The organism is Amycolatopsis sp. (assembly GCF_035276945.1).
In the GTDB taxonomy this organism is placed as follows: Bacteria; Actinomycetota; Actinomycetes; order Mycobacteriales; family Pseudonocardiaceae; genus Amycolatopsis_E.
This window is the reverse complement of sequence record NZ_DATELF010000152.1, coordinates 1-56,311: the sequence shown is the minus strand read 5'-3', so window position 1 is coordinate 56,311 and position 56,311 is coordinate 1. Positions and strand designations below refer to the sequence as shown.

Here is a 56,311-nt window from a genome sequence, read left to right as displayed (position 1 = left end):
AAGTCGACCAGCGCGTCCCGGATCACCTTTAGTAGCGGGCGGTCGGCGGGGTAGGAGGCCAGCCGTTCGCGCATCTTCTTCAGTTCGCCGTCGAAGTCGCCCCAGGCGATGTCGTTCTTCGACGGGAAGTACCGGAAGAACGTGCGGCGGCCGATGCCGGCGGCCTCGGCGATGTCGTCGATCGTGGTGCCCTCGAACCCGCGTCTGCCGAACAGCTCGAAGGCCGCGTGCTCGACCTCGGCGCGCGTGGTGATCCGGCGGCGCCCACCTCGGGATTCGCTCATGGTTGCTTCTCCGCGAGTCCGCGCGAAACGGTGTCCTGTGGGGGCTCGGCCCCCACGCTCCGACTGGGGGCAAGCCACGCTCTGTGGTCGCCTGGCCGGCCGCGGCGTAACGCATGGGTCATGGCTGTTTCTCCGCGAGTCCGCGCGCGACCGCGATCGTGTCGACAGGGCGCTCCTGGCGAGGTTGCGTCACTTCGTGCTGGAGGGCGCCCTGCCGCCCCGATAGCGGAACGCGGCGCGCTCTGTGGTCGCCTTGCCGGCCGCGGCGTAACGCATGGGTCATGGTTCTTCCATTCGGCACTCGGTGCCATTATTGTCGGTCGCGCGGGTTGCGGCGGAGCGGCCCAGGAAGGGAGCATGTCATGTCCGACACGTCCGGTGCCCCTCAGACGTCCGAAGACGCCACTGTCGAAGAAGAGCTTCTCGTCGAGGAGGTCTCCATCGACGGCATGTGCGGCGTCTACTGAAACCCGTGTTCGACCCTGATCGGGGCTATCGCCGCTCATCCCGCGTCGCGTTGAGGCCGGAGCCCTTCGGCGCGCTGGCCTATGACTTCGGTACCCGAAGGCTGTCGTTTCTGAAGACTCCGACCCTGGTCGAGGTGGTGCGCACGCTGGCGGACCAGCCCGACGTGCACACCACCCTCGACGCCGCCGGTGTCCCCGGCGACCAGCGCGCGGCCTACCTGAAGGCGCTGGCCGGGCTCGCCGAGGCCGGCACGATCGAGGCACGTGAGGACAGCGAGTGAAGCTGGTTGAGCATTTCAAGCAGGGGCTCACTTCCCCGATCTGCCTGACCTGGGAACTGACCTACGCGTGCAACCTGGCCTGCGTCCACTGCCTTTCCTCCTCGGGAAGGCGGGATCCGCGCGAGCTGAGCACCGAGGAGTGCAAGGCGGTCATCGACGAGCTCGAGCGCATGCAGGTCTTCTATGTCAACATCGGCGGTGGTGAGCCGACCGTTCGCGCCGATTTCTGGGAGCTCGTCGAGTACGCCGTCGCGCACCATGTCGGCGTCAAGTTCTCGACCAACGGTGTGAAGCTCCCGCCGGAGCGTGCCCGGTGGCTCGCCGGGACCGACTACGTCGACGTGCAGATCTCGCTCGACGGAGCCACCGCCGAGGTCAACGACGCGGTCCGCGGCCACGGCTCGTTCGACATCGCTGTCCGGGCCATGCGCAACCTCGCCGGCGCCGGTTTCCGCGGGTTCAGGCTCAGCATCGTGATGACCCGCCAGAACATCGGCCAGCTCGACGCGTTCGCCGAGATCGCTGACACTTACGGTGCCCAGCTGCGGATCACCCGGCTGCGGCCGTCCGGGCGCGGTGCCGACGTGTGGGACGAGTTGCATCCCACTCCCGCCCAGCAGCTCGAGCTGTACGAATGGCTGGTCGCGCACGGCGAAGGCGTGCTGACCGGCGACTCCTTCTTCCACCTCAACGCGCTCGGTTCGGACCCGCTGCCGGGTCTGAACCTGTGCGGCGCGGGCCGGGTGGTCTGCCTGATCGACCCGGTCGGCGACGTCTACGCCTGCCCCTTCGCTATCCACCAGGAGTTCCTGGCCGGTAACGTGGGGGACGAAGGCGGGTTCGCGAAAGTCTGGGCGGACTCGGCGTTGTTCACCCGGCTCCGAGGACCCCATGGGGGCGCAACCCCCAGCCCCCAGACCCCCTGCACGTCCTGTTCGGCCTACGACTCCTGCCAGGGCGGCTGCATGGCGGCCAAGTTCTTCACCGGGCTGCCGCTGGACGGCCCCGACCCGGAATGCGTCAAAGGGCACGGCGAACGGGCGTTGCGCACCGCGGGCCCGGCACCTCGGTCCGAAGTGGACCATTCTCGGCAGGGGCGCGGGGTGGTGCCGGTCCAGATCGGGTTCGGTCCACCCTCGGCCGGTAGGCCGGACCGTGCCTGCGACACCAGCCCGCTGGCAGGGCTTCGGTGATCACCGAGCCGATCGAGCTGGCCGGGCGCACGGCACCGAGCCGGGTGCTGTTCGGCCCGCACGAGACGAACCTCGGGCGCGGACGGGTGCTTTCGGATCGGCACGTCGCCTACTACGCCCGCCGGGCCGAAGGCGGCGCGGGCATCATCGTCACCGAGACCGCGAGCGTGCACGACTCCGACTGGCCGTACGAGCGCGCGCCGCTCGCCGCGCTCTGCGGACCAGGTTTATCGTCCATTGTGGACGCCTGCCGTCCCGCGCTCGTGCTGGCGGGTCTCGGGCATGCGGGGTCCCAGGGGTCCTCGGCGTACAACCAGTCCGCGCTGTGGGCACCCTCACGAGTGCCGGATGTGGCCAGTCGCGAACTGCCGATGGAGATGGAGGACGCCGAGATCTCCGCGCTCGTCGCCGGGTTCCGCGAGGCGGCCGGGTTGGCCGTCGAGTCCGGTGTGGACGGTGTGGAGATCGATGCGGGCCAGTACTCATTGCTGCGCCAGTTCACCTCCGGACTGACCAACCAGCGCGGCGACGTCTACGGAACCGACCGGACACGGCTGCTCCGCGAGGTGCTTCGGACCGTGCGCGAGCCGCTGGGCGAGGGCCGCGTGCTGGGCCTGCGACTGTCGTGCGACGAACTGGCACCGTGGGCGGGGATCACTCCCGAGCAGGCCACCGTGCTCGCCCGCGACCTCGCCGAACTGGTGGATTATCTCGTGCCCGTCCGTGGCTCGGCGATGAGCGCGTCGGCCACCCGGCCGGACCTGCACACCGAGCCGGGCTTCAACTTCGACCTGTGCCGCCTGATCACGCGAAACAGCCGGACGCGGACCGTGTTGCAGGGGAGCGTGGTCGATCCCGCCCAGGCACGGCGAGCGCTGGAAGACGGCGTGGCCGCGCTGGTCGAGATGACCAGGGCGCAGATCGCCGATCCCGATCTGGTGGTGAAGACCCGCGCGGGACGGGCACCCCGGCCGTGCGTGCTGTCCAACCAGAAGTGCCGCGTGCGGGACAACCGCAACCCCATCGTCAGCTGCATCGGCGAACCCCGTAGCGGGCACGAAACCGAGGATCCGCCGCTCGATGGGGCCGGCAGTCCACGGGAAGTCCTGGTGGTGGGCGGCGGTCCGGCCGGGTTGGAGGCGGCGCGGGTGCTGGCCCTGCGCGGGCACCGGGTCGAGTTGGCCGAGCGTGCCGACCGGCTGGGCGGCATGGTCCGGCTGGCCGCGCTGGTCGGCGGCCGCGGGCGGCTGGCCCGGTTGGCCGGCTGGCTCGAAGACGAGGTGCGCCGCCTGGGCGTACGCATCGCGCTCGGCACCGAAGTGACCGACGTGCCCGGGGCGGCCATCCTGGCGACCGGATCCGTTGCGGGGCCGAGGAAGTACGCGGTCCATTCCGGAACGGTCGTGGACGTGGCCGACTTCCTCGGCGGGTTCGAGCTTCCGCCGGGGCCGGTCGTGGTGGCCGATCCGGTCGGTGACGCGGTGGGGGTGGGCGTCGCGGAACTCCTGGCGAGCCAGGGTAAGCAGACCACGATCGTGAGTCAGGACCAGGTGATCGGCACGCAGCTGGCGCTCACCGGAGACCTCGCCGACGCCAACGCCCGGCTCCAGCGGGCAGCTGTCGCGCTGGCCAAGCGGTCGCTGCTCCGCGAGGTCCATGCCGGTCACGTCGTGGTGGAGGACGTTTTCACCACGGAAAGGCGCCGGCTCGAAGCCGTCGCCGTCATCCATTGTGGACATCGACTACCCGCTGAAACACTCGACGCGCCAGGTGTTCCCCGTGCAGGAGACTGCGTGGCCCCTCGAACCATCCACGAGGCGATCCTCGACGGCCGTCGCGCGGCACTCGCGCTGTGCAGGGAAGGTGCGCACCTGTGAACGGCCAGTACCGTTACCTGTTTTCACCGCTGCGGATCGGGCCCGTGGTGGTGCGAAACCGGATCGTGTTCTCCGCGCATCTCACGAACTACGCCCGGGACGGCTTGCCGAGCGAGCAGCACGCCGCGTATTACGCGGCGCGGGCCGCCGGCGGCGCCGGGCTGATCATCACCGAAGAACACTCGACGCACCGCACCGACTGGCCGTACGAGAAACTGATCCACGGTTTCCGCCGTGAGGTGATCCCCGGCTACCGGCGGATCACCGAAGCCGTGCACGCACACGGCGTGCCGATCTTCGCGCAGCTCAACCACAATGGCGGCCAGGCTTCGAGCATGTACTCGCGGCTGCCGGTCTGGGCGCCATCGCCGGTGCCCGACCCGATGTTCCGTGAAGTCCCGAAAGCGATCGACACGCGGGAAATCGCGGAGGTCGTCGCCGGATACGGCACGGTCGCCGGGCACTGCGCCGAGGGCGGGTTCGACGGCGTGGAACTCCAGTGCTCCCACTCGTCTATCGTGCGGGGGTTCCTCTCGCCCGCGACCAACCTGCGGACGGACGCCTACGGCGGATCCCTCGAGAACCGGGCGAGGACCCTGCTGGAGATCATCGGCGCGGTGCGTGAGGCCATCGGGCCGGCGCGTGCGCTTGGCGTGCGGCTGTGCGGCGACGAACTGATCGAAGGCGGCACGACGATCGGCGAGGCCGTCGAGGTCGCGAAAATGGTGGAGGCGACCGGAAAGGTCGACTACATCAACACCTCGATCGGCGTGGCCACCGCCACCCTGTTCATGATCGAGGCCTCGATGGCGATCCCGCCCGGATACGCCCTGTTCATCGCCAACGCCATCCGCGAGGCGGTGCGGTTGCCGGTGGTCGGCGTCGGCCGGATCAAGGACCCGGTGCAGGCCGAGCGCGCCCTCGCCGAGGGGCATTGCGACCTGGTGGGCGTGGTGCGCGGGCAGATCGCGGACGCCGACTTCGCCGCCAAGGCGCGGGCGGGGCATGCCACCGAGATCCGCACCTGCCTGTCCTGCAACCAGGAATGCGTCGGCCGGGTGGGGCTCAACCGCTGGCTGGGCTGCATCGAGAATCCTCGGACGGGCCGTGAGCGGGTGCCTCTGCCCGGGCCTTCCGGGGGTGCGACCCCCGGACCCCGCCTGGGGGCAAGCCCCCAGACCCCCTTCCGGGAGAGCAAACCGAAAAGGGTGCTCGTGGTCGGCGGCGGTCCCGGCGGGTTGCAGGCCGCCTCGACCGCCGCCCAGCGCGGTCACCACGTGACGCTGTTCGAGCGGGAGCCGGGCACGGGCGGTCAGGTCGCGCTCGCCGCGAGCGTGCCGAGCCGGGCCGAATTCCTCGACGTGGTGCGGAATCTGCGCAACGAATGCCAGCGGTACGGCGTCGATGTCAAAACCGGTACCGAGGCGACCGCGGAGCTGCTGCTGGGCGAGTCGCCCGACGCGGTCGTACTCGCCACCGGAGCGCGCCCGCAGCCACCGTACTGGGCCGGCGGGCTCGATCGCGTGGTGGATGTCCGCGACGTCCTGACGGGCCGTGTGACGCCGAGCGGCGAGGTGCTGGTGATCGACGACCTCGGCTTCCACCAGGCGACCTCGGTCGCCGAACTGCTCGCCGACCGCGGCTGTGCGGTGACACTGTCCACTTCGGGCATGGTGGTCGGCCAGGACCTGGGCATCACGCTGGACATGGAGACGTTCAACGTGCGGGCGCACGCCCTCGGCATCGCCCAGCACACGGACGAGGTCGTGCTCGGTGCGGCCCCCGGAGGGCACGGAGGGATCGCGTTGCGGGTGCTGACACACACAACCGGCGTCACCACCGAGCGCCGGTACGACTGGGTTGTCCGCGCCACCCACCAAGCTCCCGAAGACGAGCTGTGGCGGGCGCTGTCCGGCGCTCCCTTCCCGGTCCACCGGGTCGGCGACTGCCTCACCCCGCGCCGCGCGCACGCCGCCGTCGTCGAGGGCCACCAGGTGGGGGTGAGCCTGTGATCGCCGTGCTCGTGGTCAGGGACGGGGTGTTGCCGCTGGGCGCGGACGAGACCGTGGCCGAGGCGGGCGGAGAAGCGCTCCTGGCCGGCAGCGGCGTCAAGGACGCGGCCGGGGAACTGGCCGCGCTGCGCACCGGTCTCCTCGCCGAGAACGGGACCTTCGCACCGGGTCGCTGGGCCGCACAGCTGGCGCAGGTGCTGGCGGACCGGGACCAGATCGTGTTGCCCGCCTCGCCGGACGGCCGCGACCTAGCCCCGCGCCTGGCCGCCGAACTCGGCCGCCCGCTCTTTCCCGGTGCCCTGCGGGTCAACGAGACCGAGGTGGAACTGTCCCGTTGGGACTCTCGCGTCAGCGTCACACTCCCCGTGTCAGGCCCCTTCGTCGCCACTCTCCTCCCGGGCGTGCGCGGTGTGTCAAGCGCTGGCAAGTGCGAGCTGAGGGCCATCACCCTGCCGGAAGCGGAGGGCAACGACGTCGAGGTGGTGGAGGTACTGGAGGCCGGACCCGGAACCCTCGACCTCGCCGAAGCGCCGAAAATCTTCGCGGCCGGGGCCGGGCTCGGGCACGGCGCGCTGGACGGCCCGTCGGCGGTGGAACTGCTCGGCCGGGTGGCTTCGGCGCTCGGCGCGTCGCTGGGCGCCACCCGGGTCGTCACCGACGCCGGTTGGACCGGGTACGAGCGGCAGATCGGCACTACCGGTGTCGTCGCAAATCCGGAGCTGTACGTGGCGTTCGGGATTTCGGGTGCGAGCCAGCACATCGGTGGTCTCGGCCACCCGGCGCACGTGGTCAGCGTCAACACGGACCCCTTCTGCCCGATGACCGCGATGGCCGAACTAGGTATCGTCGCCGACGCCCAGTCGGTGCTCGCCGAACTGGCCCGGCTGCTGGAGGTTCAGTGACGTACGCGGGACCCGGTTCTCGGTCCGTGGTCGTGGACACCGTAGACACCGTAGACACAGTGGACACCGTAGACACGGTGGACAAAGTGGACAAAGTGGACACAGTGGTTCGGACCTTCGACGTGGTGGTGGTCGGTGCCGGGCCGGCGGGATCGGCCGCGGCGCTCGAGGTCGCCCGTGCCGGCTACTCCGTCGCGCTGGTGGAGCGCGGCCCGTTCCCCGGCGCCAAGAACGTCTACGGCGGGGTCGTCTACGGGCGGGTGCTCGACGAACTCGTCCCGGACTGGTGGGAACAGATGCCGGTGCAGCGCTGGGTGACCCGGCGCGCCACCATGGTGCTGACCCCCACCCAGGCACTCACCGTCGACTTCCGCACCCAGGACTGGGGCCGTCCGCCGTACAACGGGGCGACCGCGTACCGGGCCGATCTGGACTCCTGGCTCGCCGGACAGGCGGTGGCGGCGGGCGCGATGCTGGTTCCGTCCACTGTGGTCACCGCACTGCTGCGGGACTCCTCGGGCGCGGTGGCCGGGGTGCGCACGGACCGGCCCGACGGGGATCTCACCGCCGGTGTCGTCATCGCGTGCGACGGTGTGAATTCCTTTCTGGCCAAGGAAGCCGGTATGCACCGGGGCAGGGAACATCTCACGCTTGGCGTGAAACAGACCCTCCGCCTGCCGAGGGAGGCGATCGAGGAGCGGTTCGCGGTGACCGGCCGCGAGGGCGTGGACTTCGAAATCCTCGGCTGCACGGGCGGCATCCCCGGTGGCGGTTTCCTTTACACGAACCTCGACTCGGTCAGCATCGGGGTCGTGCTCGGCCTCGACGGGTTGAGCGAGGCGAAGACCCGTCCGGAGGAGCTGATCGCCGGCCTCAAGCGGCATCCGGCGATCGCCCCGCTGGTCCGGGGCGGCGAGGAGATCGAGTACTCCGCGCACCTGATCCCCGAGGGCGGCTACCGGTCGATGCCCGAGCTGGCCGGCGACGGGATCCTGGTGGCCGGGGACGCGGCCGCGATGTGCCTGGCCGCCGGAATCTGGCTGGAGGGCGTGAACTTCGCGCTCGGCGCCGGGATGTATGCCGGCCGCGCCGCCGCCGGGGCGCTGCGTGCCGGGAACACCTCGCGGACCGGCCTGGCCGGGTACCGGACGATGCTGGAGAACTCGTTCGTCCTCGCCGACCATCGTAGGCTGCGGGACCTGCCCGGACTGATGCTTTCCGACCGGATGCAGCACAACTACCCCGGCCTGGTCTGCGACCTGGTCCAAGGACTGTTCCAAGTGGACAATCCGCGGCCGAAGCCCGGCTTGACCAGATTGCTGCGGGCCAGCGCCAAGGCGAACGGCGTCCGGGTACGGGATCTCGCCCGTGACGCCTGGACCGGACTGCGAGGTCTGCGATGACCGAACCGAAGTACGCCGAAACCGCCTTCGACGGCCTGATGTCCACAGTAGAGTTCCGTGTCGGCGAGCGGCCGCACATCACGGTGGACGCCGACGTCTGCCGGTCCTGCACGACGAAAGCGTGCGTGTACGCCTGTCCGGCGAACCTGTTCGTGCCCACCGGTGACGGCGGGATCCTGTTCAACTACGAACAGTGCTTCGAATGCGGTACCTGTTACCAGGTCTGCGATGCCGAAGGCGCGATCACCTGGACCTATCCCGACGGCGGCCATGGCGTCGTCTTCCGGAAGGGGTAGCCGATGCTCATCGTGGTGGCGTTGCGCCGGAGCGACCGGCGGGCCGCGGTGGATCCGTTGTCGGGCGAGGTGGCCACCGATCCGCACGGCAGCGGGGCGAGCACGGCGGATCAGGCCGCGCTCGAACACGCCTTGCGGATCCGGTCGGAACTGGGCGGCCGCTGTGTCGCGGTGACCGTCGGCCCGGCCGGTGCCGACGAGATGCTGCGCGAGGCACTGGCGGTGGGCGCGGACGACGTCCTCCGCGTCGAGGGCCCCGATCCGGCGATCACGATCACCGAGGATGGTTCCGGCACCGCGCGGCTGATCCTGGCCGGACTCGCCGAACCGCCCGACATCGTGCTCTGCGGCGACCACTCGGCCGACCGCGGTACCGGCAGCACCCCGGCCTTCCTCGCCCACCGGTTGAACGCGGCGCAGGCGCTCGGGCTCGTCGAGCTGACCGTGTCGGGCGGGAGGCTGCACGCGGTTCGCCGCCTCGACGGCGGGAGACGGGAACGTCTGGCGTTCGATCCTCCCGCCGTGTGCTCGGTCGAACCCGCCGGCATGCTGCTGCGGCGCGCGTCCCTACCCGCGGTGCTGACCGCTCGCCGGGCCGCGATACCCGTTGTCCGGGTGGGTTCCCTCGACGCTCCCACGGGAACGCGGCGGCCCTACCGCCCGCGGCCGAAAGCCCTGCCGGTCCCCGAAGACACCCACCCGCACCGGCGTGTGCTCGAGCTGACCGGTGCCCTCGTCGAGCGAACCCCACCGAAGGTGATCACCGCGCCGACTCCCGCCGAAGCCGCTCAAGCTCTCCTCGGCTACCTGCGTGAGCGCGGGGCGCCATGAGTACGCACCGGAATGCAGAGCCCGTGGCGGTGGTTACCGGCGTTACGGGCGGGATCGGCGGCGCGGTGATGAACCGGCTCGCGGCCGAGGACTGGCGGATCGTGACCGTGGACATCCAGCGTGAAGGGCTCGCCAAGCTGTCGGCGGAATGGCCCGAGCGCGTCCTGGACCGGGTGGCCGATGTTCGCGACCAGGACGCCGTCACCGGCGCCGTGGCTCTCGCGGAAGCGGAATTCGGGGGCCTGGACGCGGCCGTCGGGTGTGCCGCGGTCATGGCCGGTGGCACACCCCTGTGGCAGACCACCGACACCGGCTGGGACGCGTTGTTCGACAACGGGGTCCGCGGCATCTTCCACCTCGCCCGTGCCGCCGTGCCCGCCCTCCTGCGGCGCCCGGAGCCGCGCTCGGGACGGTTCGTCGCCCTCGCCTCCGCGGCCGCGCATCGCGGGCTCTGGTACCTCGCCGGGTACAACGCGGCCAAGCACGCCGTCGTCGGCCTGATCCGGGGACTGGCCACCGACCTGCGTAGCACGGGCGTCACCGAGGCGGCGGTGTCGCCGGGTTCCCCCCGGGCCGCGATGCTGGACGCGACCGCGGATCTCTACGGCCTCGCTGACGTCGAGGAGTTCGCCCAGCGTCAGCTCGTCGAGCGCCTCCTGGAACCCGAGGAGGTCGCCGCCGTGTGCTGGCTGTGCGGGGAGCAGGCTTCCGCGATCACCGGCACCGTGGTACCCGCCGACGGGGGTTTTATCTCGTGAAACTCCGGTTTGATCCTGGCACGAAGACCTCCGGACAGGCCCTTGTCGGTGGAGTGCCGCTGAGGGTGATGAGGCTGTCCGCCGCCGGGGCCGAACTGGTCGGGAAGTGGCGGGCCGGTGCCGAAGTGGTGTCGGGGCGGAAACTGGCGGCCCGGCTGGTCGCGGCGGGCATGGTGCATCCGGAGTACGCCGAGGCGCGGTCGGCCCCACGGGACGTGACAGCCGTGATTCCGGTTCGTGATCACGCCGAGCAGCTCCGCGGTCTGCTGCCGCGGCTGGGGGAACTGGCCGAGGTTCTGGTGATCGACGACGGTTCGGTCGTTCCGGTGGCCGGCGCCGCGTATCGCAGTCGCCTCGCCCGCGGGCCCGCCGCCGCACGCGAGACGGGCTGGCGAGCGGCGAAGACGGAACTGGTCGCCTTCCTCGACGCCGACACCCGGCCCGAACCCGGCTGGCTCGACGCGCTGCTCCCGCATTTCGAGGATCCGGGCGTGGTGGCCGTGGCCCCCAGAGTGCGCAGCGAACCAGGGACATCGGTGCTCGCCCGATACGAGCGAGCGAGGTCGTCGCTGGATCTCGGTGACACCCCGGCGCAAGTGCGGCCCGGAGCGCGGGTGAGTTACCTGCCGACGGCGGCGCTCGTCGTGCGAACGTCGGCTCTGCATGAGGTCGGGGGTTTCGACGAGGGTCTGCGTTTCGGCGAGGACGTCGACCTTGTGTGGAGCCTTGTCGCGCGAGGCGGCTCGGCGCGTTACGAGCCCCGGTCCGAAGTGCTCCACGCGCCCCGCCCGACCTGGCGGTCCTGGCTGCGGCAGCGATTCGACTACGGGACCTCGGCGGCGCCGCTCGCCCGCCGCCACGGCCGGAAGGCACTGGCCCCGCTGCGGGTTTCGGGCTGGACCGCGCTGGCCTGGCTGGCGGCCGCGGCCGGAAAACCCGCCGGTGGCGCGGCGATCGCGCTCGGCACGGCGGCCCTGCTGCCACGCAAGCTCGAACCGCTCGGCGTGCCTGCCCGTGATTCGCTCGCCATCGCCTTGCGCGGGCATCTCGGTGCCTGGCGCTACTTCGCCGACGCCCTCACCCGAACCTGGGGTCCCGTCGCGATCCCGCTGCTGGCGGCGACCAGGCGCGGCAGGCCGATTCTCGCCCTAGCGCTGGCCCGGCACCTCACCGAATGGGCCCGCGTCAAGCCCGGCGTAGGCCCGGCACGCTGGCTGCTCGCGAGAACCGCCGATGATCTGAGCTATGGCGCCGGAGTCTGGCGCGGCTGCCTGGCCCAGGCAACCATCGGACCGCTCGTGCCCGATCTGTCGAACTGGCCGGGACGGAAGACCGGCACATGAGCCTCGCCGGCGTGACCTGGACCGAACTCGGCGAACCGGGCATGCTCCTCGTCCCGCTGGGCGCGACCGAGCAGCACGGCCCGCATCTTCCATACACTGTGGACACTGAAATCGCGGTGGCGTTGTGCGGGCGCCTCGCGGAATCCCGCGCCGATGTCGTCGTGGCGCCCGCCGTGCCTTACGGGTCCAGCGGGGAACACGCCGGCTTCCCCGGCACGCTGTCCATCGGGCAGGAGGTGACCGAACTGGTGATCGTGGAACTCGGACGGTCCGCCGACGCCTTTTCCGGCGTCCTTTTCGTCTGTGCCCACGGAGGTAACGCGCGACCGTTGTGGCGCGCGGTCGGCAGGCTACGGAGCGAGGGCCGGAACGTCCGTGCCTGGTGTCCCACCGCCCCGGCCGACGACACGCACGCCGGGCGGGTGGAGACCTCGGTGATGCTCGCGCTTCGCCCATCAGCCGTGCGTGCCCGCCGCGAACCCGGACTGACCACCCCGTTGCCCGAACTGATCGGCGAACTGCGCGTTTCGGGTGTGCGCGCGGTGAGTCCGGCCGGTGTGCTCGGTGATCCCTCGGCGGCCACCGCCCGCGAGGGACGGGACGTTCTCGCCCACTGGGCGGAAGACCTGTCCGAAACAGTGGATTCGATGGCCCCGGGTGGCATCATGTAACGGTTGGTGCACGCGCCCCTGTCACATCGAGGTGATCGGCGATGAAAACGAAGGCCGCAGTTCTGCACGACATTCACAAACCCTTCGAGATCGAGGAACTGGATCTCGACGGTCCCCGCGAGGGTGAGGTACTGATCAGGTTCACCGCCGCCGGGCTGTGCCATTCGGATCTGCACATGGTCGACAACGACCTTGTGGTCCGCTTCCCGATTGTCGGAGGTCACGAGGGCGCCGGCATCATCGAAGACGTCGGGCCCGGGGTCACCAAGGTGAAGCCCGGTGACCATGTGGTGTGCAGCTTCATCCCCAACTGCGGCACCTGCCGTTACTGCTCCACCGGCCGCCAGAACCTGTGCGACCTGGGCGCGACGATCTCCGAGGGCTGCATGCCCGACGGCAGCTTCCGGTTCCACCGGAACGGTGAGGACTACGGCGGCATCTGCATGCTCGGCACGTTCTCCGAGCGGGCGACCATCTCCCAGCACTCGATGGTCAAGGTCGACGAATCGCTGCCGCTGGAGACCGCGGTCCTCGTCGGCTGCGGCGTGCCGACCGGCTGGGCCACCGCGAACTACGCGGGCGGTGTCCGCGCCGGCGACACCGTGGTGGTCTACGGTGTCGGCGGCATCGGAATCAACGCCGTGCAGGGCGCGGTACACGCCGGGGCGCTCAACGTCGTGGCGGTCGACCCGGTGCCGTTCAAGCGGGAGGCCGCGCTCAAGTTCGGCGCGACGCATGCCTTCGCCACCGCCGGGGAGGCGCAGGAGAAGCTGGTCGAGTTGACCTACGGCCAATTGGCCGACCAGGCGCTGATCACCGTCGGCACGGTCGACGAAGAGGTGGTGACCGCTGGCTTCAACGCGGTTGGCAAGGGCGGCACCGTGGTGATCACCGGCCTGGCCAACCCGGAGAAGCTCACCGTGCACGTCTCCGGCGCGGTGATGACCCTGTTCGAAAAGACGATCAAGGGCACCCTGTTCGGCTCGGCCAACCCGCAGTACGACATCGTGCGCCTGCTGCGGCTGTACCAGGCGGGTCAGCTCAAGCTCGACGAGCTGGTCACCCGCCGCTACACCCTCGAGCAGGTCAACGAGGGCTACCAGGACCTGCGGGACGGCAAGAACATCCGCGGCGTGATCATCCACGACGCGAGCTGATCACCTCGTCGCGCGCGCCCACCCTGGTCTTACTTTCGGGTGGGCGCGCGCGATTTTTTCGTGGACTATCAGACCCGCCGTGGACCCCCGAACGGAAAATTCGGTCCGGGTCGGGTTTCCGGCCCCCGTTGTGCTCGTCAGGGGCGAGGCGGTATCTTGACGCGGTATTTCACGGCTATTGTGTGGGGTTTGTTGTGGTCACGGGTAAGGTTGTTCGTTTCGACGAGATTCGCGGGTATGGATTCGTGACGCCGGACGGCGGCGGGGAGGACGTGTTCGTCCACGTCAACGATTTGGACGTGGACAAGCGGCTGATCGCGCCCGGCGCCGTCGTCGAGTTCACGGTGGAGGAGGGGGATCGCGGGCCGAAGGCCTCCAATGTGCGGATCGTGCGCAACGCGCCGGCCGTCACCAAGGAGGTCGAATACCTCGAGTTTTCGCTGGAATTTCGCGAGGAACTGACCGAGGCGCTGCTCACCGGGGTGCCCACGCTGACCGCCGAGCAGATCGTGCGGGTTCGCATGACGGTGCTCGACCTGGTGCGCGACCGCGGCTGGCTCGACAGCGACGAGTGACCGCCGAGGTTTGCCGCCGCGCGCGACGGGCAACCGGCCCACATGAAGGCTGTCGCATGGCACGGTAAGCGTGACGTCCGGGTGGACACCGTGCCGGATCCGCGGATCGAGGAACCGGCCGACGCGGTCGTGCGGATCACCTCGACCGGCATCTGCGGTTCCGACCTGCATCTGTACGAGGTGCTGGGTCCCTTCATGGAAGAGGGCGACATCCTCGGGCACGAGCCGATGGGAGTGGTCGAGGATGTCGGCTCCGGCGTCGATTCGATCAAGCAGGGCGATCGTGTGGTCGTGCCGTTCAACATCTCCTGCGGCCACTGCTACATGTGCTCCAACGGCCTGCAGTCGCAGTGCGAGACGACCCAGGTCCGCGAGCAGGGCAAGGGTGCGGCCCTGTTCGGTTACACCAAGCTCTACGGCCGGGTGCCGGGCGGCCAGGCGGAGTACCTGCGTGTTTTCCAGGCCCAGTACGGCCCGATCAAGGTGCCGGAAGGCCCGCCGGATGAGCGGTTCGTCTATCTCTCCGACGTCGTGCCGACCGCGTGGCAGGCCGTGGAGTACGCGGCCGTGCCGGACGGTGGGAGCGTGGTCGTGTTCGGGCTCGGGCCGATCGGCCAGATGTGCTGCCGGATCGCCCGCCATCGCGGCGCCGGCCGGGTGATCGGGGTCGATCTCGTATCCGAGCGGCTCGCCCTCGCCGCGCGGTACGGCGCCAGCACGCTCGACATGCGCGAGCATGCGGACATCCCCGCCGTGGCGCGGGACATGACCGACGGGAGGGGTGCCGATTCGGTGATCGACGCGGTCGGTATGGAGGCGCACGGCGCCCCGGTCGGCAAGCTGGCGCAGCAGTTCGTCGGCGTGCTGCCGAAGCCGGTCGCCGCGAAACTGGCCGAGCGGGCCGGAATCGACCGGCTCAGCGTGCTCTACCAGGCGATCGACACGGTCCGCAGGGGCGGCACGATCTCGCTCAGCGGGGTCTACGGCGGCATGGTCGACCCGCTGCCGATGATGGAGCTCTTCGACAAGCAGATCCAGCTGAGGATGGGCCAGGCGAACGTGCGCCGCTGGATCGACGACGTCCTGCCGTTGGTCCAGCGTGACGACGACCCGCTGGGCGTGGAGGATCTGGCGACCCACCGGCTGCCGCTGGCCGAGGCGCCGGACGCGTACCGGATGTTCCAGCACAAGCGGGACGGCGCGATCAAGGTGCTGCTTCAACCATGACCGCCGCCGACTGGGTGCCGGACACCACACAGGTGAACCGGCTGCGAGGCGGCCAGTGGATGCCAGGGCTGCGGCCTCTACCGGGACGCGACCCGGACGGTGTTCGGCGCCGGGCCGGAGCACGCGAAGGTGATGATGATCGGGGAACAGCCGGGCGACCGCGAGGACTTGGCCGGCGAGCCGTTCGTCGGCCCGGCCGGGCGCCTGCTCGACCGTGCTCTCGTCGACGCGGGGATCGACCGTGACGACGTCTGTGTCACGAACGCGGTGAAGCACTTCAAACACGTGCGCGGCGAGCGAGGCAAGCAGCGGATCCACAGGAAGCCGTCACGCACCGAGGTGGTCGCTTGCCGCCCCTGGCTGGTGGCCGAACTGGCGGCGGTGCGACCCCGGCTCGCGATCGTCCTCGGTGCGACGGCCGCGCAGTCGTTGCTCGGCCCGTCGTTCAAGATCACCGAAAACCGGGGCGCGCTCCTTGACGCGCCCGCCGAGTTCGGCGGCCACCCGGAGCACTACTGGCCACCGTCCATCCCTCGGCGGTCCTGCGCGCCCCGGATCGTGCCGCCGCCTACGACTGGCTGGTCGCCGACCTCAAGGCCGCGGCCCCGGGGCTTGCCGCGACATAGCGGGCTTCACGTCCAAAACCACCTCGCGCGGGTGTCGATTGGGCGTCGTCTCGTTCGCCGTGGTGGTGTGAAAACCCAGCGCTATGACCAGCGCTATGACTAAGGAGACGGCATGCGAAAGCTGATGGTGACCACGTTACTCGCCGCGATCGACCAGGTCTGATTCATGGACTCCTCGCCACTGCCGTCTGGTTGTCCGCGGCCGTTGAGCCAGATGAATGATCATGCCGCGCAACGGCCGTTTTGATCATGGCCTTCGTTGCCTGGATCGCGACGCTCTCGGGGATGCGCCCCGTCCCGCGGGCGGCGACCGCATAGGTCTCGCGCCGGGCGTTGCGCTCCATCTTGTCCAGTGTCGCTAGGCTAGCCTCCAGGTCGTCGGGCATGACGACACCGGCGATCATTCGCCATTCCGGGTGCAGATTCCGCGGCGGCTCGTAGAACTGCCGCGCGGTGGGCGGCGGATGGGCACCGTGGGCAGTGGGATGATGGACTGGTGGCAATTCGGTGACGCTCTCGCTCCGCAGGTGAGACCGGAGACCGTTGAGGAATTTCACCGCGGGACCGAAACTCCGGGGAGTGAACCACTCCTGGTGCCGGAAGCCGCCGTAACAGAGGTGGAGTAACAGCAGGAGAGGGCCGGGGAAGCGGGCGAGCAGGTTACCCACCTGCCCGACCAGTCTGCCGGTAAGCCATGTCCGCAGTAAACGCGCCATCCGGACCATGTTCATCCCGATGAGCACGGACGGGTTTTCCAACTGCCACACGACATCGCCGTCGGCGATTTGGGCGAGTTCATGAGCCTCGTCGAGGGCCGCTCGCTCGGATACGTCGAGGCATCGAAGCGAATTCCCTGGTGACCGAGGGAACGTGAACAGAGCCGGGTCCAGTGGATTGGGCACGCTGATCTGCAGCCTGGTGTCCGTCAGTTCTTTGTGCTCGGACCTGATGATGCGGAAGGCCTCCAGTGTCCGGCGCAGTTCGGGCATGCGGTTCGCCGACACGTGTTCGGGCCGGAGCTCCACTCTTTTGCGTACTTTGTTGGAGCGCATGTCCTGGTAGCCGGTGTATCCGCCGTCGTGGACGGTTTCGAAGACCTCGGGCCGGGTGCCGGTCGTGTCGCGCAGATATCCTTCGGCCCAGCGCGGGTCGGGATCGCACGGCAGTGCGGTGAGGGCACGGCCTTCGCTGTGCTCGAAAACCCGCTTCAGTTCGAGACAGGGGTCCGGCGGCAGGTTCGGTGACAGGCTGCCCACGAAATGAAGGCCTCGGGGCAGGTCGGAAATGGCATTGGTCATGCACTCCACGATGCGGCAAAGTCCGACATCCCGCTGGGGATCAAGATCGAAAAGGTCGAGTTGTCCACAGGAGACAAGTTTTCCACAACTGTATCGACTGCCTCTTGCGAAATTTTCTGCGATCTGGTTCGACAACTTGACGGCATGTTGCGCGAAACGAGGCCGCGGAGTTCGGCGTCGAGCACGGACGAGGAGACCTCGCGGGTCGCGAAAGCTGGACTCGCGTGTCGTGACGGGTGGACTCGCGTGTCGTGGAGGGTGGACTCGCGGGTTGTGAAAGCCGGACTCGGCCTGGATCATGGCGATCGTTTGGCTCCGCGACCTCGGGCGGCATGCGCAGGTTCGGCTCGTCCAGGGCGACCACGAAAAATGTCGGTTTTCTCGGTAGTCACGCCGGTCTTGATCCCCGGATGGCAGCGCGTAAACCCGGGTACGCTGCGTCCATGGCCGATCTCGGTGAGTACCGGAGGAAGCGGGATCCCGCGTGTACTCCGGAACCGATGCCCGATTCCGGCTTGCTGCCGCGCGGCGAAGACGACGTGTTCGTGATCCAGGAGCATCACGCGCGCCGCCTGCACTGGGACGTGCGCTTCGAACGAGAAGGTGTGCTGGTGTCGTGGGCGGTGCCGAAGGGCCTGCCGCCCCGGCCCGGTACACAACGGCTGGCCGTGCACACCGAGGACCATCCGCTGGAGTACGCGAGCTTCGAGGGCGAAATCCCGGCGGGCGAGTACGGCGGCGGCACCATGACCATCTGGGATCGCGGCACCTACGAGACCCTGCACTGGAACGACCACAAGGTCGAGGTGCGGCTGCGCGGGTCGCGGGTGCGGGGCACCTACGTCTTCGTCAACCGGCACGCCGACCGGGACTGGGTAGTGCTGCGAGCCGACAAGGGAACCGGGGAAGACCTGCCCGAGTTCGTGCCGCCCATGCTGGCGCGTAAGGGCTCTCTGCCCCAGGACGACAGCGAGTGGGCATACGAGTTCCTCTGGCAGGGCGAACGCGCCCAGGCGCGGGTGGAGGGCGGCCGGGCGGAGTTCCGCAACGCCGAGGGCGAGGACGTGACGTGGGCCTACCCCGAGCTCAAGGGGCTCGGCGGGCAACTCGGAGCCACCGAGGTCCTGCTCGACGGCGAACTCATCGCCCTCGACGGCGGGAAGCCGGGCGAAGAGGCCTTGCGCCGCCGCGCCGAAGTCTCCGACTCGCGTCAGGCCAAGCGGCTCACCGACCGGTTTCCCGTGCTGTATCTGCCGTTCGACGTGCTGCACCTGGATGGAAAGTCCTGTTTGGACGATCCGTACCCGCGACGGCGGAGGCGGCTGGAACGGCTGCGGGTCGAAGGGGACTGCTGGCGTGTGCCCAAGCACTACGTCGGCGGCGGCGCGGACGTGCTGACGGCCGCGCTGGCCAACGGCCTGGCGGGAATCACGGCCAAGCGCCTCGACTCGGTCTACGAGCCCGGCCGCCGGAGCCCGTCCTGGCGAATCGTCACCCGCACACGCCGCTGATCTGCCAGGACCCCATGCCGACCACCACGGCCCGGCGCGGGTCGTATGGTTTGGACGGGCCATTCGCCCTGTTCGGTCTCACCTTCGCGGCGTGGTTTCGGTACGTGCCGGGCGGGCAACCAGAATGGCGTGACCTCACAGCTTCCGTCTCCACGATCACTTTGGGTCGACACCGCCCCCGCACCCGACCGGCGGCACGGGCTGCTGCCCGCGGAGGCCGAGGTCGTCGTGATCGGCGCCGGGATCGCCGGGCTGACGGCGGCCTACCAGCTGGCCCGCGCCGGGCGATCGGTGCTCGTACTGGAAGCCGCTGAGGTCGCGAGCGGCGTCTCGGGCCACACCACGGCGAAGGTGACCGCCCAGCACGCGCTGATCTACGCGTCCCTGAAATCCCGCAAGGGCGCCGAGGGGACCACCCAGTACGGGCAAGCCCAGGTCCGCGCGCTCAACTGGATCGCGACCACCTCGGCAGAGCTCGGTATCGACTGCGCGTTCAGCCGTCAGGACAGTTTCGTCTACACGACCGGCCGGCGAAGGACCGACGACCTGCGGCGGGAAACGGACGCGGCCCAGGAAGCGGGGTTGCCCGCGAGTTACGTCGACGAGATCGAGCCGCGAGTAGGCGCGGTGGGGGCGGTCCGGTTCACCGGGCAGGCTCAGTTCCACCCGCGTCACTGGCTGCTGGGTCTGGCCGAGCGGTTGGAACGGCCCGGCGGCCGGATCGTGGAAGGCGTCCGCGTCACCCAGGTCGAGGAAAGCGGTGTGGTGCACACCCCGCTGGGCCGGGTGCGCGCCCGTGACGTCGTGGTCGCCACGCACTACCCGATCCCCGACCGCGGCCTGTTCTTCGCCCGGCTCAATCCGGTGCGTGACCTCGTGGTGGCCGGCGAGGGGCCGGCACCACCAGGCACCTACCTCGACGCCGCGACGCACCGTTCGCTTCGCGGTCACGACGGGTTGATGATCGTCGGCGGCGAACACTACCGCACCGGCGAGCACGTCGGACGTCGAAGCGCGGTACCAACGCCTTGCCCAGGCCGCGGCGGACCTGGGCCTGACCAAGGTGACGCATCGCTGGTCCGCGCACGATATGTCCACATTGGACTCCGTGCCGTACGTCGGGCGATACCATCCCGCGGCTCGCCACCTGTGGGTGGCCACCGGGTTCGGCCAGTGGGGGATGACCGGCGGCACCGCGGCCGGGCTGCCGCTGGACGAGTTGATCCGTGGCCGGAACCCATGGGAAGCGGCGTTGTTCGACCCGAACCGGTTCGACCTCCGCTCGTCGGTGACCCTGGCGAAGGACGACGGCACCGTGGCGAAGCACCTGCCGACCGACTATGCCCGCGCACTCACTTCGGCGTCCACAGTGGACGCACTCGGGCCCGGCGCGGCCACCGTGACCAGGCGGGGCAGCCGGTTCGTCGCGGCCTACCGGGCCGAAACCGGCGAGCTGCGCACGTTGAGCGCCTGTTGCACCCATCTGGGCTGTCTCGTAGCCTTCAACAACGCGGAGAAAACCTGGGACTGCCCATGTCACGGTTCGCGATTCGGCACCGACGGCTCGGTGATCCAGGGGCCTGCGACGAACCCGCTGCCCCCGGCGTGACCATGGGGGTCGAGGAGGAGTTCCTTCTGCTCGACCCGGCCACCGGCGCGACCGTGCCACGCGCCGGGCGGGTGCTCGGCGGGGTCTGCGGGCTGCCGGACGGTGCCGCACTGCACCGCGAGTTGCGCGCGACCCAGGTCGAGGCGGCGACGGGAGTCTGCTGGGGTGCCGGAGAACTCCGTGATCACCCGCCGTGGTTCACGGTTCGATGCGGTCGGCACGGATCACCACCAGCTCCTCATATCGCTGGCCAGGCTCGATGAAGCCCGCCTCGGTCAGGTATGCCGCGCGCTCGGCCAGCACCGGGCCGAACGGCTCGACCGCACGGGCCACCACGGACGACTTGAGCCCGGTCTCCCGCAGGGACTCGCAGGTGAGCGCCACGCCGCAGATGTCGGAGTGCACCACGAGCATCGTCCCGCCGGGGGTCATTAGGTCAACGGCTCTTTCGCAGAGCACGTCCAGAAATCGCCTGCCGTCCGGCCCGGCGTCCCATGCGCGCGCCGCGCCCCGTGCGGGTCGTGCCGACGCGCAGGGCACGTACGGCGGGTTGGCGAGCACCAGATCGAACGGTGCGCCGTCGAGGGGGCCGGTGAGGTCGCCTCGGCGGACACGGGCCGGCAGTCCGCGCGTGTTGAGCCATGCGCTCAGCACCGCCGGAAGGTAGGTGTCCACCGCGATCACTTCACCCGCGCCGCACCGCGCCGCCTCGGCCGCCGCCACGCCGGTTCCGGTGCACAGGTCCAGCACCCTGGCGCCGCGGCCGAGCCCGGCGCCCCGGAGCGCGCGCAGTAACAGCCGGGTGTCGGCCTGCGGGCGGTACACCCCCGGTAGCGTCCACACCAGACCCACATACCCACCGCCCCCGGCGGATCAAACATGGCGACGACCGTCGAGCAACCGGATCACCGCGCGCTCCAGCGCCATCCGGTCCAGGTCGGACTCGATGGGGTGGTCCGGAACGTCCACAGTGGAACCGTTGCGGTAGGTCATGGTCACGCTGGGGTCCACATAGGACTTCCGGGTGACGGTCGGGGTGTTGCCCAGTTCCTCGGCCACTTCGCGCATCACCGCGGCCCTGGCCCTGGTGAAGGCGCGTTCCGAGGTGGCGGGGCGTGCCGCCGCGGCCAGCATGGTCGCATGCCAGGTCCGCAGGTCCTTCGCGGTGAACTCCTCGCCGGCGAGCTCCTTGAACCGCTCGTTGATCTGCTCGGCACGCACCTCGTGCCGGCCGCTGTCCCGGTAGACCAGCAGCCGGTCGCTACCGGACCTGGCCCGCCGCAACGACTTCATCAGCGCGGCCAGTTCCGCGTCGTTGATGCTGACGGCCCGCTCGATGCTGCCCTCGGCCGGGTACCGGAAGACCAGTTCGTCCCGTTTGATGGTGACGTCGTCGCGGAGCAGGGTGGCCGCGCCGCGCGTGCCGTTCCCCTCGGCGTATTCCTCACCGCCGGTGCGGAATACGCCCCGGTCGAGCATGCGCAATGCCCCGGCGAGCACCCGCGCCCGGCCCAGGCCGCGCTCGTTCAGGTCGGCGGCGACCCGTTTCGCGCCACGCCGGCAGCCGCTTCGCCAGTTCCAGCACGCGGTCGTGCTTCTCCTCGTCGCGTTCGTGCCGCCACTGCACGTGGTAGAGGTACTGGCGGCGGCCCGCGTCGTCGACGCCGATCGCCTGGATGTGCCCGTTCGGCCGCGGGCAGATCCACACGTCGCGCCAGGCCGGCGGGACGGCCAGGTCCTTGACCCGCCGCAGTGTCCGCTCGTCCCGCGAGGGATCGCCGCAGGGTTCGAAGTAGCGGAAGCCCCGCCCGTTGCGCCGGCGGCGGATGCCCGGCGCCGACGGGTCACTTCTGGCCAGGCGCATGGGGGATTTTCCTGGCCACCGCGTCGATTCCGGCATAGCTGCCTTCGGGCAGGGCGCCCAGGTGGCCGAGGATGTCGTCGTCCGCGCCACACGCCGCGGCGTGCCGGAGCAGGTCCGCCCGACCGCACGGGAAGTCCAGATCGGACAGTAGGGTCCGCAGCCGGTCCTCCATGACCGGCAGGTACCCACCATTCCCCGGCCACAAACCGTGACGCCCGGGGCCGGAATATCCGCTCCGGCGTCCGTGTTCGGGCTCATATGAGCAACGAGGGTCGCGGCCGGGTCAGGGCCGAGCGGAGCACCAAGCGGGTGCGGGTGACTTTCGGCGGTCAGGTCATCGCCGACACCACCCGGCCACTGCTGGTCTGGGAGGTGCCGTACTTCCCGGCCTACTACATCCCACGGAAGGACGTTTCGGACGTCCTCGAGCCCACGGGCAACACGAAGCACTCCCCGAGCCGGGGCGAAGGCCGCCTGTCCACGGTCCGGGTGGGCGAGCGCGAGGCCGTCGACGCGGCGACCGAGTACCCCGACTCGCCGATCGAGGCGCTGCGAGACCACGTCCGGCTCGACTTCGCGGCCATGGACGCCTGGTTCGAGGAGGACGAGGAGATCTACGTCCACCCCCGCGACCCGTATACCCGGGTGGACATCCTGTCCAGTTCCCGGCACGTCCGAATCGAAATCGACGGGGTGACGGTGGCCGAGTCCACGCAGCCGCGTCTGCTGTTCGAGACGGGTAAGCCCACCCGGTACTACCTGCCCAAAATTGACGTCCGCCTGGAGCTGCTGGAGCCCAGCGACACCGTCACCAGCTGCCCGTACAAGGGCGATGCGGGGTACTGGTCGGTACGCATCGGCGACGAACTGCACAAGGACATCGCGTGGTTCTACCGCGCGCCGCTGGCGGAGAGCCAGCAGGTCACCGGACTGGTCGCCTTCTACGACGAGAAAGTCGACGTTTTCCTCGACGGTGTGAAACAGGAGAGGCCGAAGACCATCTTCGCGTGACCGGGAGCGCCCCGGCTCGCGAGCGCGGATAGGCTCGGCGTATGTCCGACCGCCTGTACTTCCGCCAGTTGCTGTCCGGCCGCGACTACGCGGTCGGCGACCCGGTCGCCAGCCAGATGGTGAACTTCGCCTACCTGATCGGGGACCGGGAGACCCGGGCCGCGGTGGTGGTCGATCCGGCCTACGCGGTCGGCGATCTGCTGGACGCCCTGGCCGCCGACGACATGCGGCTGGCCGGGGTGCTCGCCACGCACCACCATCCCGACCACGTCGGTGGCGAGATGATGGGATTCAGCCTTGCCGGCCTCGCCGAGCTGCTGGCCCGCGAACCGGTGCCGGTGCACGTGAACCGCGAGGAGAGCGACTGGGTTCAGCGGGTCACCGGGCTGTCCGCGACCGACCTCACCGAGCACGACCATGACGATGTGGTGAACGTGGGGGCGATCGAGATCCGGCTGCTGCACACGCCCGGCCACACGCCGGGCAGCCAGTGCTTCCTCGTCGACGGGCGGCTCGTCGCGGGCGACACGCTGTTCCTGGAGGGCTGTGGCCGGACCGACTTCCCCGGCGGCGACGCCGAGGCCATGTACCGGAGCCTGCGGTGGCTCGCCGACTTGCCCGGCGATCCCGTGGTCTACCCGGGGCACCAGTACTCGGCCGCCCCTTCGGCCGCGCTTTCCTCGGTCAAGCAGAACAACTTCGTCTACCGCCCCCGCTCGCTGGAGGAGTGGAAGACGATGTTCGCCTCATAGGTGTTCGGAGGCGACCTTCGCGGCCAGCTGTTCGAGCAGCTCAGCAGGGCGGGCCAGGCACCGTGACAGGTCCGGTTCGATGTCCGTCAGCGCGTAGGCGGCCGAAAAGCCTTGGTGCGTAAGGACTTCCTGAGACAGCGTGACGCGTCCGGCGACTGCCACGACGGGAATCCCGCGCGCCTTCGCCGCCGAGGCTATCCCGGCCGGTCCCTTGCCGCGCAGGGTCTGCTCGTCGAACGAGCCTTCCCCGGTGATCACCAGATCCGCCCCGGCCAGCTTGTCCTCGAACCCGGTCAGCTCCAGCACCACGTCGATGCCGGGCCGGAAGGTCGCGCCCAGGATCGCCAGTGCCGCGAAGCCCGCACCGCCGGCGGCTCCCGCGCCCGGTGCGCCGGCCAGATCCACCCCGAGCTCCGCCCGCACCACGTCGGCGAAATGGCGCAGCGCGTGGTCGAGCAACTCGACGTCCGCGGCCGTCGCGCCCTTCTGCGGACCGTAGACCGCGGCCGCGCCGTGCTCGCCCAGCAACGGGTTGTCCACGTCGCTGGCCACGACCGTGTCGGCCTTGCGGAGGCCGGTCACGTCCAGCCGCCGCAGGTCCAGCAGCGCGGCGCCACCGGGTGGCAGCTCGTTTCCCTCAGCGTCCAGTAGTCGCGCTCCCAGGCCCCGCACCAGCCCGGCGCCGCCGTCGGTGCTGGCGCTCCCGCCGAGCCCCAGCACGACGTGCGAGCACCCGTCGTCCAACGCCTTGCCGATCAGCTCGCCGACGCCGAGCGTGCTCGCGGTCAGTGGCGCGAGCTTCCCGGCGGGCAGCCGGCTCAGCCCGGACACCGCCGCCAGCTCTACGACGGCGGTGTCGCCCCGCCGGGCATACCCGGTCTCCACGCGCTCCCCGGTCGGCCCGGTCGCGACCGCCGGAACATGCGCGAAACCGGCCGCCACCGCGGCGGCGACCGTCCCGTCCCCGCCGTCGGCGATCGGGCATTCGAGCACCTCAATCGCGGGCGCCACCCGCCGGAGCCCGGCCGCGATGGCCTCCGCGACCTCATCGGCGGGCAGGGACCCCTTGAACTTGTCCGGCGCGATCACCACTCGAGGCATGGCTGGCACCCTACGTGTCCTTGTCGATCCCGTTCCGCATCTCGGCGATCAGTGACGCGACCACGGCCTTGAGGCTGCCGTTGTACTCCTGGGCCACCGCCCGCTGCCGCTGGTAGCTGGCCCCGTACTTCAAGATCGTCTCGACACCGCGCAGTTCCCCGGCGCAGCCGAGCCGGCGCGCGACCGGCTCGAGCCGGTCCAGCAGGTCGGTCAGGTCCTCGGTCACCAGGCGTTCGTCCCCGGCCGCGTTCAGGATGACGATCGCCTCCAGGCCGTAGCGGGCGGCCCGCCACTTGTTCTCCTGCACATGCCAGGGCGGCAGCGACGGCAGATGCTCACCGGCGTCGAGCCGTTCACTGAAGTCGTCCACCAGGCACTGGGTCAGCGCCGCGATCGCGGACACCTCCTCCAGCGTCGGCAGCCCGTCGCAGACGCGCATCTCGACCGTGCCCAGCAGCGGCGAGGGCCGGATGTCCCAGCGGATCTCGGAAAAGTGATCGATCACCCCGGTGCGGAACATGTCCTCGACGTAGCTTTCCAGCTCGGGCCACTTGTGAAACTGGAACGGCAGCCCGGCCGTCGGCAACTGCTGGAACATCAGCGCCCGGTTGGAGGCGTAACCGGTGTCCTCACCACCCCAGTACGGCGACGACGCGGACAGCGCCTGCAGGTGCGGGTAGTAGTTGAGCAGCGCGTCGAGGATCGGCAGCACCTTGTCCCGGTCGTCGACCCCGACGTGCACATGGACCCCGTAGATCAGCATCTGGCGGCCCCACCACTGGGTCCGCTCGATCAGCTTGGCGTAGCGGGCCTTGTCGGTGACCTTTTGCTGATACCACGGGGAGAACGGGTGCGTGCCCGCGCAGAACAGCTCGACGCCGAGCGGATCGGTGACCGACCGGACGGCCTCCAGGGACTCCGACAGGTCCGCGGCCGCCTCCGCGACCGTGTGGCACACGCCGGTGATGATCTCCACGGTGTTGAGCAGCAGCTCCTGCTTGATCTTGGGATGTTCGTCGTGACCTTCGGGCCGGACCGTGTCGAGGATCCGCTGGGCCACCGACGTCAGTTCGCCGCTTCGGCGGTCGACCAGCGCGATTTCCCATTCGGCACCGATGGTCGAGCGTTGGGAGGGGTGGAACTCGATGTGCATTCAGACCTGCGCGCCGTCTCCGTCGTGCGGTCCCTGCTTGACCCGGAGCAGCAACAGCGCGATCGCTGTGGCCAGTGACAGGATCCCCAGCGGTGTGCCCACGGTGGCGCTGACCCCGATCAGGGCGGGCGCGAGCAGCATGAACAGGCCCACCAGGAAGAACAGCGCCACCACGATCGCGCCCTTGCCGGGCCGGGGCAGCGGCGGTGGCTCCGGCGGCACGTAGTGGTCGTCGTCGGTGTCCGGCCCGGGGTCGTCGCCGAGCATCGTGGCGTCCCAGCCGGTGCCGCCGGTGCGCCAGCTCGCCTCCGGCTCGGCGGCCTTGCCGGTCACCGGTTCCCCGGGCGTGTCCTCGTCCAGTTGCCCGACGCCCTCGGCTCGCAGGTCGGCGACGATCGCCGCGAACGTCGCGTCGACGTCTTCCGGGTCCGTGTCGCGCGCACTCATCTGGCCTCCCGCACGAAGTCGACACTGCGTTCGAAAATCAGCTGGGCGTCGCTGTCCAGTGTCGCGACGTGGAAGCTGTTTTCCAAGCGGACTTCGGTGGCCCGTTCACTGCGGACCCCGTCGAGGATGATGCGCGCGTTCACCGGCTCCACCACGTGGTCGACGGCCGAGCGCAGCAGGAGCAGCGGCTGGGTGACCTTCGCCAGGTCGGCCCGGACCAGGCGCCAGAGCTGGGCCAGGCTCGCCGCCGCCCGGACCGGCGTCCGGTCGTAGGCCAGTTCGGTCACTCCCGGCTTGGCGATGTCGCCGCCGACGCCGGGCACCGACGGCAGCACCCGGGAGAGCACGGGCAGCAGCTTGGCGTCCCAGCGCAACGTCGTCACCGATGGGTTGACCAGCACCAGCCCGGCGACCTGCTCCCCGAACTCCTCGGCCAGCCGCAGCGCGAGCGTGCCACCCATGGACTGGCCGAACACGAAGACCGACGAGTGGCTTGCCCGCAACGAGCCGAACTCATCGCGCACCGCGCCGTACCAGTCCGTCCAGCGGGTCCGGTTCATCTCCTGCCAGGTCGTGCCGTGTCCGGGCAGCAGGGGGCAGCGTACGCTGAACTCCCGCGCGGCCAGGTACTCCGCCCACGGCCGCATGCTCTGCGGGGTCCCGGTGAAGCCGTGGCACAGCAGCACTCCGACCTCGCCCGACCCGGTGTGGGAGAACGGTTCGGCTCCGGCGAGCATGATCGTGGCGTCCTTCCCTCGTCCGGACGGGCCACTATCGTCCCACGCCCGGGGCTTCCTTGGGATCCCCCGCCGTGCGTGTGATCCCGTCCAAGAAGGTTGTGCGGAGGTCGTGACGCTTCGTACGCTTGTTCCACAGGCGGGTTCGGGCAGGTAGGAGGGCGTCAAGCGGTGCTGTATCGGTTGTTGAAGTACGTACTGCTCGGGCCGCTGCTCAGATCGCTCTGGCCGACCAAGGTCACTGGGGCGGAGAACATCCCGGCCCACGGCGGCGCGATCCTGGCGAGCAACCACCTCGCGGTGGCCGACTCCTTCTTCATGCCGCTGCGGGTCAAGCGTCGCGTGACCTTCCCGGCGAAGCAGGAGTACTTCACCGAGAAGGGTTTCAAGGGCCTGCTGAAGAAGTGGTTCTTCACCGCCGCCGGCCAGATCCCGATCGACCGGTCGGGCGGTTCCGCGGCCCAGGCGGCGCTGGACACCGCGATCCGGCTGCTGCGCGAAGGGCATCTGCTGGGCATCTACCCGGAGGGCACCCGGTCCCCGGACGGCAGGCTCTACAAGGGAAAGACCGGCGTCGCGCGGATCGCGCTGGAGGCCGGGGTACCGGTGATCCCGGTCGCGATGATCGGCACGGACCAGGTGAACCCGATCGGGTCGAAGCTGTGGCGGCCGCGGCGCCTGGAAATCAAGTTCGGCGCCCCACTCGACTTCTCGCGCTACGAGGGCCTTTCCGGGGACAGGTTCGTCGAACGCTCCATCACCGACGAGATCATGTACGTGCTGATGGAGTTGTCCGGCCAGGAGTACGTGGACATCTACGCGGCCCGGGCGAAGGAACTGGCGACGGCCGAGGCCGCGGGCATGCGCCCCGAGGTGCCCACGCAGGCGACCGCGTTGGAGGCCGACCGGGTACCGGAGACGAAGGCGGGGTAACCGCTTACTAAGGTGCGTCGGTGCGGTTTTTCTACGACACCGAGTTCATCGAGGACGGCGTGACGATCGATCTGGTCTCGATCGGTGTCGTGGATGAACGTGGCCGCGAGTTCTACGCGGTCTCCACGGACTTCGACCCGGCCAAGGCCGGCCCGTGGGTGCGCGAGAACGTTTTGCCCAAGCTGCCTTCGCCGGCCGACCCGGCCTGGCGCAGCCGCGAAAAGATCCGCGATGGCCTGCTCGCGTTCTTCGGCAAGCCGCACGGTGGCATCGAGCTGTGGGCCTGGTACGCCGCCTACGACCACGTGGCGCTGGCGCAGCTGTGGGGCCCGATGCCCGATCTGCCGCGCCAGCTTCCGAGGTTCACCCGCGACCTGCGGCAACGCTGGGAGGACGTCGGCAAGCCGAAGCTGCCGGCGCCCCCCACCGATGCCCACGACGCGCTCGCCGACGCCCGCCACAACCTCGACCGCTGGCGCGCTATAGAAGCCCACCGTCTCCGCCGCTAGCGCGGCGGGACACGACGGCGGCGGCCAGGTCGTCCAGGAGACCGGCGGTGGTCGGCCAGTCCATGCAGGCGTCGGTGATGCTCTGGCCGTAGGCCAGCTCGCCGGCGCGGCCGAGCACGAGGTCCTGACGGCCGGCGGCCAGGAAACTTTCCAGCATGACACCGACGATCCCGCGCTCACCGCCCGCGACGCGTTCGGCGATCTCGCCGGCCACCACGGCCTGCCGCTGGTGGTCCTTGCCGCTGTTGCCGTGGCTCGCGTCGATGATCACCCGCTGCGGCAGGCCCGCCGCGGCCAGCCGGTCCACGGTGTCCCGCACGGTCGCCGCGTCGTAGTTCGGGCCGCCCGAACCGCCGCGGAGGATCACATGACAGTCGGGGTTCCCGGAGGTGGTGATCAGCGCGGCGAGGCCGTCGGCGTTGATGCCGGCGAACACGTGGCTCGCCGCGGCGGCCCTGGTCGCGTCGACGGCGACCTGCACGTCACCCTCGGTGGAGTTCTTGATCCCGACCGGCATGGACAGCGCGCTGCACAGCTGCCGGTGCACCTGGCTCGCCGCGGTGCGCGCGCCGATCGAGCCCCAGCCGACCGTGTCCGCGATGAACTGCGGGGTGATCGGGTCGAGGAACTCGCAACCCACCGGCAGGCCGAGCGCGGAGATGTCGAGCAGCAGCCGCCGCGCGATCCGCAGGCCCTGGTTGACCGTGTAGCCGCCGTCCAGACCGGGGTCGTTGATCAGGCCCTTCCAGCCCAGCGTGGTCCGGGGCTTCTCGAAGTACACGCGCATGATCACGTGCAGACGGTCGCGGACCGCCTCGGCGTGCTCGGCCAGCCGGCGCGCGTAGTCCAAGGCGGCTTCGGGGTCGTGCACCGAGCACGGGCCGACGACGACGATCAGCCGGTCGTCGGTGCCGTTCAGGATGTCGACGGTTTCGGCGCGCCCCTGGGTGACGATCTTCGCGACGGCGATCTCCATCGGGTGCTCCTGGCGGAGCAGCGCGGGCGAGATCAGCGGGCTGATGCCCACCGTCCGCTGGTTGTCCAGGGACTCGGTGGGGCTTTCGGGGAGCTGCATGACGGTCCTGGTCCTTTCGCGACCGGCCCGCCGGGGAAGCACCGAGCCGGTCTGGATATCCGGCTGGTGGGTGGGGAACTCAGTGCGCGGCGGCCTCGCCGGCTGGCCCACCCAGGGCCGGCCCGCTGAACCGGAAATAGCGCCGCAACATGTCCGTCACCCTACCATGCCGGTCCCTTTACCGATCAAGGACGAGCCCGGTTAGGCTGACGTTTGACAGATGTGATTTAGGACAACTTGGGAAGGACTGATCCGATGCGAGTCGGGGTGCTGACCGGTGGCGGCGACTGCCCCGGGTTGAACGCGGTGATCCGCGCGGTGGTCCGCAAGGGTATCGAGGGCCACGGCTGGGAGATCGTCGGGTTCCGCAGCGGCTGGCGTGGGCCCATGATCGGCGACAGCAGGTCGCTCGGGCTCGGCGACGTCGAGGAGATTCTCACCCGTGGCGGGACCATCCTCGGCTCGTCCCGCACCAACCCGTACAAGGAGGACGGCGGGGTCGACAAGATCAAGGCGACCCTGGCCGAGCAGAACATCGACGCGCTGATCGCGATCGGCGGCGAGGACACCCTGGGCGTGGCCAAGAGGCTGACCGACGACGGCGTCGGCGTCGTCGGTGTGCCCAAGACCATCGACAACGACCTGGCCGCCACCGACTACACCTTCGGTTTCGACACCGCGGTGCACATCGCCACCGAGGCGATCGACCGGCTCCGCACCACGGCGGAGTCGCACTACCGGGCCATCGTGGTCGAGGTGATGGGGCGGCACGCCGGGTGGATCGCGCTGCACTCGGGCCTCGCGGGTGGGGCGAACGTGATCCTGGTGCCGGAGAGGCCGTTCTCCGTGGGGAGGGTCGTCGAATGGGTCGAGCGCCGGTTCGAGCGGATGTACGCGCCGATCATCGTGGTCGCCGAGGGCGCGCTGCCCGAGGGCGGCTCGGAAATCCTGCACAGCGGGGAGAAGGATGCGTTCGGGCACGTCCGGCTCGGCGGCATCGGCACCTGGCTGGCCGAGGAGATCGCCCAGCGCACGGGCAAGGAGTCGCGGGCCGTGGTGCTCGGCCACGTCCAGCGTGGCGGCACCCCGACCGCCTACGACCGGGTGCTCGCCACCCGGTTCGGCCTGCACGCCGTGGACGCGGTGAAGGACGGCGACTTCGGCACGATGGTGGCGCTGCGTGGCACCGACATCGTGCGGGTGAAGCTGGCCGAGGCCACTGCCGAGCTGAAGACCGTGCCCCGGAGCCGCTACGAGGAGGCCGAAGTCTTCTTCGGCTGAGTCCGGACAGTCTCGGTGGTGGGGGAGCCGGGCTGCCACGGCGGCGCGGCTCCCCGGTTCGCGGCATCGGCTCGTCGACGTCGGTCTTCGCACCGGGACGGGAGAAGAACACGGCGAGCCTGCTGCCCCATTCGAGGTAGCCCGCGAAGGCTGCGCGGAACTCCGGATCGGTGGGCAGCCCGACTTCGTCGTCGGCGTCCATCAGCAGCACGCCACAACACGCCCCGGGCGCGGGCTGGCAGGTACGCACTTTCCGGTGCGTGGCCGGTGTTTTGCTGTCCTTGCTTGACGGAGTAGTGACGGTGACACGGCGGTACTACTGCGCGGCTGATGGGCGGGAAGTGGAAGCCGGTGATGCTGTCGCAGCTGAAGGAGGGCGTGCACCGCTATGGCGAGCTCCGTCGCCGGATGCCCGGGATCAGCGAGAAGATGGTGACCCAGTAGCTGCGCGAGCTGGAGTCCGAGGGCCTGGCGCGGCGGTCGTTCGACGAGAAGCCACTTCGGGGTCGAGTACCGGCTCACCCCGACGGTCTCGCTCTCGGACCCGCGCTCCAGCTACTCCACGAGTGGGGTGAGCGCCGCGCGAAGGCCGAGGGGATCGAGTTCGCCACCGCGCCGTAGGGCGAGGGGATCCGCGTTTCTCGAAAAAACCTGGTCTGAACCTTCTGTTGTGGTCTAGTCCAATTATGCTGGTTTCTCCTGCCTCGAGCCAAGGAGGAAGCATGGTCAGGCCAGGGAAAAAGCTCCTGTTCGCCGTCACGAGTCTCTTCGTGGCGGTGCTCACGACCGCCGTCGCGGCACCGCCCGCCACCTCCGCGCCGGCGGGCAAGGTGCTCGGGTACTTCGCCGAATGGGGTGTGTACGACCGGAACTACCACGTCAAGAACATCGAGACGAGTGGCTCCGCGGAAAGACTCACCCACGTCGACTACGCCTTCGGCAACGTGACCAACGGCCAGTGCGCGATCGGCGACAGCTACGCCGCCTACGACAAGTTCTACGACGCCGCCGGCAGTGTCGACGGTGTGGCCGACACCTGGGACGCCGGCGCGCTGCGCGGGAACTTCGGGCAGCTCAAGCGGTTGAAGAAGCTGCATCCCAACCTCAAGGTGCTCTACTCCTTCGGCGGCTGGACCTGGTCGAGCGGATTCAGCCAGGCCGCGCGGAACCCCACCGCCTTCGCCAACTCGTGCTACCAGTTGCTCAACGATCCGCGCTGGGCCGGGCTGTTCGACGGTATCGACATCGACTGGGAGTACCCGAACGCCTGCGGGATCACCTGCGACTCCAGCGGCGCCGCGGCGTTGAAGAACCTGCTGGCCGCGCTGCGGGCGAAGTTCGGCAACAAGCTGATCAGCGCGGCGATCTCCGGTGACGGCACCTCGGGTGGCAAGCTCGACGCGGCCGACTACGCCGGCGCCGTGCGGTACGCCGACTGGTTCAACGTGATGACCTACGACTACTTCGGCGCATGGGCGGCCACCGGGCCCACCGCGCCGCACTCCCCGTTGACCTCCTACGGCGGCATCCCGACGGCCGGGTTCTACTCGGACGCCGCGATCCAGAAGCTCAGGTCCAAGGGTGTGCCGGCAGGCAAACTGTTGCTGGGCATAGGTTTCTACGGTCGCGGCTGGACGGGCGTCAGCCAGTCCGCCCCGGGTGGCAGCGCGACCGGCGCCGCCCCGGGCAAGTACGAGGCGGGTGTCGAGGACTACAACGTGCTCAAGACGAAGTGCCCGGCCACCGGCACGGTCGCGGGCACCGCGTACGCGAAATGCGGCAACGAATGGTGGAGCTACGACACCCCGGGCACGATCAAGGGCAAAGTCGAGTACACCAGGAAGCGGGGCTTGGGCGGGGACTTCTTCTGGGAGCTGTCCAAGGACACCGCCGGTGGCGAGCTGATCCGGGCACTGACCTCGTAACCTGGGCAAACACGACGCGACTATCGTGCTCTCCGTGACGTTCTCAGGGTTCGGAGAGCACGCCGTCGAGTTCTACGACGGCTTGGTCGCGGACAACACGAAGGCCTATTGGGAAGATCACCTGAAGATCTACCGTGAGGACGTGCGAGTGCCGATGGAGGCGTTGCTCGCCGAGCTGGAACCGGAATTCGGTGGTGAATTCGGCGAATCGAAGGTGTTCCGGCCTTACCGGGATGTCCGGTTCGCGAAGGACAAGAGCCTCTACAAGACGCATTGCGGTGGTGTCATCGAGCAGGGTCGTGGCGCGGGCGCGTACTACGTCGAAGTGTCCACCGCCGGCCTCCGGGTCGGCGGTGGCTGCTTCCACCTGCAGCCCGACCAGTTGGCGCGGTTCCGGCAGGCGGTCGACACCGAGGTCCATGGAGCCGCGCTGGAGAGGATCGTGGCGAAGCTCCGCCGCTCGGGCTGGACCATCACCGGTGACGCCCTGCGCACCAGGCCCCGCGGTTACCCCGAAGATCACCCGCGCCTGGAACTGCTCAGACATCGCTCGCTGTACGCGGTCCATGTCTGGAAGCCGGACGACACGCTGCACGACCGGGCGTGCCTCGATCGGGTGCGGAAGGCATGGCGGCAGGTGCGCGACTTCAACGAGTGGGCCCGTGACCACGTAGGGGTGAGCGAGAAAGCTGCCCGTTGAGCTGAATTCACGGTGAATACTGACTCGATCTAGAGATCGGTCAAGACGTGCGCGGATCGAGGGACTACGCTATACAAGCGTGAGCCGACGAGCGAAGATCGTTTGTACCCTTGGTCCCGCCACCGCCACGGCGGACAAGATCCGTGGCCTCGTCGACGCCGGTATGGACGTCGCGAGGATGAACTTCAGCCATGGCAGCCACGGTGACCACAAGCAGGTTTACGACCTGGTGCGCACCGCGGCGGCGGAGACCGGCCGTGCGGTCGGCATCATGGCCGACCTCCAGGGCCCGAAGATCCGGCTCGGCACCTTCGCGGGCGGTCCGGTCGAGTGGCGCACCGGGGACATCGTGCGCATCACCGTCGAGGTCGTCGCCGGCACCCATGACCGCGTCTCCACCACCTACAAGGGGCTGGCCCGCGACGCCAAGCCCGGTGACCGGCTGCTCGTCGACGACGGCAAGGTCGGCCTGGTCGTCAAGGGTGTCGACGGCCCCGACGTGGTCTGCGAGGTCATCGAGGGCGGCCCGGTCAGCAACAACAAGGGCGTCTCGCTGCCCGGCATGGACGTCTCCGTGCCCGCCATGTCCGACAAGGACATCGAGGACCTGGAGTTCGCGCTCGAGCTCGGGGTGGACTTCGTCGCGCTGTCCTTCGTGCGCTCGCCCGCCGACATCGACCAGGTGCACCAGGTGATGGACCGGGCCGGCAAGGGCAGGGTGCCGGTGATCGCCAAGCTCGAGAAGCCGGAGGCGGTGTACAACCTCGAGGCGATCGTGCTGGCCTTCGACGGCGTCATGGTCGCCCGCGGCGACCTGGGCGTCGAGCTGCCGCTGGAGCAGGTTCCCCTGGTTCAGAAGCGGGCGATCCAGATCGCCAGGGAGAACGCCAAGCCGGTCATCGTTGCCACCCAGATGCTCGACTCGATGATCAACAATTCGCGCCCGACCCGGGCCGAGACCTCGGACGTGGCCAACGCGGTGCTCGACGGCACGGACGCGGTGATGCTCTCCGGCGAGACCAGCGTCGGCCGCTACCCGATCGAGACGGTGCGGACGATGGGCCGGATCGTGGAGGCGGTCGAGACCGACTCGCCGACCGTGCCTCCGCTGTCGCACGTGCCCCGGACCAAGCGCGGCGTCATTTCCTACGCGGCGCGCGACATCGGCGAGCGCCTCAACGCCAAGGCCCTCGTCGCGTTCACCCAGTCCGGTGACACGGTGCGCCGGCTCGCCCGGCTGCACACCCGGCTGCCGCTGCTGGCCTTCACGCCCGAGGAGAGCGTGCGCGCCCAGCTGTCGATGACCTGGGGCACCACCACGCACATCGTGCCGGAGGTGGCCTCGACCGACCAGATGATCCAGCAGGTCGACCACGCGATGCTGGAGATGGACCGCTACCAGCCGGGCGACCTGGTGGTGATCGTGGCGGGCTCGCCGCCCGGGACCGTCGGCTCGACCAACCTGATCCGTGTGCACCGGCTTGGTGAGGATGACCACGCTTAGCGGCCGCTTAGCAAGACGCCACCTCGCACGCGTAAGTACCCTGCTGGCATGACTGAGCTGGCGAAGGATGCCGCGGCCGGGCTGGACGTCGCGGGCGGGGCCGGCGGGCAGGCGGTACTCGACCGCCTGGTCGCGTTGCTGGATCTCGAACGGATCGAGGAGAACATCTTCCGTGGGGTGAGCCCGGCGCACTCCACGGTGCGCGTGTTCGGGGGCCAGGTCGCCGGGCAGGCGCTGGTCGCGGCCGGCCGCACCGTCCCCGCCGAGCGCAAGGTGCATTCGTTGCACGCCTATTTCATCCGGGGCGGTGATCCGAGCATCCCGATCGTGTACGAGGTGGACCGGATCCGCGACGGCCGCTCGTTCACCACCCGCCGGGTGGTCGCCATCCAGCACGGCAAGGCGATCTTCTCGCTGTCGGCGTCGTTCCAGGTTTCGGAAGCGGGCATCGAGCACGCGGACGAGATGCCCGAGGTGCCCGCGCCGGACACCTTGCCGACGATTGCCGAGCGGACGCGGGACTTCCCGAACCTCGGCGCGTTCCGGCGCATGCCCCGTCCGATCGACATCCGCTACGTCAACGACCCGCCATGGGCGACCCGCGGCAGCGGGCAGGGCGGCGCCCGCAACCGCGTGTGGATGCGGGCGGACGGCAAGTTGCCCGACGAAGAGTTGCTGCACGTCTGCGTGCTCACCTACGCCTCGGACATGACGCTGCTCGACTCACCCCTGGCCCGGCACGGCGTCTACTGGGACCTCGACAAGGTGGTCGGCGCGAGCCTGGACCACGCTCTGTGGTTCCACCGCCCGTTCCGCGCGGACGATTGGTTTCTCTACGACACCGCGTCCCCGAGCGCCTCGGGTTCGCGCGGAATGGCCACCGGACGGTTTTTCTCCGCCGACGGGCGGCTCATCGCGACCGTGGTGCAGGAGGGTCTGCTGCGCGTTCTTCAGCCGTAAGAGTGCCTGCCCTGCTTCCTCGTACCACACCGCTCGCACGTTTCCAGCGGCAAAATTGCCCGAACGGGTAACCGAAAAGGCCGCTCGACGCCTGATCGGCTGGTTAGATGAGCGCATATGGATGGAAAGTGGGGGGATGCGGAGGCGGGTGCGATGAAACGCGGCCAGGGACCCACCATTCGCCGCCGGAGACTCGCGAGCGAACTGCGCCGGCTGCGGGAGGCGGCGGAGTTGACCATCGACGAGGTCGGCGAGAAGCTGGAATGCTCCGCGTCCAAGATCAGCCGGATCGAGACCGGCCATGTCGGCGTCACGCCCCGGGATGCGCGCGACATGCTCGAGCTCTACGGCATTGCCGGGGACGAGCGCGAAGCTCTTGTCCAGCTCGCCCGCGAAGCGCGTAAACCGGGCTGGTGGCATGCCTACAAGGAGGTCTTCACCGGGACGTTCGTCGGGCTGGAAGCGGACGCGAGTTCGCTGCACGCGTTCCAGGCGCTGCTGGTGCCCGGCCTGCTGCAGACCGAGACCTACGCCCGTGCGGTCATCAGGGCGATGCGCCCGGACGCAGACGAGTCGGAGATCCGGCGCCGGGTCGACGCCCGCACCGCCCGCCAGCAGCTGCTCACCGAAAAGCACCCGCCCGAGTACTGGGCGGTGATCGACCAGGCCGTGCTGCACCGGGTGGTCGGCGGGCCCGAGGTGATGGCGCACCAGGCCAGGCGCCTGCTCGAAGCGGCGCGGCTGCCGCACGTGACGATCCAGGTGGTGCCCTTCACGGCGGGCGCCCATCCCGGAATGGAAGGCCCGTTCCTCATCATGGGATTCCCGGAGCAGGCCGATCCCGACGTCGTCTACGTGGACAGCACCTCGGGCGGTTTCTTCCTTGAACTTCCCCCCGACGTCAAGCGTTATACCCTCATGTTCGATCATCTGCGTGCCGCGGCGCTCAGGCCGGACGATTCGGTGGCGGTGATCGCGGAAGCGGCGGAACGCTTTTCCGCCAAGAATTGAAACCGCGGGAAAATGTGTGATTTGACTCGAGGAGCGGCGAGTATGGCTGACATCAAATGGCGCAAGAGCAGCTTCAGCGGCGGCGGCAACGACTGTGTCGAGGTCGCGGTGCTCGCCGCCGGGATGGGCGTGCGTGACTCCAAGAACCCGGACGCGGGCTCGCTGACCGTGTCCGTCCAGGGTTGGCGTGGCCTGCTCGCGACGGTCGGTGCCGCTCGGGACTGAGCCGTTCCCCGGACCCTTACCCGCGTCGCACAGGGATCGGCGCGGGTAAGGGTCCGGCTCGCACGGGAGCCGTGGCCGTCGCCTACGGCCGCGGCCTGCCGAGCAAGGCCGTCACCGCCGAGGCAGGCGATTGAGGAATCGGATGCCGACCGTCATGGCACGGGTCCACAGTCGTGGCGGGACACCCCGTGCGGGGCGCAACCGGAGTCCGCGCTGCACCGCCACGGACTGGGCTTCGGTGTACTTGAGCAGGCCCTCGGTGCCGTTGCGGCGCCCGAAACCGGATTCCTTCATGCCGCCCATCGGCAGCCCCACGGTGCCGAACGTGGCCGCGTAACCCTCGTTGACGTTCACCGTGCCCGCCTTGAGCCGGGTGGCGACGACCGAGCCGACGGCCGCGTTGCCCGCCCACACGCTGGCGTTGAGCCCGTAGTTGGTGTCGTTGGCCCGCTCGATGGCCTCCTCGACGTCCCGGTAGCCGTAGATCGACACGACCGGCCCGAAGGTCTCCTCGTCGAACAGCCGGATGTCGCTGTTCACTCCGGTGAGCACGGTGGGCTCGTAGAACAACGGGCCGAGGTCGGGTCGTGCGTGGCCGCCGGTCAGCACCTGTGCGCCCTTCGCCCTGGCGTCTTCGACGTGGGCCGAGACCGCTTCGAGCTGGGCGGGCGTGGTCAGGCAGCCCATGTCGGCGCCATAACCCAGTTCGGCGCCCAGCCGGAGCGCTTCGGTCTTCGCCACGAAGGCACGGGTGAACTCCTCGCGGATGTTTTCGTGCACGTAGATGCGTTCCACCGACACGCAGAGCTGGCCCGCGGAGGAGAAACAGGCGGTGACCGCCCCGGCCGCGGCCTTGGCGACCGAGGCGTCGGCCAGGACCACCATCGGGTTCTTACCGCCCAGTTCGAGCGAGTAGCCGGTCAGCCGGCCCGCGATCTTCTCGGCCAGGCCCTTACCGGTGGGGGTGGACCCGGTGAAGCACAGGTAGTCCGGCTCTTCGACGAGCGCGTCCCCGATCTCCGAGCCGCGGCCGAGCACGATTCGCCAGGCCCCGGCCGGGAGCCCGGCCTCTTCGGCCAGTTCGTGCAGCCACAGCGCGGACAGCGCGGTCTGGTTGTCCGGCTTCTGCACCACGGTGTTGCCGGCGACCAGTGCGGGAAGCACGTCCATCGCGGTCAGCGCGAGGGGGTAGTTCCACGGCGAGATGATGCCGACCACGCCCTTGGGGTGCCGCAGCTCGCGGGCCTTGGTGAGGAAGGGGATCACCCCGGGCACCCGCTTCGGGGCGAGGATCCTGGCGCTGTGCCTGCCGTAGTAGCCCGCGACCAGTGCGGTGGCGCTGACCTCGTCGAAGGCGTCCATCCGGGCCTTACCCGCCTCGAGCTGGACCAGGTCCAGGATCTCGTCCTGCCGCTGGAGGATCAGGCGGTGCAGCCGGGCCAGCACTCGCTGGCGTTCGGCCACCGGCCGCGCGGCCCATGCGGGCTGCGCGGCCCGTGCTTCGTCGAACACGCGACGGATGTCGGCGTCGGTGGCCTGGGGCAGGGTCGCGGTGAGCAGTCCGGTGAACGGCGCGGTGATCTCGGCGGGCGCGGAGTCCGCACCGCCCGCGGCGCGCTTGACGAGCTGGGTGGCACGGGCGGCGGACGGGGCGCCGACGAAGCCGCCGACGGTGGTCGGCCTGCCCGCCGAATGGCCGGTTTCGGTCGTGCTGGTCATCTTGTCCCTCCGCGAACAGGCTTGGTTACCGACCAGTACAGCTTACCGGCGGGACCGGAGTGTCCGGTGTGGCAATTGCGAAAGTAAACGTCACATCAGCGGGCGAGGCCGGTCTACTCACGGGTGACGGGTCGACTCGTGTGAGGGCCGGGTCGGCCCGTTCGCGTGCTCGGTGGCGATTCGCTTCCATTCTTCGAGGAGCTGTTTCCGCCGGGCCGGGGCGCCACCGAGTTCGGCGTCGAGTGCCAGTCCCCGGGTGAGGTTCACGGTCAGCCAGAACAGCGTCTCCGCACGGTCCTTCGGCAGGTCGGCGGTGACGGCGATGGTCCGTTCCATGGCCAGGCGGCCCAGCGCCCGGTCGACCGGGCGGATCGCGGCGCGCAATGCCGGATCCGTGCGGGCGGCCACCCACAGTTCGGTCGCCGCCGTCGCGAGGGTGCCGGAGTAACCGCTCCACAGCAGGTCGATCGCGGCGGCGACCGTGCCGGTCCCGTCCGGCGCCTGGTCGTGCGACTCGGCCAGCACCGCCATGCGCCTGGTCGTCAGGTGCTCGACGGCCGCGGCCATCAACGCGGCCTTGTCGGCGAAATGGTGCTGCACGGCGCCCTTCGAAACGCCCGCGCGGCTGCAGATCTCCCGCATCGACGTGCGGGCGTAGCCGAGTTCGACCAGGCACTCGATGGTCGCGTCGAGCAGCGCGGTCCTGGTCTGCTCGCGGCGCTGCGCCTGCGTTCGGTGGCCACGGGTCATCTCTTCTTTACGGCCTTCGCTCGCGGTTGTACATTCCAGTCGGAACTTACCTTCCACTCATAATGTCTTTCCACCGGAGAGGCCCGCGATGCCGCTGCAGATCCAGAAGAGCGCCTGGGCGGAAGACCTGGACGATTTCCGGGAACTGGCCAGAACCTTCTGCCAGAAGGAGCTCGTGCCCCACCAGGAACACTGGAGCGCGCGGAAACAGGTGGACCGCGAACTGTGGTCGAAGGCGGGCGAGGTGGGCCTCCTGACGTTGTCCGTTCCGGAGGAGTACGGGGGCGGCGGCGGGACCTTCGCGCACGAGGCGGTGCTGTACGAGGAGCAGGCGCGGGCGGGCGACAGCGCGTGGGGCGTGTCGGTGCACAACGGGATCGTGGCGCCCTACCTGCTGCAGTACGCCTCGGAAGAGAAGAAGAGGGAGTGGCTGCCCAAGTTCGCCAGCGGCGAACTCATCGGCGCGATCGCGATGACCGAGCCGGGCGCCGGATCGGACCTTCAGGGCATCAAGACGCGGGCGGTGCGCGACGGCGACTTCTACGTCATCAACGGGGCGAAGACCTTCGTCACCAACGGGGGGCTCGCCGATCTGGTGGTGGTCGCGGTGAAGACCGATCCCGACGCCGGCGCGAAGGGCGTGTCGCTGATCGCCGTGGAAACCAGCACGCCCGGGTTCCGGCGGGGCCGGTTGCTGGACAAAATCGGGCTCACGGGACAGGACACCGCGGAACTGTTCTTCGACGACGTCCGCGTGCCCGCGGCGAACCTGCTCGGCACCGAAGGCCAGGGCTTCGTCCAGCTGATGCAGCAGCTACCCCAGGAACGGCTGATCATCGCGGTGGGCGCGGTGGCGGGAATGGAGACGGTGGTCGATCAGACTATCGCCTACACCAAGGCACGCACCGCCTTCGGCAAGCCGGTGTTCGCCTTCCAGAACACGAAGTTCACCCTCGCGGAGGCGGCCACGGAGGCCGCCGTCGCCCGTGCCTTCCTCGATCAGTGCGTCGAGCGGCATCTGAGGGGCGAACTGGACGTTCCGGGCGCGGCCATGGTGAAGCTGTGGACCACCGAGCGGGTCAACAAGGTCGTCGACGACTGCCTGCAGCTCTTCGGCGGGTACGGGTACATGACGGAGTACCCGGTCGCCCGCGCGTGGGCCGATGTCCGGATTTCCCGGATCCTCGGCGGCACGTCGGAGATCATGAAGGAGATCATCTCGCGAACCTTGTAGATTTCCCGTAGATTCCGCACGGTGATCAGCGTCGCCGTCGGGGTGGAAGTTTGTCGAAAGCCCGCCGCGACGGGCAGGATGGCTGTGTTTCCTTCGGGCAGGTGGTCCGGATGACGATCGGATGGAGCGTATGTCGGCGAACACCAAGAAGATCCTCATTGTCGCCGTGGTCGCGCTCGTCCTGTTCTTCCTGATCACGAAGCCCAACCAGTCGGCCGATGTGGTGCACAACATCCTGGGCTGGCTGCGCGACGGCGCCGAAGCGATCGTGACCTTCGTGCGGAACCTGTTCGCTTGACCGGTACTTCCTGACTCCAGACCTGCCGGGCCCGGCACCGCGAGACGCGGTGCCGGGCTTCGTCATGCCCGGCAGAAGTGGATACGCAGAGTTACCGGTCTCAGAGTGTGCGGCGGAACGTTGGACCATCCGGGTGGATTGCCGCGATTAAACCGCTGGTCGCCGAATTCGTCCGCTTGAAGGTCTGGCGCGACAAAGGCGACTGACCCTACCGTGCTCACATTGCGTGACCAGCGGTTCTGGCCATTCGAACCGATGATCACACCGATCGTTGGATCATCGCCGTGGAAAGTCGTAAACCTCGGTTGGGGCACGTAAGGAGGCTAGGATGACCGGAGATCCCGGAGTTGATGCGGTGATCCGCCAGTGGGCGGCCGAATGCGAGCAGACCCCTGAGGAAAGGGAGGTCGACCGGATCGCGTCCGAGTGGCTCGCGGACGTGCCGCAGCAGGCACCGGGCATTCCCGGCCAGCGTGCCCGCTCCGGCGCTCGTGGCTGGGCTCCGGTCGAGCCGGCCGACCCTCGCTACCTCGACGCCATGCGCGAGCGCCTGCCCGGTGTGCCGTACGACCTGCTGGTCGCCGCGGCCGGCTGGTGGCAGATGATCGGCGACGTGCGCGAGGCCGAGCAGTGGTGGGACGCCGGTATCAGCCCCCTCGACCAGCGCGCGCTCGACTATCGGGCAGCCGGTCTCCGGCCGTCGGACCTGTCCCGCCGGCTCGGCCCGATGACCGTCCTGCAGCACCTGCGCCGGGGCAGCGCGCCCGCGTGGTGCGTCGCCCGCCTCAGCCGCCAGCAGCGCGCCGGCTGACGTCCCGCACCGGGCCGCGTGGGCGTAACACCGGCCTGGGTGGCATCGTTGGTCCCGGTGTGAGGAGGTTGGGTTCTTGGGCATGAAGCGGGCTGGGAAAGAGACCGCCGAAGTGTCCGAGGAGGAAGCCGGTCGGACGCCACGGCGCTGGGTCGCCGCGCTGGCGCGGCTCGGCATCGTGGTGGTGGTGCTCACCCTCGCCGCCGGTGGGGTCTGGCTGACCAGCCAGGCTGGTACCCCCGGTGCGGGCCCGACGACCACCGAGATCCCCGCGCTTGAGGTGCGGCCGGCCGACGTGCAGCCCGGCTCGTCGGCTCCGGTGGGCGCCACCGTCGCCGACGACCCCGCGCCCACCACCTCCCCCGCGAAGCCGCGGCAGCAGGCGCAGAACACCCAGCGATCCGGCAACCTGCTGTCGGTCTGGGCCGACCGGGTCGCGGAGGCGACCGGCATCCCCGCCAGGGCGCTGATCGGCTACGGCAACGCCGAACTGCAGCTTCGGGCAGACCAGCCCTCCTGCCGCGTTTCCTGGGCCACGCTCGCCGGGATCGGCCGGATCGAGTCCAACCACGGCCAGTACGGCGGCGCCGTACTGAAAGTTAACGGCTACCCGTCCAGGCCCATCGTCGGGGTGCCGCTGGACGGCTCGTCCGGGGTGCGGACCATCCCCGACACCGACCACGGCCGGTTCGACGGCGATCCGGACTACGACCGGGCCGTCGGGCCCATGCAGTTCATCCCGGGCACCTGGGCCCGGTGGGGCGGCGGGTACGACCCGCAGCAGATCGACGCGGCGGCGCTCGCGGCCGCCAGGTACCTCTGCGCCGACGGCCGGGACATGTCCAGCGCGCAGGGCTGGTGGTCCGGCATCCTTTCGTACAACAACTCGGTCGACTACGCGCGCAAGGTGTTCGGCCTCGCCGATTCCTATGCCAAGGCCGCCCAGTTCGTGCGAGTGTCGTGAGTGCTAGCGTCGAAGCCGTGCCTGCAGGTCCACTCACCGCGCGACGCCTTGCCATGGGCGGCCTCTGCCTGCTGAGCCTCGTGGTGTGCTGCGGGCTGGCGTGGTGGCAGTGGAACCGGTTCGAATCGGCGACCGGCACCTTCCAGAACCTCGGTTACGTGTTGCAGTGGCCGCTGTTCGGGCTCTTCCCGGCGTTCATGGTCTACCGCATCACCAAGCTCCGGCGGGAAGCGGCCCAGGCACGGGACCAGGAGCCCGGCGATGCCGCGGAATCGCGGCCGGCGCCTGAGGTCCCGGCGCCGCGGCAGGCCGCCAGGGCGGTCGTGCACGACGAGGAGGACGACGAGCTGGCCGCCTACAACCGGTACCTCGCCGACCTGCACGCGCGGGACCAGGAAAATCGTCGGAATTGAAAGGCAAGCCCAGATGGTGAGCACGGAGGAAGCGGAACCGCGTGAGCGGGCGACGCCGTCGATCCTGAGCGGACCGCTGCTGCGCTACCGGGTGTTGGCCTATGCCACCGGTGTCGCCCTGCTGTGCCTGACGGTCGCGTTCATCCTGAAGTACGCGGCCGATTCGCCGGGCATGATGAGCTGGGCCGGGGTCACCCACGGACTGTTCTACATGGTGTACCTGGTGCTGGCGGTCGACCTGGCGCTCAAGGCCCGCTGGTCGATCAAGGGCACCGTGCTGGTGTTGCTCGCCGGCACCATTCCGTTCCTGTCCTTCGTCGCCGAGCGCGCCGTCACGCACCGCGTCGAGGCGGGTAGGAAGCTCTGACGCGCAGGGGCGGTGTGCTGTTGCCGCGCAGCGCCTGGGCATCCAGGGTTTCGGGGCGGTAGTGCGCCCTGACGAGTCGTTCGGTCATGGCCGGCACCGGGTCGGCGACGCGGTCGGGCCTGCCGGACAGGAACGCCCACTCGTGCTCGTCCGAACCGTAGTAGACGACGGTGCTGAAGACCTCGTGAAACCGCCGCCAGGCTTGGATGAGCGTTTCGTTGCGCCACATCGTCGGGCAGCCGGCCTGGCTGGTGACGACCCCGCCGGGGGCCAGCAGGCCGGCACAGCGGCGGAGGAACTCCGTGCCGTAGAGCCGGTTGTGCTGGGCTTCGGGGTCCCCGTTCTCGTCGGGCAGATCGATCACCACGACGTCGTAGCCGGTTTCCGCGCCGGCGACGAACTCCCAGCCGTCCTGGTAGCGCACGTGGACCGGCCCGTGCCCTCGTTCGGCCAGCTCCAGTTCGGCCGGGGTGTAGCCGTAGGGCAGGTGTTCGGCGCAGGCGCGCACCGCGTCCCGGTCGATGTCGACGTGGTCCACTTGGGCGCCCTCGGCGGCGGCCAGCCGGCTGGTCACGCCCTCGCTGGAGCCGATGACCAGTACCCGGCGCACCCGTTCGGCGAGCAGCATCGCCGGCACCAACAGGGCTTCGTGGTAGGTCAGCTGGGTCGCCTCCGTGCTCTGGCGCTCGCCGTCGCAGAACAGTGAGACGCCCTGTGCGGTCCGCCCGATCAGCAGATCCTGGAAACCGGTGTGGGCCTGGTGGAGCACCTCGGACACCGCCCACCGCCGCGACAGGCCCGCGCCGACCGGCTCGGTCATCGCCGCCACCCAACCACGCTCCACGATGGACCGTCGGACCGACTTCGCGCCCAGCGCGGCGGCGAGCAGGGCCACGGCCCGTTCCGGGTCGGCGTGGTCGCCGCAGGTGAACACGTCGGCGAACACCGCGCCGAACTCGGGGTAGGTGTGTACCGAGGCGTGCGACTCGGCGAGCAGTGCCAGCACGGTCACGCCCTGGGGTGCGAACCGGTGCGACACCACCTCGCACACCGTGGCGCCGGCCTGGCTCACGGCCGCGCGCAACGCTTCGCGGAGGAATCCGGGGTCGTCCAGCCGTGCCGGATCGATGCCGTCGAGTTCGGCGAGCACGTGGCGCCCGGTGAAGCTAGTCAAGGCAGTAGATCCGCAGAGGTTCGATGCCGTTGAAGGCCACCGACGAGTAGCTGGCCGTGTACGCGCCGGCGTCCAGGATGTCGAGCTGGTCCCCGGCCCGCAGCGACAGCGGCAGCTCGTACGGCGTGTGTTGGTACAGCACGTCGTCACCATCGCACGTGGGTCCGGCGATGACGACCGGGCCCCCGGATTCCGTCTGGGGGCACGCTTCCAGACCGCTCTGCCTTCTGGGGGTGCGACCCCCAGACCCCCTCTGGGGGCACGCCCCCAGACCCCCTTGAGGTGATCCGAACCGGTAGGTGATCGCCTCGTTCTCCGTCTCCGCGAGCCCGTTGTAGCGCCCGATGTCGAGGTACACCCACCGCTGCCCGGCCCGCTCGGCCACCAGCACGACCTCGGTGCGGATCAGCCCGGCCGTGGCGACCACCGCGCGTCCCGGCTCGAGCAGCAGTTCCGGGCTCCCGCCGGGGAAGTACGACCGCAGCGCCGCCGAGACCGCTGCCGCGTACTCGGCGAGCGAAGGCACCGGCGAGCGGTAGGGGACGCCGAAACCGCCGCCGATGTTCAGCCGCCGAGGCCGGAGGCCGTGCCCGTCGAGCTCGGCGAACACCTTGGCCGCGGCCGCGATTCCGGCCTCCCAGGCCGAAGCCTCCGCCTGCTGCGAGCCGACGTGGAAGGCGATCCCCGCCGGGTCGAGGCCGGTCGCCGCGGCACGGCGCAGCAGTTCGACGGCTTGGTCGGGGGTACAGCCGAACTTGCGCCCGAAGGGCGTCGCCGACGCCGGACCGTCCACCAGCAGCCGCACCGAGACCGCGGCGCCGGGCGCGAACCGGGCCAGACTGTCCACATCGGACTCCGCGTCCGTGGTGAAGTCACGGATCCCGCGGGCGTGGGCGAAGGCGACGTCGGCGGCCTTCTTGATCGGATTGCCGTAGGAAAGCGCTTTCGGGAGCGCGCCCACCGCGAGACACGCGTCGATCTCGGCCGGGCTCGCCACGTCGAAACCGCCGCCCGCGGCCAGCACCGCGGCCAGGACAGCGCGCTCGGGATTCGCCTTGACCGCGTAGCGAAGCGCGGCGCCCGGGAACGCGGTCGTCAACTCGTGCACGCGTTCGCGGACCACGGCCGTGTCGACGACCAGGCAGGGCGTTGGCGGCCGTCGCTCAGCCAGGAACCGGTGGATCCGCTCGTGACTCACCTGTCCAGTCTCACTGGGCCCGTGGGTTTCCCCAAGCCGGGGTCTGGGGGTTGGAACCCCGGAAAGCCCAGGACAACAAGGGGCCCTCCGGCTTCGCGCCGGAAGGCCCCTTGCTCACAAGGCGATCAGATGCGAGAGCCGATGCCGGTGAGCGAGCGGACCTCCATCTCCGCCTGCTTGTACGGGTCGGCCTTGCCCTTGCCGACCAGCGTGCCGACGAAGCCGCACACGAAGGAGAACGGGATCGACACCAGGCCCGGGTTCTTCAGCGGGAACCAGTGGAAGTCCACGGCCTTGATGATCGAGTCGGACGCCCCGGACACCACGGGGGAGAAGACCACCAGCACCACGCAGGCGATCAGGCCACCGTAGATGCCCCACAGCGTGCCCGTCGTGTTGAACCGCTTCCAGAACAGCGAGTACAGCAGCGTGGACAGGTTCGCCGAGGCGGCGACGGCGAAGGCCAGCGCGACCAGGAAGGCGATGTTCTGGCCGTTGGCGAGGATACCGCCGATGATCGCGAGCAGGCCGATCACGACCGCGGTCAGCCGGGCCACCCGGACCTCGTCGTACGGGTCCGCCTTGCCTCGCTTGAAGATGTTCGCGTACACGTCGTGGGCGAACGACGCCGAGGCGGTCATGGTGAGCCCGGCGATCACCGCCAGGATGGTCGCGAAGGCGACCGCGGCGACGACGCCCAGCAGCACCGTGCCCCCGATGTGCAGGGCCAGCAGCGGTGCCGCCGAGTTCTCTCCACCGGGCGCGGACTTGATCTCCTTCGTCCCGACCAGCGCGGCGGCGCCGAAGCCGATGATCAGCGTGCACAGGTAGAACACGAACACGCACGCGGTCGTCCAGACCACCGAGCGGCGGGCCTCACGGGCGTTGGGCACGGTGTAGAACCGCATCAGCACGTGCGGCAGCCCGGCCGTGCCGAGGACCAGCGCGAGCGCCAGCGAGACGAAGTCCAACTTGGTCAGGTTGTTGGCGCCGTAGGATCCGCCGGGCTGGATCAGTTTCTCGCCCATCGGGCTGTTGTAGGCGGCCTGGGAGAGCAGGTTCGAGATGCTGAAACCGAACTTGCCGAACAGGAACACCGTCATCAGCACCACGGCCATGATCAGGATGCTGGCCTTGATGATCTGCACGTAGGTGGTCCCCTTCATGCCGCCCACCAGCACGTACAGCACCATGATCAGGCCGACCACCGCGATGATCAGCGCCTGGCCGAAGTTCGAGTGAATGTTGAGCAGCAGCGCGATCAGGCCACCGGCGCCCGCCATCTGGGCGAGCATGTAGAACAGCGAGATGACCAGCGTCGAGGTGGCGGCGGCGGCGCGCACCGGGCGCACCTTCATCCGGAACGCCAGCACGTCGCCCATGGTGAACCGGCCGGTGTTCCGGGTCAGTTCCGCGACCAGCAGCAGTGCGACCAGCCAGGCGACCATGAAGCCGATCGAGTAGAGGAACCCGTCGTAGCCGTGCACGGCGATCGCACCGGCGATACCGAGGAACGACGCGGCCGAGAGGTAGTCACCGGACAGCGCGATGCCGTTCTGGCGCCCGGTGAAAGCGCTACCCGCCGCGTAGTAGTCGGCGGCGGAGGAGTTGCGACTGCTCGCGCGGTACACCACGAAGAGGGTCACCGCGACGAATGCGCCGAACACGACGGTGTTGATGATCGGGTTGCTGCCGTCGGTGGCGGAGGCGGCGAGCACCGCGGGGGAGGTGAGGTGCGGCATGCTGTTCTTACACTCCTGCCTGCCGGCGGACCTTTTCCACGTCGGGGTCCAGACGGCGCTTGGCGAACTGCAGGTAGGCCATGGTAATGAGCGCGGTGGAGACGAACTGGCCGGCCCCCAGCAGGATGCCGACGTTGACCTCGCCGAGCACCTTGATGCTCATGAAGTCACGGGCGTAGGCGGCGAGGACCACGTACACGAGGTACCAGACGATGAACAGAAGGCTCATCGGGAAGACGAACCGGCGGAACCGGCCGCGTAGCCCGCGGAACTCCGGACTGGCCTGGATGGTGAGGTAGTCGGGGCCGGCCTGCCGCCTGGACAGCCGCTCGGTCTCCGATACCTCGAACAGGACCGGGATCTCCCCGGTGTCCTCGATAGTGTTCCTCGTCGCAGAGGTCTGGGCGACGTTCTGCATGTCTGCCTCCCGGCGAGCTGGCGGGGCGAACCTTCGGGATCGCACATGTTAGCCACGCTGGTAAACGGAGGGTTCAGCAGGCCGGTTCAAAAGAGTGGCCGAGTTCGCCAGGTTGATCCGCCGGATGGGCGATTACGTACTGCGACAAACAGCAAAATCGTGACATATAGTGATAAAAGAACGCGATTTTCGCTCATCCTGGTGAGCGTTGTCCGTCTGTTGAACTCGCCTCGACGCGGCGAAACCGCTGGCAGCCGAACCGAGTCCTGGCCGGGATCGGGTGGGAGCGACGAAAGCCACGAGATCGGGCGTTATTCTCTTGTGACCGGACATGGTGACAGCACGGTGGGTACCCGCTCTCCGGTCGTCCCGGCAGGCTCCTGGGCTATCCGGGTGATGGTCTGGACTAGCCCGCTCACCAGCGGGTTAATCGAAATCGGACATGTCTGGGCCGATTCGCCGTGGCTCGTGTCAACCCCTTGTCACTTTGGGTATTTATGCAGGTCAGCGGCGGTGCGTGCGGATCAAGGACGTGCCGCACGATTGGTGTAGGCTACTTTGGCCACGTTGACTCGCTGTGACCGAACGTGATCCGATCTTGTCGAAAGCATCCTGCACATCGCATGATGCGCGTGCACGGCAGGCCGGCGAGGTGACCCGGGACAGCGCCGTGGGCTGGATGGAGCAGACTTTGCGGCTGACGAGGAGAACGGCGTGAGCCAGGGACGTGTACCGACCATGCGGGACAGGGAGTCACTTCCGTGACTGTTGCAGGACAAGGCCAAGTGCCTGTTGGACAGCTCCTCGGCCAGCAGCCGCGCCGTCCCTCGAAGTGGCGGTCGATCATCCGCTGGCGCGACTGGCGCATCTCGGTCAAGCTCGCCGCGGTGACGCTGGTCCCGATCGTCTTCGCCCTCGTGCTGGGCGGGATCACCATCGGCAACCAGGTCCAGCTCTCGCAGAGTTTCGAGCGCGTCAACCGCCTGGTCACCCTGGGTTCCGACGTGCGCACGCTGCTCACCGCCCTGGAGCAGGAGCGGACCGAGACCGCCGCCCTGCTCACCCGGGGCACGGTCGGCAGCTCGGCCGCGCTGGACGCCGCCCGGACGGCGGTCGACAAGGCGATCCCGGCGTTCAGCACGGACGCCGCGCGGGCAGCCGAACTGAATGCCGCGATCAGCAACCCCGACATCGCCGCGAGTAACGCGCTGAGCCGGCTGTCCAGCGTCCGGCAGCAGGTCGGGGCCGGCCGCCTCGAGGTGGTCCAGGCCCTGGACAACTACTCGACGATGACCGACGCCCTGCTGGCCGTGGACACCTCGCTGGTGGCGGGCATCGGCGACGACTCCATCGGCAGTACGCAGGGCGCCCTGCACAACCTGCTGGTCGTCAAGGAGGAGATGTCCTCCTCCGAGGCCCTGCTCGGCTACGGCATCAGCCGCGGCAACCTGGCGGCGGCGCAACTCAACCAGCTGCGCACCGCCGAGATCCGGATCGCCGACCGGCTCGACGACTTCCGGGCCGCCGCGAGCCCAGGCCAGCAGCAGGACTTCGACCGCACCGTGATGGGCGCGGACTACGACACCCGGGCCCGGCTGGCGAGCAGCGTGCTGAACGCGCAGGGCGCCTCCTCCGGCGCAGCGCTCAACGCGATCTCCGGCGAGCAGTGGGCCGCGGCGACCAACGCGGTCATCTCCTCGCTCAACACGGTCATCGGCCGGCTCGGCGACCAGGTCACCGCCGCGTCCTCCACGCTGGTGGAAAACTCCGGCACCGACGCGGGCCTGCTGGCCGTGCTGCTGTTCCTCGCCCTCGTGATCACCGCCGCGGTCGTCTTCCTGATCACCCGCCAGTTGCTGAGCTCGCTGCAGCGGCTGCGGACCAGTGCGCTGGACGTCGCCGACCACCAGCTCCCCGCCGCGGTGCAGAGCATCCAGGAGGGCCAGGAGTCCAACGCCGAAATCCAGCCGCTGATCATCGGTACCACCGACGAGATCGGTGAAGTGGCCCAGGCCTTTGACGCGGTGCACAGCCAGGCGCTGCGGCTGGCCAGTGAGCAGGCCGCCATGCGGACCGGCTTCAGCAGCGTGTTCATCAACCTGTCCCGCCGCAGCCAGAGCCTCGTGCAGCGGCAGCTGCAGCTGATCGAGCGGCTCGAGCGCGACGAGGAGGACGCCGACCAGCTGTCCACCCTGTTCCAGCTCGACCACCTCGCGACCCGTATGCGGCGCAACAACGAGAACCTGATGGTGCTCTCCGGCGCCGAGCCGGGCCGCCGCTCGGGCCAGCCGGTCAGCACCGCCGACGTGCTGCGCGCCGCGGTCTCGGAGATCGAGCAGTACCAGCGGGTCGTGGTACAGGCGCCGTCGAACGCCAGGATCGTCGGGTACGCGGCCAGCGACCTGATGCGCCTGATCGCGGAGCTGCTCGACAACGCCACGGCCTTCTCCGCCCCGGAGACCCAGGTGACGGTCACCACCCGGGCCGAGAGCACCGGCCTCTTGGTCGACATCGTCGACAAGGGCATCGGCATGAACGAGGCCGAGGTCGCCGAGGCCAACGCCCGGCTGAACGAGGCCGCTTCGGTCGACCTGGCCACCTCCCGCCGGATGGGCCTGTTCGTGGTCGGCCGGCTGGCCGGCCGCCACCACATCGCAGTCTCTCTGCACGGTGGCAAGGAAATCGTCGGCGTGCGCGCGACCGTGGCCGTGCCCCGCGAGCTCGTCCTGGACCTTCCGGACCTCGCACCGAGCCGGCCCGAGGTCGAGACCTCGGCGTACCAGCAGCAGGGTGGCCTGCCGCGCCGCCGCACGGTCAACGGCGCCGGCCGGGCCGGCGCGCTGACCAACCTCGCCGGCACCGCCGGCACGCTGGGCGACGGTGCCGCGACGCCCGGCGGGTGGATCCAGAACGGCCACTCCGGCGTGCTGCCCTCCCGCACCTCCGGTGAAGTGGAGATCTCCGGGACCGCGCTGTTCAGGTCGGCCAGGGCCGACGACCAGGGCCTGCCGCCCGCGCCGCCGGAGCCGCCGCTGAACCGGCCCCAGCCCGAACTCCCCGCCGATGAGCTGCCCAGCGGGAAGGCACTGTTCGCGGCGACCAACAACGACGCGGAAGCGCTGACCGACTGGTGGAACACGGCCCCCGTCGAGCCGCCCCAGCCTCCTCCGCCACCGCTGCCGAAGGAGACCACGCCGATCTTCGACGAGACGCTGTCGGCCTGGTTCCGCAGCGACCGTCCCGCACCCGCGCGCCCGTCGGCCCAGGCACCGGCCGCGCCGCCGTCAAAGCCGCAGCCGCTGCCAAAACCGGAGCCGGAGCCGGTCGCGCAGGAGGAGCCCGAGCCCGTGGAGGCGGAAGAACCCGCCGAGACCGGGCAGTACACGGAAACCCCGGACGAGATCGAAGCCGAGCACGACGAAGCCGCGGAGACGGAAGAGGCTTCCGACGCCGAGGAGGCCGCCGCGACCGAGCGGTCCGCCGCCGGCTGGGACTTCGCCGCCGACGAGAGCTGGCGCACCGTGCAGTCGGTGTCGCAGGCCGAGCCGACCAGCTACACCGATGCCGGGTTGCCCCGGCGCCAGCGTGGCGAGCAGCTCATGCCGGGCAGCGCGCTCGCTCCGTTCTCGTCTTCCGACAGTGGTGCCGATGGTGCCGATGGTGCCGATGGCGCCGGTGATGCCGATGGCGTCGGTGATGCCGGTGCTGCGCCGGAGGCGCCTCACGCGCTGCCCGTCCGCGACCCGGCCGACGTCCGGGGCCGGCTGTCCAGCTTCCAGAAGGGCGTGTACCGGGCCCGCCATGCGGCCAAGGAGCAGCGGTCCACGGCGCCGCAACCTCCTGCCATGCCGCAGCCGGCCGCCGAGCCCGTGACGTCCCAGTTCTCGCAGTCGTGGCGGCCCCCGGTCGGCTTCGGTCAGTCCCCGTCGCCGCAGTCCACGCCGAACCCGCAGCCGGCGCCCGGGCGGAGCCAGGCACCGCAGCCGAACCAGGTGCCGCAGTCCAGCCAGTCGCTGCCGCAGCGGCGCCCGAAGCCGGTCCCACCGCGCGAGGCGCCGCCCACCTCGGTCCCGAGTGGCGGCCAGCTTCCGCAGCGGCGGCCGTCGTCCGCGGAGAGCACCGGCTATTCGCCCACGCCGGCGGAGTCCACCGGTTACTCGCCGTGGCCCACGGAAAACACCGGTTATTCGCCCGTACCGGCGGCGGGTACCGGCTACTCGCCGGTGCCCGCCGAAAGCACCGGCTACACCTCGATGTCCGCGGAGAGCACCGGGTACCTGCCGGTATACGGGGACAGCACCGCCTACACGCCGTCGCCCGAACGCGGCATTTCCCCGCAGCCGGAACGGTCGGCGGAAATTTACCCGGCAACGTCCGGGGAGCAACCAGAGCCGCAGCAGCACTGGCGTCACATGCCGGCGGCCGCGGCGGAACCGCCGGCACAACTCCCGGCACAGCCATCGCAGTGGACCGCCGAACCGGCGTCGCCGCAGCGGCAGCCCGAGGCGCCGGAATCCGTTACCGGCGCGGCAGTTTCCGGCGGGGATTCCGCCTGGTCCTTCGCCACCGACGAAAGCTGGCGCACGGTCCAGGCGGTTTCCCAGGCCGCACCTTCGAGCTTCACGGCCGCTGGCCTGCCCCGCCGGCAGCGTGGCGAGAAGCTCATGCCGGGTGCCGCCGCTTCGACGGCACCGAGCTCGGGCCCCAGGCCAGCCCGCGATCCGCAGGATGTGCGCGGTCGGCTGAGCAGTTTCCAGCAGGGTGTCCGGCGTGGACGGCACCGTACCGCTCAGACGGTCGACTCCGAACGAGAAACCATGGAGGGTGAATGACCTCGCCGCAGCCACAACAGAACCAGTTCGGTTGGCTGGTCAACGACTTCGCCGAGCGTGTCCCGGGCGTGGCGCACGCGGTGGTCGTGTCCGCCGATGGCCTGCTGCTGACCGCGTCGAACCGGCTGCCGCTGGACCGGGCCGACCAACTCGCGGCGGTGGCCTCCGGACTGGTGAGCCTGACCCAGGGCGCCGCGCGGTGCTTCGAGGCGGGGGCCGTCAACGAGACCGTGGTCGAGATGGAACTCGGCATCATGGTGCTGATGTCCATCAGCGACGGTTCGTGCCTGGCCGTGCTCGCCGCCCCGAACTGCGACATCGGGCAGGTGGCCTACGAGATGACCATGCTGGTTGACCGGGTCGGCCAGATCCTCACCCCCGAGCTGCGCGCGCAGCTACAGGGTTCGGGTGGTGCGCTGATCGGTGAACCGGTGGGATGATGCCGCGATGACCACGGGACCCGGGGGCGGATCCCCTCCCGAAGGGGAAGACGAGGCGACGTTCGCCGACGTCTTCAATGCCTTCACCCTGGATTCGGGGCGTGGGCGCCGGAAACGGAAGAAGGACCGGGATTCCTACCCCGCCGAGGCCGTGACGATGCAGCCCGGGCCGCCGATGCCGGGCCCGCCGCAGGTACCAGGGCCGCAGGAGACGGGACCGCAGCCGGTGCCACTCCTGGCGATGCAGCCACCACCGTCGCAGGTGGGGGGAGCGCCACCGGGGCCGCCCGGCTTCTTCGAGCCGAACCAGGGCACGGGCTTCTTCGAGCCCGCCGTGTCCAATGCCGGCCCGGCGGGGCCCGAGGAGCCGTTGTACCCCATCGAAGACGAGACCGCGGTCGTGCGTCCCTACGCATTGACCGGGGGGCGCACCAAGGCGAAAATGCCGCTGGAGCTGGAGACCCTGATCTCGGCTTCCGATACCGCGGCCGTCCGGGTGGACCTTTCGACGGTGCAGTTCGAGCACCGGTCGATCATGGAAGAATGCCGGATGCCGCGGTCGGTGGCGGAGATCGCGGCGCTGCTGCGGGTTCCGCTGGGCGTGGCCAGGGTGCTGATCAGCGACGCGGCCGACGCCGGCCTGATCACTGTGCACAAGACGGTGTCCGGCAACGAAGACGCCGAGGCGCATTTCATGTTGATGGAAAGGGTGTTGAGTGGACTCCGTCGGCTTTAAAACACCGCGGCGGACGACGCCGCAGACGATGACCTCGGCCAAGATCGTGGTCGCCGGTGGGTTCGGCGCCGGTAAGACGACCTTCGTCGGGTCCGTGTCGGAAATCATGCCGCTCACCACCGAGGCCATGATGACCGACGCCAGCAGGGGTATCGATAACCTCGACAACACACCGAACAAGGCCACCACGACGGTGGCCATGGATTTCGGGCGCGTGTCGCTGGACACCGACCTGATCCTGTACCTGTTCGGCACCCCCGGCCAGCAGCGGTTCTGGTTCATGTGGGACGACCTGGTGCGCGGCGCGATCGGCGCGGTGATCCTCGCCGACACCCGCAGGCTGGCCGACTCGTTCGCCCCGGTGGACTTCTTTGAGGACCGCAAGCTGCCCTACATCATCGGGGTGAACACCTTCGACGGCATGCTGCACCACGATCTGTCGGATGTGCGGGAGGCGCTGGCCATCGACCCGAGCATCCCGATCGTCCGGTGTGACGCGCGGGATCGCGAGTCGACGAAGCAGACGCTGATCACGCTGGTCGAGTACGCCATGCGGCAGTGGGTCACGATGCGGTCGGCTCGCCGGTGAGAGGTTGACAGGACGCGTCGGCGGCGCTTGTGTGCTCCCTGGGGGTGCGACCCCCGGACCCCGCCTCGGAGCGAGCCCCACACCCTCCTGGGCACCTGACTCGCGAGACAGGGGTCACTTGGGCTTGAAATAGTAGGAAGCCCAAGTATTTTGGTGGCATGGAGCTTTACCGGCCGACGCATCCGATCCGGTTCGTCACCGCGTCCAGCCTGTTCGACGGGCACGACGCGTCGATCAACATCATGCGGCGGATCCTGCAGTCCCAGGGCGCCGAGGTCGTGCATCTCGGGCACAACCGGTCCGTGGACGAGGTCGTCACGGCCGCGATCAGCGAGGACGTCCAGGGTGTGGCCATCAGCGCCTACCAGGGCGGCCACGTGGAGTACTTCAGCTACCTCGTCGAGTTGCTGCGCGCGCGCGGCGCCGGGCACATCAAGGTCTACGGCGGTGGCGGCGGGGTCATCGTGCGCGAGGAGATCGAACTGCTGCACTCGCGCGGCGTGGCCCGGATCTTCTCCCCCGACGACGGCCTGGAGCTGGGGCTTCCCGGCATGATCAACACGATGATCCAGGCCTGCGACGTCGACTTGGCGGCGCAGCCCGTGGGCTCCGTCGACAGCCTTCTTTCCGGCGACGTGCAGGCCCTCGCGAGGGCCTGCACGCAGCTCCAGGCCGGCGTGCTGCCCGAGGACCGGCTCGCCGCGATCACCGACGCGGCCCGTCAGCGTGCCGTGCCGGTGCTCGGCATCACCGGCACCGGCGGCTCCGGGAAGTCCTCGCTGACCGACGAGCTGATCCGCCGGTTCCGCCTGGACCAGCAGGACAAGCTCCGGATCGCGGTTCTGGCCGTGGACCCGACCCGGCGCCGGGGCGGTGGTGCCCTGCTGGGCGACCGCATCCGGATGAACTGCCTCGACGGCAGCGGCGTCTTCTTCCGCTCGCTGGCCACCAGGACCTGGAAGGGGGAGGTTCCGGAGGGCCTGGACGAGTCGATCCTGGCGTGCAAGGCGGCCGGCTACGACCTGGTGATCGTCGAGACGCCGGGCATCGGGCAGGGAGACGCGGGAATCGTCGACCACGCGGACTTCTCGCTGTACGTGATGACGCCGGAGTTCGG

55 protein-coding genes and 4 pseudogenes (1 of these 59 cut by a window edge) are annotated in these 56,311 nt (G+C 69.5%); 42 read left to right on the top strand and 17 right to left on the bottom strand.

Annotated features, from left to right (window positions below):
* Window positions 1-284, bottom strand: the 5' portion of a protein-coding gene (gene mftR / locus VJT49_RS26680; protein WP_324167671.1) for a mycofactocin system transcriptional regulator. The gene continues 328 nt to the left of window position 1, outside the view; the window shows 284 of its 612 coding nt (coding positions 1-284); the start codon lies at window positions 282-284; the stop codon falls past the left edge of the window.
* A gap of 362 nt (window positions 285-646) precedes the next feature.
* Between mftR and mftA the strand changes: the two genes are divergently transcribed.
* The 16 genes and pseudogenes from mftA (at window position 647) to VJT49_RS26600 (ending at window position 15,903) form a co-directional block, all read left to right on the top strand.
* On the top strand, window positions 647-751 hold the full coding sequence (mftA, locus tag VJT49_RS26675; RefSeq protein WP_324167670.1) for a mycofactocin precursor MftA: 105 nt from the start codon (window positions 647-649) through the stop codon (window positions 749-751).
* Complete coding sequence (gene mftB, locus VJT49_RS26670) at window positions 736-1,032, top strand: mycofactocin biosynthesis chaperone MftB (protein WP_324167669.1); 297 nt, start codon at window positions 736-738, stop codon at window positions 1,030-1,032. The genes mftA and mftB overlap by 16 nt, the downstream gene beginning before the upstream one ends.
* Window positions 1,029-2,225 carry a mycofactocin radical SAM maturase gene (mftC, locus tag VJT49_RS26665; protein ID WP_324167668.1) on the top strand — a complete coding sequence of 399 codons (1,197 nt, stop codon included), beginning with the start codon at window positions 1,029-1,031 and terminating at the stop codon, window positions 2,223-2,225. The genes mftB and mftC overlap by 4 nt, the downstream gene beginning before the upstream one ends.
* Window positions 2,222-4,102, top strand: coding sequence for a mycofactocin system FadH/OYE family oxidoreductase 1 (locus VJT49_RS26660; RefSeq protein WP_324167667.1), 1,881 nt, complete (start codon window positions 2,222-2,224; stop codon window positions 4,100-4,102). The genes mftC and VJT49_RS26660 overlap by 4 nt, the downstream gene beginning before the upstream one ends.
* Entirely contained in the window at window positions 4,099-6,114 is a 2,016-nt protein-coding gene (locus VJT49_RS26655; protein WP_324167666.1) for a mycofactocin system FadH/OYE family oxidoreductase 2, read from the top strand. Before VJT49_RS26660 ends, VJT49_RS26655 begins: the two co-directional genes overlap by 4 nt.
* Complete coding sequence (locus tag VJT49_RS26650) at window positions 6,111-7,016, top strand: mycofactocin-associated electron transfer flavoprotein alpha subunit (protein WP_324167665.1); 906 nt, start codon at window positions 6,111-6,113, stop codon at window positions 7,014-7,016. The genes VJT49_RS26655 and VJT49_RS26650 overlap by 4 nt, the downstream gene beginning before the upstream one ends.
* A 59-nt stretch (window positions 7,017-7,075) precedes the next feature.
* Window positions 7,076-8,419 (top strand): FAD-dependent oxidoreductase, encoded by a 1,344-nt coding sequence (locus VJT49_RS26645; protein WP_324167664.1) that lies wholly within the window; start codon window positions 7,076-7,078, stop codon window positions 8,417-8,419.
* Complete coding sequence (locus VJT49_RS26640) at window positions 8,416-8,715, top strand: ferredoxin family protein (RefSeq protein ID WP_324167663.1); 300 nt, start codon at window positions 8,416-8,418, stop codon at window positions 8,713-8,715. The genes VJT49_RS26645 and VJT49_RS26640 overlap by 4 nt, the downstream gene beginning before the upstream one ends.
* A gap of 3 nt (window positions 8,716-8,718) precedes the next feature.
* The gene (locus VJT49_RS26635) at window positions 8,719-9,546 is read left to right on the top strand and encodes a mycofactocin-associated electron transfer flavoprotein beta subunit (protein WP_324167662.1); all 828 of its coding nucleotides are present in this window, start codon (window positions 8,719-8,721) and stop codon (window positions 9,544-9,546) included.
* A 23-nt stretch (window positions 9,547-9,569) separates the two neighbouring features.
* Window positions 9,570-10,304 carry a mycofactocin-coupled SDR family oxidoreductase gene (locus tag VJT49_RS26630; protein ID WP_324167661.1) on the top strand — a complete coding sequence of 245 codons (735 nt, stop codon included), beginning with the start codon at window positions 9,570-9,572 and terminating at the stop codon, window positions 10,302-10,304.
* Complete coding sequence (mftF, locus tag VJT49_RS26625) at window positions 10,301-11,647, top strand: mycofactocin biosynthesis glycosyltransferase MftF (RefSeq protein ID WP_414636095.1); 1,347 nt, start codon at window positions 10,301-10,303, stop codon at window positions 11,645-11,647. The genes VJT49_RS26630 and mftF overlap by 4 nt, the downstream gene beginning before the upstream one ends.
* Window positions 11,644-12,318, top strand: coding sequence for a mycofactocin biosynthesis peptidyl-dipeptidase MftE (gene mftE, locus VJT49_RS26620; protein ID WP_324167660.1), 675 nt, complete (start codon window positions 11,644-11,646; stop codon window positions 12,316-12,318). Before mftF ends, mftE begins: the two co-directional genes overlap by 4 nt.
* 41 nt (window positions 12,319-12,359) lie before the next feature.
* Window positions 12,360-13,475 (top strand): NDMA-dependent alcohol dehydrogenase, encoded by a 1,116-nt coding sequence (locus VJT49_RS26615; protein ID WP_324167659.1) that lies wholly within the window; start codon window positions 12,360-12,362, stop codon window positions 13,473-13,475.
* Between the two features lie 182 nt (window positions 13,476-13,657).
* On the top strand, window positions 13,658-14,050 hold the full coding sequence (locus VJT49_RS26610; RefSeq protein ID WP_324167658.1) for a cold shock domain-containing protein: 393 nt from the start codon (window positions 13,658-13,660) through the stop codon (window positions 14,048-14,050).
* A gap of 42 nt (window positions 14,051-14,092) precedes the next feature.
* Window positions 14,093-15,277 (top strand): zinc-dependent alcohol dehydrogenase, encoded by a 1,185-nt coding sequence (locus tag VJT49_RS26605; RefSeq protein WP_324167657.1) that lies wholly within the window; start codon window positions 14,093-14,095, stop codon window positions 15,275-15,277.
* Window positions 15,274-15,903: pseudogene (locus tag VJT49_RS26600) on the top strand (UdgX family uracil-DNA binding protein). The gene VJT49_RS26605 and the pseudogene VJT49_RS26600 overlap by 4 nt, the downstream one beginning before the upstream one ends.
* Before the next feature lie 164 nt (window positions 15,904-16,067).
* Here the strand turns inward: VJT49_RS26600 and VJT49_RS26595 are convergent.
* Window positions 16,068-17,336, bottom strand: coding sequence for a hypothetical protein (locus tag VJT49_RS26595; protein ID WP_324167656.1), 1,269 nt, complete (start codon window positions 17,334-17,336; stop codon window positions 16,068-16,070).
* Between the two features lie 308 nt (window positions 17,337-17,644).
* Here VJT49_RS26595 and VJT49_RS26590 point away from each other — a divergent pair, with 308 nt between their 5' ends.
* The 3 genes and pseudogenes from VJT49_RS26590 (at window position 17,645) to VJT49_RS26580 (ending at window position 20,321) form a co-directional block, all read left to right on the top strand.
* Window positions 17,645-18,712, top strand: coding sequence for a DNA polymerase ligase N-terminal domain-containing protein (locus VJT49_RS26590; protein WP_324167655.1), 1,068 nt, complete (start codon window positions 17,645-17,647; stop codon window positions 18,710-18,712).
* Window positions 18,713-18,757: 45 nt separating this feature from the next.
* Window positions 18,758-19,856 (top strand): annotated as a pseudogene (locus tag VJT49_RS26585) (NAD(P)/FAD-dependent oxidoreductase); the annotation flags it as partial.
* A gap of 36 nt (window positions 19,857-19,892) precedes the next feature.
* Window positions 19,893-20,321: a Rieske 2Fe-2S domain-containing protein gene (locus tag VJT49_RS26580; RefSeq protein WP_324167780.1), complete on the top strand. Its 429-nt coding sequence runs from the start codon at window positions 19,893-19,895 to the stop codon at window positions 20,319-20,321.
* A 198-nt stretch (window positions 20,322-20,519) separates the two neighbouring features.
* On the opposite strand, the gene VJT49_RS26570 is transcribed toward VJT49_RS26580, so the two are convergent.
* The 3 genes and pseudogenes from VJT49_RS26570 to VJT49_RS26560 form a co-directional block, all read right to left on the bottom strand.
* Window positions 20,520-21,173: a methyltransferase gene (locus VJT49_RS26570; protein ID WP_324167654.1), complete on the bottom strand. Its 654-nt coding sequence runs from the start codon at window positions 21,171-21,173 to the stop codon at window positions 20,520-20,522.
* A gap of 21 nt (window positions 21,174-21,194) precedes the next feature.
* Window positions 21,195-22,185, bottom strand: a pseudogene (locus tag VJT49_RS26565) (DNA topoisomerase IB).
* The gene (locus VJT49_RS26560; RefSeq protein ID WP_324167653.1) at window positions 22,166-22,357 is read right to left on the bottom strand and encodes a DUF2795 domain-containing protein; all 192 of its coding nucleotides are present in this window, start codon (window positions 22,355-22,357) and stop codon (window positions 22,166-22,168) included. The pseudogene VJT49_RS26565 and the gene VJT49_RS26560 overlap by 20 nt, the downstream one beginning before the upstream one ends.
* A gap of 86 nt (window positions 22,358-22,443) precedes the next feature.
* On the opposite strand from VJT49_RS26560, the gene VJT49_RS26555 reads away from it, so the two are divergent.
* Both VJT49_RS26555 and VJT49_RS26550 read left to right on the top strand, forming a co-directional pair.
* Complete coding sequence (locus VJT49_RS26555; protein ID WP_324167652.1) at window positions 22,444-23,196, top strand: DUF427 domain-containing protein; 753 nt, start codon at window positions 22,444-22,446, stop codon at window positions 23,194-23,196.
* A gap of 41 nt (window positions 23,197-23,237) precedes the next feature.
* Window positions 23,238-23,948, top strand: a complete 711-nt coding sequence (locus VJT49_RS26550; RefSeq protein WP_324167651.1) for an MBL fold metallo-hydrolase — start codon at window positions 23,238-23,240, stop codon at window positions 23,946-23,948.
* Here the strand turns inward: VJT49_RS26550 and VJT49_RS26545 are convergent.
* The 4 genes from VJT49_RS26545 to VJT49_RS26530 are packed head-to-tail and all read right to left on the bottom strand — an operon-like array spanning window position 23,943 to window position 27,386.
* Window positions 23,943-25,049 (bottom strand): glycerate kinase, encoded by a 1,107-nt coding sequence (locus VJT49_RS26545; RefSeq protein WP_324167650.1) that lies wholly within the window; start codon window positions 25,047-25,049, stop codon window positions 23,943-23,945. The genes VJT49_RS26550 and VJT49_RS26545 overlap by 6 nt on opposite strands.
* 10 nt (window positions 25,050-25,059) lie before the next feature.
* Entirely contained in the window at window positions 25,060-26,202 is a 1,143-nt protein-coding gene (locus tag VJT49_RS26540) for a glutamate--cysteine ligase (RefSeq protein ID WP_324167649.1), read from the bottom strand.
* A complete protein-coding gene (locus VJT49_RS26535; RefSeq protein WP_324167648.1) occupies window positions 26,203-26,649 on the bottom strand; it encodes a hypothetical protein in 447 nt (148 codons plus the stop codon).
* Window positions 26,646-27,386, bottom strand: coding sequence for an alpha/beta hydrolase (locus VJT49_RS26530; protein WP_324167647.1), 741 nt, complete (start codon window positions 27,384-27,386; stop codon window positions 26,646-26,648). Before VJT49_RS26530 ends, VJT49_RS26535 begins: the two co-directional genes overlap by 4 nt.
* A gap of 171 nt (window positions 27,387-27,557) precedes the next feature.
* On the opposite strand from VJT49_RS26530, the gene VJT49_RS26525 reads away from it, so the two are divergent.
* Together VJT49_RS26525 and VJT49_RS26520 are read left to right on the top strand one after the other, a co-directional pair.
* A complete protein-coding gene (locus VJT49_RS26525; RefSeq protein ID WP_324167646.1) occupies window positions 27,558-28,319 on the top strand; it encodes a lysophospholipid acyltransferase family protein in 762 nt (253 codons plus the stop codon).
* 20 nt (window positions 28,320-28,339) lie between these two features.
* Window positions 28,340-28,828 (top strand): polyadenylate-specific 3'-exoribonuclease AS, encoded by a 489-nt coding sequence (locus VJT49_RS26520; protein ID WP_324167645.1) that lies wholly within the window; start codon window positions 28,340-28,342, stop codon window positions 28,826-28,828.
* On the opposite strand, the gene VJT49_RS26515 is transcribed toward VJT49_RS26520, so the two are convergent.
* The gene (locus VJT49_RS26515) at window positions 28,800-29,903 is read right to left on the bottom strand and encodes a 3-deoxy-7-phosphoheptulonate synthase (protein WP_324167644.1); all 1,104 of its coding nucleotides are present in this window, start codon (window positions 29,901-29,903) and stop codon (window positions 28,800-28,802) included. The genes VJT49_RS26520 and VJT49_RS26515 overlap by 29 nt on opposite strands.
* Before the next feature lie 255 nt (window positions 29,904-30,158).
* On the opposite strand from VJT49_RS26515, the gene VJT49_RS26510 reads away from it, so the two are divergent.
* From VJT49_RS26510 to VJT49_RS26475, 8 genes are all read left to right on the top strand, one after another.
* The gene (locus VJT49_RS26510) at window positions 30,159-31,184 is read left to right on the top strand and encodes a 6-phosphofructokinase (RefSeq protein ID WP_324167643.1); all 1,026 of its coding nucleotides are present in this window, start codon (window positions 30,159-30,161) and stop codon (window positions 31,182-31,184) included.
* Between the two features lie 330 nt (window positions 31,185-31,514).
* Entirely contained in the window at window positions 31,515-31,628 is a 114-nt protein-coding gene (locus VJT49_RS26505; RefSeq protein WP_324167642.1) for a winged helix-turn-helix transcriptional regulator, read from the top strand.
* Between the two features lie 278 nt (window positions 31,629-31,906).
* The gene (locus VJT49_RS26500) at window positions 31,907-33,109 is read left to right on the top strand and encodes a glycoside hydrolase family 18 protein (RefSeq protein ID WP_324167641.1); all 1,203 of its coding nucleotides are present in this window, start codon (window positions 31,907-31,909) and stop codon (window positions 33,107-33,109) included.
* Between the two features lie 34 nt (window positions 33,110-33,143).
* On the top strand, window positions 33,144-33,809 hold the full coding sequence (locus VJT49_RS26495; RefSeq protein ID WP_324167640.1) for a DUF2461 domain-containing protein: 666 nt from the start codon (window positions 33,144-33,146) through the stop codon (window positions 33,807-33,809).
* Between the two features lie 79 nt (window positions 33,810-33,888).
* A complete protein-coding gene (gene pyk / locus VJT49_RS26490) occupies window positions 33,889-35,313 on the top strand; it encodes a pyruvate kinase (protein ID WP_324167639.1) in 1,425 nt (474 codons plus the stop codon).
* A 48-nt stretch (window positions 35,314-35,361) separates the two neighbouring features.
* Window positions 35,362-36,273: an acyl-CoA thioesterase II gene (gene tesB, locus VJT49_RS26485; protein ID WP_324167638.1), complete on the top strand. Its 912-nt coding sequence runs from the start codon at window positions 35,362-35,364 to the stop codon at window positions 36,271-36,273.
* 153 nt (window positions 36,274-36,426) lie between these two features.
* On the top strand, window positions 36,427-37,284 hold the full coding sequence (locus tag VJT49_RS26480; RefSeq protein WP_324167779.1) for a helix-turn-helix transcriptional regulator: 858 nt from the start codon (window positions 36,427-36,429) through the stop codon (window positions 37,282-37,284).
* A gap of 42 nt (window positions 37,285-37,326) precedes the next feature.
* The gene (locus VJT49_RS26475) at window positions 37,327-37,509 is read left to right on the top strand and encodes a DUF397 domain-containing protein (protein ID WP_324167637.1); all 183 of its coding nucleotides are present in this window, start codon (window positions 37,327-37,329) and stop codon (window positions 37,507-37,509) included.
* A gap of 111 nt (window positions 37,510-37,620) precedes the next feature.
* Here the strand turns inward: VJT49_RS26475 and VJT49_RS26470 are convergent, their stop codons facing one another.
* Both VJT49_RS26470 and VJT49_RS26465 read right to left on the bottom strand, forming a co-directional pair.
* Window positions 37,621-39,228: a succinic semialdehyde dehydrogenase gene (locus tag VJT49_RS26470; protein ID WP_324167636.1), complete on the bottom strand. Its 1,608-nt coding sequence runs from the start codon at window positions 39,226-39,228 to the stop codon at window positions 37,621-37,623.
* A 117-nt stretch (window positions 39,229-39,345) separates the two neighbouring features.
* Entirely contained in the window at window positions 39,346-39,978 is a 633-nt protein-coding gene (locus tag VJT49_RS26465) for a TetR/AcrR family transcriptional regulator (RefSeq protein WP_324167635.1), read from the bottom strand.
* Window positions 39,979-40,066: 88 nt separating this feature from the next.
* On the opposite strand from VJT49_RS26465, the gene VJT49_RS26460 reads away from it, so the two are divergent.
* The 6 genes from VJT49_RS26460 (at window position 40,067) to VJT49_RS26435 (ending at window position 44,065) form a co-directional block, all read left to right on the top strand.
* On the top strand, window positions 40,067-41,212 hold the full coding sequence (locus VJT49_RS26460; protein ID WP_324167634.1) for an acyl-CoA dehydrogenase family protein: 1,146 nt from the start codon (window positions 40,067-40,069) through the stop codon (window positions 41,210-41,212).
* A 130-nt stretch (window positions 41,213-41,342) separates the two neighbouring features.
* The gene (locus VJT49_RS26455) at window positions 41,343-41,510 is read left to right on the top strand and encodes a hypothetical protein (protein ID WP_324167633.1); all 168 of its coding nucleotides are present in this window, start codon (window positions 41,343-41,345) and stop codon (window positions 41,508-41,510) included.
* A gap of 328 nt (window positions 41,511-41,838) precedes the next feature.
* Window positions 41,839-42,321, top strand: a complete 483-nt coding sequence (locus tag VJT49_RS26450) for a helix-turn-helix transcriptional regulator (protein ID WP_324167632.1) — start codon at window positions 41,839-41,841, stop codon at window positions 42,319-42,321.
* A gap of 82 nt (window positions 42,322-42,403) precedes the next feature.
* Complete coding sequence (locus VJT49_RS26445; RefSeq protein ID WP_324167631.1) at window positions 42,404-43,285, top strand: murein transglycosylase; 882 nt, start codon at window positions 42,404-42,406, stop codon at window positions 43,283-43,285.
* A gap of 17 nt (window positions 43,286-43,302) precedes the next feature.
* The gene (locus VJT49_RS26440; RefSeq protein ID WP_324167630.1) at window positions 43,303-43,698 is read left to right on the top strand and encodes a hypothetical protein; all 396 of its coding nucleotides are present in this window, start codon (window positions 43,303-43,305) and stop codon (window positions 43,696-43,698) included.
* A gap of 13 nt (window positions 43,699-43,711) precedes the next feature.
* Window positions 43,712-44,065 carry a DUF3817 domain-containing protein gene (locus tag VJT49_RS26435; protein WP_324167629.1) on the top strand — a complete coding sequence of 118 codons (354 nt, stop codon included), beginning with the start codon at window positions 43,712-43,714 and terminating at the stop codon, window positions 44,063-44,065.
* On the opposite strand, the gene VJT49_RS26430 is transcribed toward VJT49_RS26435, so the two are convergent.
* The 5 genes and pseudogenes from VJT49_RS26430 to VJT49_RS26410 all read right to left on the bottom strand — a co-directional run bounded on the left by VJT49_RS26430 (window position 44,031) and on the right by VJT49_RS26410 (window position 48,597).
* Complete coding sequence (locus VJT49_RS26430; RefSeq protein WP_324167778.1) at window positions 44,031-44,885, bottom strand: spermidine synthase; 855 nt, start codon at window positions 44,883-44,885, stop codon at window positions 44,031-44,033. The two genes, VJT49_RS26435 and VJT49_RS26430, sit on opposite strands and share 35 nt — an antisense overlap.
* A gap of 12 nt (window positions 44,886-44,897) precedes the next feature.
* Window positions 44,898-45,239: pseudogene (gene speD, locus VJT49_RS26425) on the bottom strand (adenosylmethionine decarboxylase); the annotation flags it as partial.
* Window positions 45,232-46,437 carry a type III PLP-dependent enzyme gene (locus VJT49_RS26420; protein ID WP_324167628.1) on the bottom strand — a complete coding sequence of 402 codons (1,206 nt, stop codon included), beginning with the start codon at window positions 46,435-46,437 and terminating at the stop codon, window positions 45,232-45,234. The pseudogene speD and the gene VJT49_RS26420, both read right to left, overlap by 8 nt.
* 125 nt (window positions 46,438-46,562) lie before the next feature.
* Complete coding sequence (locus tag VJT49_RS26415; protein WP_324167627.1) at window positions 46,563-48,179, bottom strand: cation acetate symporter; 1,617 nt, start codon at window positions 48,177-48,179, stop codon at window positions 46,563-46,565.
* Window positions 48,180-48,186: 7 nt separating this feature from the next.
* On the bottom strand, window positions 48,187-48,597 hold the full coding sequence (locus tag VJT49_RS26410) for a DUF485 domain-containing protein (protein ID WP_324167626.1): 411 nt from the start codon (window positions 48,595-48,597) through the stop codon (window positions 48,187-48,189).
* A gap of 785 nt (window positions 48,598-49,382) precedes the next feature.
* Here VJT49_RS26410 and VJT49_RS26405 point away from each other — a divergent pair.
* The 5 genes from VJT49_RS26405 to VJT49_RS26385 all read left to right on the top strand — a co-directional run.
* A complete protein-coding gene (locus VJT49_RS26405; protein WP_324167625.1) occupies window positions 49,383-53,429 on the top strand; it encodes a nitrate- and nitrite sensing domain-containing protein in 4,047 nt (1,348 codons plus the stop codon).
* Window positions 53,426-53,869 (top strand): roadblock/LC7 domain-containing protein, encoded by a 444-nt coding sequence (locus VJT49_RS26400; protein ID WP_139094965.1) that lies wholly within the window; start codon window positions 53,426-53,428, stop codon window positions 53,867-53,869. The genes VJT49_RS26405 and VJT49_RS26400 overlap by 4 nt, the downstream gene beginning before the upstream one ends.
* A 7-nt stretch (window positions 53,870-53,876) precedes the next feature.
* Window positions 53,877-54,605: a DUF742 domain-containing protein gene (locus VJT49_RS26395; protein WP_324167624.1), complete on the top strand. Its 729-nt coding sequence runs from the start codon at window positions 53,877-53,879 to the stop codon at window positions 54,603-54,605.
* Window positions 54,586-55,194, top strand: a complete 609-nt coding sequence (locus VJT49_RS26390; protein ID WP_324167623.1) for a GTP-binding protein — start codon at window positions 54,586-54,588, stop codon at window positions 55,192-55,194. The genes VJT49_RS26395 and VJT49_RS26390 overlap by 20 nt, the downstream gene beginning before the upstream one ends.
* Before the next feature lie 158 nt (window positions 55,195-55,352).
* On the top strand, window positions 55,353-56,311 hold a 959-nt coding region (locus tag VJT49_RS26385; RefSeq protein ID WP_324167622.1), incomplete at its 3' end, for a cobalamin-dependent protein.

Bases quoted from the DNA above. Each gene is read 5' to 3' on its own strand.
- VJT49_RS26455 (WP_324167633.1), top strand. From the start codon at position 41,343: ATGTCGGCGAACACCAAGAAGATCCTCATTGTCGCCGTGGTCGCGCTC.
- VJT49_RS26635 (WP_324167662.1), top strand. From the start codon at position 8,719: ATGCTCATCGTGGTGGCGTTGCGCCGGAGCGACCGGCGGGCCGCGGTG.
- VJT49_RS26470 (WP_324167636.1), bottom strand. From the start codon at position 39,228: ATGACCAGCACGACCGAAACCGGCCATTCGGCGGGCAGGCCGACCACC.
- VJT49_RS26410 (WP_324167626.1), bottom strand. From the start codon at position 48,597: ATGCAGAACGTCGCCCAGACCTCTGCGACGAGGAACACTATCGAGGAC.
- VJT49_RS26615 (WP_324167659.1), top strand. From the start codon at position 12,360: ATGAAAACGAAGGCCGCAGTTCTGCACGACATTCACAAACCCTTCGAG.
- tesB (WP_324167638.1), top strand. From the start codon at position 35,362: ATGACTGAGCTGGCGAAGGATGCCGCGGCCGGGCTGGACGTCGCGGGC.
- mftA (WP_324167670.1), top strand. From the start codon at position 647: ATGTCCGACACGTCCGGTGCCCCTCAGACGTCCGAAGACGCCACTGTC.
- VJT49_RS26605 (WP_324167657.1), top strand. From the start codon at position 14,093: ATGAAGGCTGTCGCATGGCACGGTAAGCGTGACGTCCGGGTGGACACC.
- VJT49_RS26505 (WP_324167642.1), top strand. From the start codon at position 31,515: ATGGGCGGGAAGTGGAAGCCGGTGATGCTGTCGCAGCTGAAGGAGGGC.
- VJT49_RS26465 (WP_324167635.1), bottom strand. From the start codon at position 39,978: ATGACCCGTGGCCACCGAACGCAGGCGCAGCGCCGCGAGCAGACCAGG.
- VJT49_RS26435 (WP_324167629.1), top strand. From the start codon at position 43,712: ATGGTGAGCACGGAGGAAGCGGAACCGCGTGAGCGGGCGACGCCGTCG.
- VJT49_RS26430 (WP_324167778.1), bottom strand. From the start codon at position 44,885: ATGACCGAGCCGGTCGGCGCGGGCCTGTCGCGGCGGTGGGCGGTGTCC.
- VJT49_RS26475 (WP_324167637.1), top strand. From the start codon at position 37,327: ATGGCTGACATCAAATGGCGCAAGAGCAGCTTCAGCGGCGGCGGCAAC.
- VJT49_RS26580 (WP_324167780.1), top strand. From the start codon at position 19,893: ATGACCGGCGGCACCGCGGCCGGGCTGCCGCTGGACGAGTTGATCCGT.
- VJT49_RS26445 (WP_324167631.1), top strand. From the start codon at position 42,404: ATGAAGCGGGCTGGGAAAGAGACCGCCGAAGTGTCCGAGGAGGAAGCC.
- VJT49_RS26460 (WP_324167634.1), top strand. From the start codon at position 40,067: ATGCCGCTGCAGATCCAGAAGAGCGCCTGGGCGGAAGACCTGGACGAT.
- VJT49_RS26395 (WP_324167624.1), top strand. From the start codon at position 53,877: ATGACCACGGGACCCGGGGGCGGATCCCCTCCCGAAGGGGAAGACGAG.
- VJT49_RS26500 (WP_324167641.1), top strand. From the start codon at position 31,907: ATGGTCAGGCCAGGGAAAAAGCTCCTGTTCGCCGTCACGAGTCTCTTC.
- VJT49_RS26510 (WP_324167643.1), top strand. From the start codon at position 30,159: ATGCGAGTCGGGGTGCTGACCGGTGGCGGCGACTGCCCCGGGTTGAAC.
- VJT49_RS26545 (WP_324167650.1), bottom strand. From the start codon at position 25,049: ATGCCTCGAGTGGTGATCGCGCCGGACAAGTTCAAGGGGTCCCTGCCC.
- VJT49_RS26535 (WP_324167648.1), bottom strand. From the start codon at position 26,649: ATGAGTGCGCGCGACACGGACCCGGAAGACGTCGACGCGACGTTCGCG.
- VJT49_RS26560 (WP_324167653.1), bottom strand. From the start codon at position 22,357: ATGGAGGACCGGCTGCGGACCCTACTGTCCGATCTGGACTTCCCGTGC.
- VJT49_RS26400 (WP_139094965.1), top strand. From the start codon at position 53,426: ATGACCTCGCCGCAGCCACAACAGAACCAGTTCGGTTGGCTGGTCAAC.
- VJT49_RS26540 (WP_324167649.1), bottom strand. From the start codon at position 26,202: ATGCACATCGAGTTCCACCCCTCCCAACGCTCGACCATCGGTGCCGAA.
- VJT49_RS26480 (WP_324167779.1), top strand. From the start codon at position 36,427: ATGAAACGCGGCCAGGGACCCACCATTCGCCGCCGGAGACTCGCGAGC.
- mftE (WP_324167660.1), top strand. From the start codon at position 11,644: ATGAGCCTCGCCGGCGTGACCTGGACCGAACTCGGCGAACCGGGCATG.
- VJT49_RS26550 (WP_324167651.1), top strand. From the start codon at position 23,238: ATGTCCGACCGCCTGTACTTCCGCCAGTTGCTGTCCGGCCGCGACTAC.
- VJT49_RS26530 (WP_324167647.1), bottom strand. From the start codon at position 27,386: ATGCTCGCCGGAGCCGAACCGTTCTCCCACACCGGGTCGGGCGAGGTC.
- VJT49_RS26590 (WP_324167655.1), top strand. From the start codon at position 17,645: ATGGCCGATCTCGGTGAGTACCGGAGGAAGCGGGATCCCGCGTGTACT.
- VJT49_RS26415 (WP_324167627.1), bottom strand. From the start codon at position 48,179: ATGCCGCACCTCACCTCCCCCGCGGTGCTCGCCGCCTCCGCCACCGAC.
- VJT49_RS26450 (WP_324167632.1), top strand. From the start codon at position 41,839: ATGACCGGAGATCCCGGAGTTGATGCGGTGATCCGCCAGTGGGCGGCC.
- VJT49_RS26640 (WP_324167663.1), top strand. From the start codon at position 8,416: ATGACCGAACCGAAGTACGCCGAAACCGCCTTCGACGGCCTGATGTCC.
- VJT49_RS26555 (WP_324167652.1), top strand. From the start codon at position 22,444: ATGAGCAACGAGGGTCGCGGCCGGGTCAGGGCCGAGCGGAGCACCAAG.
- VJT49_RS26515 (WP_324167644.1), bottom strand. From the start codon at position 29,903: ATGCAGCTCCCCGAAAGCCCCACCGAGTCCCTGGACAACCAGCGGACG.